Source organism: Xenorhabdus mauleonii (assembly GCF_900113945.1).
GTDB classification, from domain to species: Bacteria; Pseudomonadota; Gammaproteobacteria; order Enterobacterales; family Enterobacteriaceae; genus Xenorhabdus; species Xenorhabdus mauleonii.
On sequence record NZ_FORG01000015.1, the window covers coordinates 57,672 to 115,342 of the forward strand.

50 protein-coding genes and 1 pseudogene (2 of these 51 cut by a window edge) are annotated in these 57,671 nt (G+C 43.7%); 25 read left to right on the plus strand and 26 right to left on the minus strand.

The genetic code is table 11. The annotated features are described in order from the left end of the window. The 8 genes and pseudogenes from BM100_RS14345 to cpxR all read right to left on the minus strand — a co-directional run. Nucleotides 1-732, minus strand: partial view of a stealth family protein gene (locus tag BM100_RS14345; protein WP_092512112.1) — the 5' portion only. 315 nt of this gene lie to the left of the window's left edge; 732 of the gene's 1,047 nt are visible here — the first part of the coding sequence; it begins with the start codon at nucleotides 730-732; the stop codon falls past the left edge of the window. Nucleotides 733-751: 19 nt separating this feature from the next. Then, nucleotides 752-1,969: an EpsG family protein gene (locus BM100_RS24085; protein ID WP_092512114.1), complete on the minus strand. Its 1,218-nt coding sequence runs from the start codon at nucleotides 1,967-1,969 to the stop codon at nucleotides 752-754. Between the two features lie 5 nt (nucleotides 1,970-1,974). Then, entirely contained in the window at nucleotides 1,975-2,703 is a 729-nt protein-coding gene (locus BM100_RS14355; protein WP_092512116.1) for a LicD family protein, read from the minus strand. A gap of 13 nt (nucleotides 2,704-2,716) precedes the next feature. Further along, nucleotides 2,717-3,946, minus strand: a complete 1,230-nt coding sequence (locus BM100_RS14360; protein ID WP_169924711.1) for an oligosaccharide flippase family protein — start codon at nucleotides 3,944-3,946, stop codon at nucleotides 2,717-2,719. A 457-nt stretch (nucleotides 3,947-4,403) separates the two neighbouring features. Further along, a complete protein-coding gene (locus tag BM100_RS14365; RefSeq protein ID WP_092512120.1) occupies nucleotides 4,404-5,288 on the minus strand; it encodes a choline/ethanolamine kinase family protein in 885 nt (294 codons plus the stop codon). Nucleotides 5,289-5,527: 239 nt separating this feature from the next. Then, a pseudogene (locus tag BM100_RS14370) lies at nucleotides 5,528-6,664 on the minus strand (ISAs1 family transposase). A 377-nt stretch (nucleotides 6,665-7,041) separates the two neighbouring features. Further along, nucleotides 7,042-8,418, minus strand: coding sequence for an envelope stress sensor histidine kinase CpxA (cpxA, locus tag BM100_RS14375; RefSeq protein WP_092512122.1), 1,377 nt, complete (start codon nucleotides 8,416-8,418; stop codon nucleotides 7,042-7,044). After that, complete coding sequence (gene cpxR, locus BM100_RS14380; RefSeq protein ID WP_092512124.1) at nucleotides 8,415-9,107, minus strand: envelope stress response regulator transcription factor CpxR; 693 nt, start codon at nucleotides 9,105-9,107, stop codon at nucleotides 8,415-8,417. The genes cpxA and cpxR overlap by 4 nt, the downstream gene beginning before the upstream one ends. Nucleotides 9,108-9,259: 152 nt before the next feature. Here cpxR and BM100_RS14385 point away from each other — a divergent pair, with 152 nt between their 5' ends. The 6 genes from BM100_RS14385 to BM100_RS14410 all read left to right on the plus strand — a co-directional run bounded on the left by BM100_RS14385 (nucleotide 9,260) and on the right by BM100_RS14410 (nucleotide 14,963). Further along, entirely contained in the window at nucleotides 9,260-9,763 is a 504-nt protein-coding gene (locus tag BM100_RS14385; RefSeq protein ID WP_092512126.1) for a Spy/CpxP family protein refolding chaperone, read from the plus strand. Nucleotides 9,764-10,037: 274 nt separating this feature from the next. Then, nucleotides 10,038-10,679 carry a lysophospholipid acyltransferase family protein gene (locus BM100_RS14390; RefSeq protein ID WP_092512128.1) on the plus strand — a complete coding sequence of 214 codons (642 nt, stop codon included), beginning with the start codon at nucleotides 10,038-10,040 and terminating at the stop codon, nucleotides 10,677-10,679. Then, nucleotides 10,676-11,620, plus strand: coding sequence for a phosphatidate cytidylyltransferase (locus tag BM100_RS14395; protein WP_092512130.1), 945 nt, complete (start codon nucleotides 10,676-10,678; stop codon nucleotides 11,618-11,620). Before BM100_RS14390 ends, BM100_RS14395 begins: the two co-directional genes overlap by 4 nt. 27 nt (nucleotides 11,621-11,647) lie before the next feature. Continuing rightward, complete coding sequence (gene fieF, locus BM100_RS14400) at nucleotides 11,648-12,547, plus strand: CDF family cation-efflux transporter FieF (RefSeq protein ID WP_092512132.1); 900 nt, start codon at nucleotides 11,648-11,650, stop codon at nucleotides 12,545-12,547. A 203-nt stretch (nucleotides 12,548-12,750) separates the two neighbouring features. Then, nucleotides 12,751-13,728: a 6-phosphofructokinase gene (gene pfkA, locus BM100_RS14405; protein WP_092512134.1), complete on the plus strand. Its 978-nt coding sequence runs from the start codon at nucleotides 12,751-12,753 to the stop codon at nucleotides 13,726-13,728. A gap of 155 nt (nucleotides 13,729-13,883) precedes the next feature. Beyond that, nucleotides 13,884-14,963, plus strand: a complete 1,080-nt coding sequence (locus tag BM100_RS14410; protein WP_092512136.1) for a sulfate ABC transporter substrate-binding protein — start codon at nucleotides 13,884-13,886, stop codon at nucleotides 14,961-14,963. Between the two features lie 124 nt (nucleotides 14,964-15,087). Here the strand turns inward: BM100_RS14410 and tpiA are convergent, their stop codons facing one another. Further along, nucleotides 15,088-15,855, minus strand: coding sequence for a triose-phosphate isomerase (gene tpiA / locus BM100_RS14415; RefSeq protein WP_092512138.1), 768 nt, complete (start codon nucleotides 15,853-15,855; stop codon nucleotides 15,088-15,090). A 148-nt stretch (nucleotides 15,856-16,003) separates the two neighbouring features. Further along, a complete protein-coding gene (locus BM100_RS14420; protein WP_092512140.1) occupies nucleotides 16,004-16,624 on the minus strand; it encodes a DUF1454 family protein in 621 nt (206 codons plus the stop codon). 90 nt (nucleotides 16,625-16,714) lie between these two features. Here BM100_RS14420 and BM100_RS14425 point away from each other — a divergent pair, with 90 nt between their 5' ends. Continuing rightward, nucleotides 16,715-17,161 (plus strand): DUF805 domain-containing protein, encoded by a 447-nt coding sequence (locus BM100_RS14425; protein WP_092512142.1) that lies wholly within the window; start codon nucleotides 16,715-16,717, stop codon nucleotides 17,159-17,161. 52 nt (nucleotides 17,162-17,213) lie between these two features. On the opposite strand, the gene fpr is transcribed toward BM100_RS14425, so the two are convergent. Beyond that, nucleotides 17,214-17,960, minus strand: coding sequence for a ferredoxin--NADP(+) reductase (fpr, locus tag BM100_RS14430; RefSeq protein WP_092512144.1), 747 nt, complete (start codon nucleotides 17,958-17,960; stop codon nucleotides 17,214-17,216). A 415-nt stretch (nucleotides 17,961-18,375) separates the two neighbouring features. Between fpr and emrD the strand changes: the two genes are divergently transcribed. Continuing rightward, nucleotides 18,376-19,563, plus strand: a complete 1,188-nt coding sequence (emrD, locus tag BM100_RS14435; protein WP_092512207.1) for a multidrug efflux MFS transporter EmrD — start codon at nucleotides 18,376-18,378, stop codon at nucleotides 19,561-19,563. Between the two features lie 213 nt (nucleotides 19,564-19,776). Here emrD and glpK read toward each other — a convergent pair whose 3' ends face one another. Further along, nucleotides 19,777-21,300: a glycerol kinase GlpK gene (gene glpK / locus BM100_RS14440; RefSeq protein WP_092512146.1), complete on the minus strand. Its 1,524-nt coding sequence runs from the start codon at nucleotides 21,298-21,300 to the stop codon at nucleotides 19,777-19,779. Between the two features lie 105 nt (nucleotides 21,301-21,405). Then, the gene (locus tag BM100_RS14445) at nucleotides 21,406-22,203 is read right to left on the minus strand and encodes an MIP/aquaporin family protein (protein WP_092512147.1); all 798 of its coding nucleotides are present in this window, start codon (nucleotides 22,201-22,203) and stop codon (nucleotides 21,406-21,408) included. 330 nt (nucleotides 22,204-22,533) lie between these two features. On the opposite strand from BM100_RS14445, the gene zapB reads away from it, so the two are divergent. Continuing rightward, nucleotides 22,534-22,776 (plus strand): cell division protein ZapB, encoded by a 243-nt coding sequence (gene zapB / locus BM100_RS14450; RefSeq protein WP_092512148.1) that lies wholly within the window; start codon nucleotides 22,534-22,536, stop codon nucleotides 22,774-22,776. 127 nt (nucleotides 22,777-22,903) lie between these two features. Here zapB and rraA read toward each other — a convergent pair whose 3' ends face one another. From rraA to priA, 7 genes are all read right to left on the minus strand, one after another. Next, complete coding sequence (rraA, locus tag BM100_RS14455; RefSeq protein WP_169924710.1) at nucleotides 22,904-23,422, minus strand: ribonuclease E activity regulator RraA; 519 nt, start codon at nucleotides 23,420-23,422, stop codon at nucleotides 22,904-22,906. Between the two features lie 108 nt (nucleotides 23,423-23,530). Continuing rightward, nucleotides 23,531-24,454 (minus strand): 1,4-dihydroxy-2-naphthoate polyprenyltransferase, encoded by a 924-nt coding sequence (locus BM100_RS14460; protein WP_420855319.1) that lies wholly within the window; start codon nucleotides 24,452-24,454, stop codon nucleotides 23,531-23,533. A 183-nt stretch (nucleotides 24,455-24,637) separates the two neighbouring features. Beyond that, the gene (gene hslU / locus BM100_RS14465; RefSeq protein WP_092512151.1) at nucleotides 24,638-25,969 is read right to left on the minus strand and encodes an ATP-dependent protease ATPase subunit HslU; all 1,332 of its coding nucleotides are present in this window, start codon (nucleotides 25,967-25,969) and stop codon (nucleotides 24,638-24,640) included. An 11-nt stretch (nucleotides 25,970-25,980) separates the two neighbouring features. Next, a complete protein-coding gene (gene hslV, locus BM100_RS14470; RefSeq protein WP_047962233.1) occupies nucleotides 25,981-26,511 on the minus strand; it encodes an ATP-dependent protease subunit HslV in 531 nt (176 codons plus the stop codon). A gap of 138 nt (nucleotides 26,512-26,649) precedes the next feature. Continuing rightward, nucleotides 26,650-27,417 (minus strand): cell division protein FtsN, encoded by a 768-nt coding sequence (ftsN, locus tag BM100_RS14475; RefSeq protein ID WP_092512153.1) that lies wholly within the window; start codon nucleotides 27,415-27,417, stop codon nucleotides 26,650-26,652. 71 nt (nucleotides 27,418-27,488) lie between these two features. Beyond that, a complete protein-coding gene (gene cytR / locus BM100_RS14480; protein ID WP_092512155.1) occupies nucleotides 27,489-28,514 on the minus strand; it encodes a DNA-binding transcriptional regulator CytR in 1,026 nt (341 codons plus the stop codon). A gap of 400 nt (nucleotides 28,515-28,914) precedes the next feature. Further along, the gene (gene priA / locus BM100_RS14485; protein WP_092512157.1) at nucleotides 28,915-31,113 is read right to left on the minus strand and encodes a primosomal protein N'; all 2,199 of its coding nucleotides are present in this window, start codon (nucleotides 31,111-31,113) and stop codon (nucleotides 28,915-28,917) included. 233 nt (nucleotides 31,114-31,346) lie between these two features. Between priA and rpmE the strand changes: the two genes are divergently transcribed. Next, a complete protein-coding gene (rpmE, locus tag BM100_RS14490) occupies nucleotides 31,347-31,562 on the plus strand; it encodes a 50S ribosomal protein L31 (RefSeq protein WP_092512159.1) in 216 nt (71 codons plus the stop codon). Between the two features lie 83 nt (nucleotides 31,563-31,645). Here rpmE and metJ read toward each other — a convergent pair whose 3' ends face one another. Beyond that, entirely contained in the window at nucleotides 31,646-31,963 is a 318-nt protein-coding gene (gene metJ, locus BM100_RS14495; RefSeq protein WP_092512161.1) for a met regulon transcriptional regulator MetJ, read from the minus strand. A 433-nt stretch (nucleotides 31,964-32,396) separates the two neighbouring features. Between metJ and metB the strand changes: the two genes are divergently transcribed. From metB to ppc, 3 genes are all read left to right on the plus strand, one after another. Continuing rightward, a complete protein-coding gene (gene metB, locus BM100_RS14500; protein ID WP_092512163.1) occupies nucleotides 32,397-33,557 on the plus strand; it encodes a cystathionine gamma-synthase in 1,161 nt (386 codons plus the stop codon). Nucleotides 33,558-33,566: 9 nt separating this feature from the next. Continuing rightward, the gene (locus tag BM100_RS14505; RefSeq protein ID WP_092512165.1) at nucleotides 33,567-36,002 is read left to right on the plus strand and encodes a bifunctional aspartate kinase/homoserine dehydrogenase II; all 2,436 of its coding nucleotides are present in this window, start codon (nucleotides 33,567-33,569) and stop codon (nucleotides 36,000-36,002) included. A 411-nt stretch (nucleotides 36,003-36,413) separates the two neighbouring features. Beyond that, a complete protein-coding gene (ppc, locus tag BM100_RS14510; RefSeq protein WP_139216967.1) occupies nucleotides 36,414-39,050 on the plus strand; it encodes a phosphoenolpyruvate carboxylase in 2,637 nt (878 codons plus the stop codon). Nucleotides 39,051-39,171: 121 nt separating this feature from the next. Here the strand turns inward: ppc and BM100_RS14515 are convergent, their stop codons facing one another. Beyond that, entirely contained in the window at nucleotides 39,172-40,059 is an 888-nt protein-coding gene (locus BM100_RS14515; protein WP_092512169.1) for a LysR family transcriptional regulator, read from the minus strand. Nucleotides 40,060-40,154: 95 nt separating this feature from the next. Between BM100_RS14515 and BM100_RS14520 the strand changes: the two genes are divergently transcribed. Continuing rightward, complete coding sequence (locus BM100_RS14520; RefSeq protein ID WP_092512171.1) at nucleotides 40,155-41,507, plus strand: MFS transporter; 1,353 nt, start codon at nucleotides 40,155-40,157, stop codon at nucleotides 41,505-41,507. Continuing rightward, entirely contained in the window at nucleotides 41,504-41,908 is a 405-nt protein-coding gene (locus BM100_RS14525) for a hypothetical protein (protein WP_092512173.1), read from the plus strand. The genes BM100_RS14520 and BM100_RS14525 overlap by 4 nt, the downstream gene beginning before the upstream one ends. Nucleotides 41,909-42,475: 567 nt before the next feature. Here the strand turns inward: BM100_RS14525 and metF are convergent. Next, a complete protein-coding gene (gene metF / locus BM100_RS14530) occupies nucleotides 42,476-43,363 on the minus strand; it encodes a methylenetetrahydrofolate reductase (RefSeq protein WP_092512175.1) in 888 nt (295 codons plus the stop codon). 384 nt (nucleotides 43,364-43,747) lie between these two features. Between metF and BM100_RS14535 the strand changes: the two genes are divergently transcribed. Then, nucleotides 43,748-44,506, plus strand: a complete 759-nt coding sequence (locus tag BM100_RS14535) for a DUF3800 domain-containing protein (RefSeq protein WP_092512177.1) — start codon at nucleotides 43,748-43,750, stop codon at nucleotides 44,504-44,506. 155 nt (nucleotides 44,507-44,661) lie between these two features. Here the strand turns inward: BM100_RS14535 and argE are convergent, their stop codons facing one another. Continuing rightward, complete coding sequence (argE, locus tag BM100_RS14540) at nucleotides 44,662-45,819, minus strand: acetylornithine deacetylase (protein ID WP_092512179.1); 1,158 nt, start codon at nucleotides 45,817-45,819, stop codon at nucleotides 44,662-44,664. Between the two features lie 139 nt (nucleotides 45,820-45,958). Here argE and argC point away from each other — a divergent pair, with 139 nt between their 5' ends. The 5 genes from argC to oxyR all read left to right on the plus strand — a co-directional run bounded on the left by argC (nucleotide 45,959) and on the right by oxyR (nucleotide 51,536). Next, entirely contained in the window at nucleotides 45,959-46,963 is a 1,005-nt protein-coding gene (argC, locus tag BM100_RS14545) for an N-acetyl-gamma-glutamyl-phosphate reductase (RefSeq protein WP_092512181.1), read from the plus strand. Nucleotides 46,964-47,047: 84 nt separating this feature from the next. Next, on the plus strand, nucleotides 47,048-47,821 hold the full coding sequence (gene argB / locus BM100_RS14550) for an acetylglutamate kinase (RefSeq protein ID WP_092512183.1): 774 nt from the start codon (nucleotides 47,048-47,050) through the stop codon (nucleotides 47,819-47,821). An 18-nt stretch (nucleotides 47,822-47,839) separates the two neighbouring features. Next, the gene (locus BM100_RS14555) at nucleotides 47,840-49,051 is read left to right on the plus strand and encodes an argininosuccinate synthase (RefSeq protein WP_092512185.1); all 1,212 of its coding nucleotides are present in this window, start codon (nucleotides 47,840-47,842) and stop codon (nucleotides 49,049-49,051) included. A gap of 63 nt (nucleotides 49,052-49,114) precedes the next feature. After that, complete coding sequence (argH, locus tag BM100_RS14560) at nucleotides 49,115-50,488, plus strand: argininosuccinate lyase (protein ID WP_092512187.1); 1,374 nt, start codon at nucleotides 49,115-49,117, stop codon at nucleotides 50,486-50,488. A 130-nt stretch (nucleotides 50,489-50,618) separates the two neighbouring features. After that, nucleotides 50,619-51,536, plus strand: coding sequence for a DNA-binding transcriptional regulator OxyR (oxyR, locus tag BM100_RS14565; RefSeq protein ID WP_092512189.1), 918 nt, complete (start codon nucleotides 50,619-50,621; stop codon nucleotides 51,534-51,536). On the opposite strand, the gene sthA is transcribed toward oxyR, so the two are convergent. Continuing rightward, the gene (gene sthA, locus BM100_RS14570) at nucleotides 51,528-52,925 is read right to left on the minus strand and encodes a Si-specific NAD(P)(+) transhydrogenase (RefSeq protein ID WP_092512191.1); all 1,398 of its coding nucleotides are present in this window, start codon (nucleotides 52,923-52,925) and stop codon (nucleotides 51,528-51,530) included. The two genes, oxyR and sthA, sit on opposite strands and share 9 nt — an antisense overlap. Nucleotides 52,926-53,131: 206 nt before the next feature. Here sthA and fabR point away from each other — a divergent pair, with 206 nt between their 5' ends. After that, on the plus strand, nucleotides 53,132-53,794 hold the full coding sequence (gene fabR, locus BM100_RS14575; protein ID WP_092512193.1) for an HTH-type transcriptional repressor FabR: 663 nt from the start codon (nucleotides 53,132-53,134) through the stop codon (nucleotides 53,792-53,794). A 21-nt stretch (nucleotides 53,795-53,815) separates the two neighbouring features. Continuing rightward, on the plus strand, nucleotides 53,816-54,193 hold the full coding sequence (locus BM100_RS14580; RefSeq protein ID WP_092512195.1) for a YijD family membrane protein: 378 nt from the start codon (nucleotides 53,816-53,818) through the stop codon (nucleotides 54,191-54,193). Nucleotides 54,194-54,268: 75 nt separating this feature from the next. Here the strand turns inward: BM100_RS14580 and trmA are convergent, their stop codons facing one another. Then, the gene (trmA, locus tag BM100_RS14585; protein WP_092512197.1) at nucleotides 54,269-55,372 is read right to left on the minus strand and encodes a tRNA (uridine(54)-C5)-methyltransferase TrmA; all 1,104 of its coding nucleotides are present in this window, start codon (nucleotides 55,370-55,372) and stop codon (nucleotides 54,269-54,271) included. A 200-nt stretch (nucleotides 55,373-55,572) separates the two neighbouring features. On the opposite strand from trmA, the gene btuB reads away from it, so the two are divergent. Both btuB and murI read left to right on the plus strand, forming a co-directional pair. Continuing rightward, nucleotides 55,573-57,411, plus strand: coding sequence for a TonB-dependent vitamin B12 receptor BtuB (gene btuB / locus BM100_RS14590; RefSeq protein ID WP_092512199.1), 1,839 nt, complete (start codon nucleotides 55,573-55,575; stop codon nucleotides 57,409-57,411). After that, nucleotides 57,356-57,671 carry the beginning of a glutamate racemase gene (gene murI / locus BM100_RS14595; RefSeq protein ID WP_092512201.1) on the plus strand. Its footprint extends 566 nt past the window's final position, so 316 of the gene's 882 nt are visible here — the first part of the coding sequence; the start codon lies at nucleotides 57,356-57,358; its stop codon lies beyond the right edge, outside the window. Before btuB ends, murI begins: the two co-directional genes overlap by 56 nt.

A 57,671-nucleotide genomic window follows, 5' to 3' on the forward strand; every position in this document is an offset into this window, starting at 1 on the left:
CATTTCTTTTTCATATTGAGCATGAACTTTAAGAATTTCTTCTTTTATATAAGGTTGTGGATGATGCCAATGTTCGAACCAAAAGTATTTTTTTATAAAATACTTTAATAAAAAATTTAATATGTTTCCAGTTAATCCATAGCTTTTATTAAAAAGATAGTGATTATTTAGCTGATTGGGTGATCTGATTTTATTTATTAATGATATATTATTGTTGATAGAATTAATCCAAGTATCGATTTCTTTTAATAATGAAAATAATCTTCCTCTAGGAAGGAATCCATGACATAAAAAATCAACTGGAAGATTTTTAATAAAAAACCTTTCTATTGGTAGTTGTTTGAATATTATCATGTCATCATTTAAGTATATAAATTTATTTGACAAATCAGGTAGGTTTGCTAAGTTCATTTCAATTGATGATGAACTAAATGTTGGTAAATCCTCCTTATTAAAATAAAGTTCCTCATGTGTTACCAGCCTTATTTTCGGATTCGTCAAATTTAACCAATTTGGATAGTGCCCTTCAGTGATTAAAAATATCTTATTGTACCATGGGCAATTTTTTTCTATTGAGCGGAGAACATATTTTAATGTATCAAAATCTCTAAATCTAGCATTAGAATTTTCATCTATAGACGCTTTATTTGTGGAGTAGAGTCTTCGTCTCTTTTGCCAAAGAATATCATTGCCATCCACCCAAGGAAGTACAAAATCTATTTTAGTATTCATTATCGCCTTGTTAAAAAAATCAATTATTTTTTGCTACTGGATCTTTAATCCAAAATCCATCTTTATCGACCTGAGATAGTAATGTTCGATAGTGTTTATCACTGTAGTCAATAGTCATAATTGGAGATAAATATAATGGCCGCCACATTTCACCAAGTAATACCTGTCTTCTGTAACCGTACAAAGAATCCACCATAAAATTAATACTAAATATGACTATCAGGCCATAGATGTAACTTATTTTAAAACTATTTAATTTTAATAAATAAAAAATAATAAGAAATGTAGGTAAGATAGAAAAACGAGTAAATATTGTAAATGAAAAGTGAGTTAATAATAAAAATATAGATAACCAGAAAATAATATTTCTTTCCATATTGAGGGAGGGTGTAAGTTTTCTTTTTGAAAAAAAGGAGAAAAAAAACAGCATTAAAAAAAATGGGACTTGATTAATTATAATCCTTATTTTTCCATATATATTTTTGTCTTCACCTGAAGACCACTTCCCATTTATATAAGAATGCCCATATTGGATATGGTTGGAAATTATTTCAAATATAATATAACTATATGAAGATAAAATAAAACTTATTATGCATATAAAAAAAAATGAAATCCGCTTTATTTTTATTATTCTAGATGAAAAAAATGGAAGTATAAAAAACAACATGCTAAAATGCAATAAGATACTAATTAAAAAGAGTATTATAAACGTTGTTTTTTTCTTATTTGTTATATAGTGGCTAAATGCATAAATTACTATAGATATGGCTAGCCCATACCTGAGTCCTGAAGCGATAGTAAAATAATTTATATTAAGTAAAATTATTACATGGGAAAGAATATATTTTTCATATGATATACTTATACGTTGGTTTTTAATCAATAAAGAAAAAGATAACAAAATCAATAAGGTTGAGAGAAATACAACACTTCCGGGTATAAAATAAAACGGTAAATTCAACGCATGAAAAAGGGCAAAATAAACATGCAATAGGAAGTCTTTTTCAGTAAATGATAAGTGAGAAATGTTAAGAAATGAATTATAGTGCCTATATAGATCTCCTAATGGTGGTATATATATAAATATATACGCAAAAAAAAAGGATATTATTATATAGGATAATAAGTTATTTTTTTTTGAATTTAAAGAAATGATTGATAAGACAAATCCTATAATTGGGATAAGAAAAAAACACAATAAAGAAACAATGGATTTTTTGCTTATTGAAAACATATTTATCACCTAATATTTTTATATATTTTCTTTTTTGCAACCATTTCTTCTTGAGGGAATACATAATAATTATTAGCTTCAAGTAGGTAATCAAAAGAAGGGTTAGGTTTCATAAATGAATCCCCATAATTGTTTTTAAGATACTCTTCTGTATTATAAGGAATAATTAATTCGCTATTTGAAAAATTAATTTTCTTAAATTTAGATATAGGATTAGTAACTTTTATGATAGAATAATTGCCTTTATACAGCCCATTATCTATATATGGGAAATAATAACACGATGCTATTAATTGTTGATTGGAGTTATTATTGTCAATTGTATAATAGAATATATCAATCGTTACTCCATTAAATATATATGTATGTTGAATTATTTCATTATCATCTGAATGCGTTAGAGGAGTATATTCATAAAGTAATCTGAAATTGTTTTTTTCTAGTGCTTTTTTTACTTTATCTTTATCTTTAAGATAACACCCAAAGTCCAAATCTAAATCATATTCTATAATTTTATTTTCCCTATATGCACCAAGTAGTGTACCAAAATCTAACCAAATAACTATATTATTATTTTTTATAATATTACTTATTTTTTGTAAAATAATATCAGAGTTTTCTTTTAGTGCTTGATTTCTTTTTTTATTTTTATGATTTGAATATAATTTATATAATGGTTTTAAAAGGAATTTGTTTTTCAGGTTTTTACCTATTGTCACGATTAATTCAGGCATTATATTCTCTAACCTACTTTAGTTTATGGTGTTTTTTACAAAAAAGGAATAATCTAAGAAATAAAGTTATAACATCAGTTATTATTACGCTGTAAATTATGTTCTGTATGCTAATTTTATCCATAATATAAAAAACACATATCAATATAAAATATATTATTGAACCAATTATAACAGTAAAATTAGCCAGTTGTGGAGAACCAATGGTTGCGAAAGCTGGATATCCCCAAAGTATAGAAACAACATTAATTGGAATAAGAAATAAAAATAGGTCAAAATAATCCGAAGCTAATAGATAGTTTTTACCAAAAATTATAACTATGATTTGTTGAGAATAGAATGAGACGGTATAACAACATAGAATGGATATTGTAAGCAGTGCTAATGTGATATTAATTAATGTTTTTATGTTTTTTGTTCTAGCTAAATATGGATATAATGAGTTTGTAATCGGTGACATGCTGCTTATTGCTGCGTTATATAGTTTTTCAGCAGAGCCATATAATGCTGCATACTTTAATCCGATAAATGTACCTATTATTATAGAATTTAATGATGTAGATAAGGTCACTGATATTCTTGAAATAAAAAAACCAAAACTATTCTTTAGTTCTGACTTTAGAAGTTTTCTATTTGGATAGGAAATGTGGTAACCTTCTTTTTTATATAAGAACAAATAAATAACAGAACACATGAAGTTGCTTATCATGAATGATAATAAATAAATGTTAATGCTTTGTTTTATTTCAAATAAAATAAAAATGAATATAACATTCATTGATTTTGCAACGATAACTGCAATCGTTATATTTCTCATTTTTTCTATGCCTTGAAAAAACCAAGGAATTTGAAAGGATTGAAAAAAAATTATTAATGAGATTAAAGTGTATGAAATTTTGTTTAATAATGGATTCTTTTGAACATATTCAAAAAAAAGGATGATACCTATGATTGATATCAATGATAGAAAAATTTTAATTATAAAAATTGCGCCTACATATTGGCTAATTCTTTCTTTTTCATCTCTTAAGTTTACTATATTATACGGGGCAGATAAACCGAACCCAAAATCTGTTATCATAAATGAGATAGAGAAGGCTGATATTAATATTATATATAGGCCAAACTCTTCGATAGAAAGATTTCTAGAAAGAAAAGGTAATAAAATTAATGGCAACCCTAATTCTAGCAATTTAATTAAGAACAAAAAAATACTATTTTTGAAGACTGGGTGTTCTAACATGTATTTTAGCATATTTTCTTAAAAAATGGTTTTTTGTGTTTATATTTCATATGGAAATAGCATTAGATATTTTGTTGAATTGTACTTGTTTTTCACAGCCAATATAAAAATATATGGGAGTTAATTATTTTTTATTTTTTATTTTTTATTTTTTACAGATGAGCTAATGGCTAATGTATACGCAGTAAACTTGAAGATGCATGAGAGGGTATGATTCATGCTATTGATTTTTAATTATTAATTTTAAAATCAAACCAGCACCTTGAAGTTAAATGAGTATATTTTAATTCTTTATACAACTTCTCGTCTCGTAAAGCACAAAATGTTCTCGTAAAGCACAAAATGTATCCTACCTATTATGAATTAAAAACCGTTATTGCCTATGGAAGTTAATAGTTTGATTTTTATATTCCAATCAAAACTATTTTGATCTTGCTGTTTAATGTAGAGTTACAGTTTATTTGCATGCATTATATGTTTTTTTATGTTCTTTTATTTGCCTCAAACAGTTTTGATATCGTTTAATTCCATAGTTGCCAAATAATTTTTCATCTTTTTCTTTCAATAAAGTCCATATTGACCATAAAAAGTTCTGACATATTCTAAAAATAAGAATTTTTTCATCAATTTTACTCTTGTTATATTCTCTTTCTACAAAATATTCAGATAAAAATATTTCTTGTTTGAGTTTTCCTATGCCAGATTCTTCAAAAATGGCTGCAATATCCCACATTGGATCATTCATTCCTGAATATTCCCAATCGATTAGATAATATTTTTCATGGGTTTTTATAAAATTTTCTGGGACAGGGTCGTTATGACAAGGAGATGTGTTTATCCCTATTCTAGCTAATTTTTTCTGTAATGAAAAAAAATAATCTTCAGTTTCTTTGAAGTTTGGATAACTTATTTCAATGTTATTAAGTTGTTTAATGTATCTATTATATTCTTCAAATACATTGAAAGTGTTTTTAAAAATAATATCTGATAAATGTAACTTAGATAGTATCTTTGCAATATTTAATAAATTTTCATCACGGGATAATGTTTGAGGAGATAAAGTTTCGCTGTTTTCTAAATATTTAGTGATCTTTATACCTGAATCAAGGCTATAATAGTATAGCTTAGGGTTTATATCTATAAGTGTTGCGAGTTGGCAATTATATTTTTCATTGACTCGGTTGATTATTTTCCCTGTGTTGTTTCCTGGGATTCGTAGAACAACTTTTTTCTGCTTTGTCTCACAGTAATAATTAACATTTGTCATTCCGCCAATTCGTTCTATTTTTTTTACTTTTTCTTTTATGAGGGGTTCTATAATTTTTTTTATGTCTTCGAACATAATATATAATGTCTTTTTTAATAAAAAATATATGAATTTAATTTTTAAGTAGTGCTTTAAAAATTTAATAAAAATAACCTTCCATGAGCTAATCTGCTTCTTTTAATTCAAGCTATATTTGAAAAATATTACAAATATAAATAATTTTTAATAAAAGTGAAGCATTTGATTTACTCCTCTTTAATTCCTTCTTATGCATAGAATTGTGAGTAGCATTACCAGGGCAAGAGCGTGAATGTTTATTTTTTGCCTAATACATTAAATCCGGAGGCTAATACCTTATCTAAATAGCCAATATCCATACTGGCAATTCTCCGTTTTCGGCGAATACTGGCTTTTTTGGTCGTTTCTGCCCGAAGCAGATTCAGGCTCAAATGGCGCATACATGCTAACATCTCCGCTGATCTTCCCCGGTGGATCTGGTAATTATCTTCTTTCATTGAAACATCCAGCACCCTATGTACCCGGTTTTCTATTCCCCAGTGTGTCCCCGCACTGCGCTTGCAAACTCGGCTGTGCTGAGTTCTGTTGAACTGATATGATAACGGTAGTCCAGTGGTTCTTTGCTTTTATTATCCTTCGGTAACCCATTACCACGCCAATGCTTTTTAAATTTTCCCACTCTGGAAATTGGGCAATTAGCTCTCCTGCCGGTAAGACGTGGTATTTACGCGCTTCGGTGCGCCCATGACCTTGTTCTCGCGTGACATTTTCAGTATTGCTGACCAGCTGATACTTGGGATGATAAAGCTTGCTTTACAGCCCGATACAAGGTCTCCTGATTACCTTTAACCGCCAGAAGATTGTTTCCTTCCTGTTGAATAACACATTCGGCAATTTTAGTCTGACACCCCATCGCATCAATGGACACCAGACACCCTTTGATGTCCAGCAAGTTAATCAGTTTAGGGATCGCGGTAATTTCATTGGATTTTTTGTCCGTTTTCAATTGTCCCATGACAACCCCATTTTGGGTGGTAAACGCACTGACCATATGAATAGTCGACCGTCTGTTATTTCGGTCACAAGAGCCCCGCAGCATTTTCCCGTCAATAGCGATGATTTCGCCTTTTGTTTGTTCGCTAACCGATTGTAACCACTGAATAAAACACTGTTGAAACTGCGTTGGATTAAGGTGCGAGATTAAGGCGAGCAATGGTGTCATGAACAGGCAATTCTGTCGGGAACAAACCTTTTTGTTGAAGCCAGTCAAAGTGCGTTTCACCGAAGTCTTCAATATCTTCCCACCCTTCCGCTCCGGCGATCACGGCACACATTGTCAGGAACAGCACATCAAATAAGGGATAACTGATTTTAGCCGACTGGCGTGGGTCTGTTAACTCACCAAAATAGAGAGAAAAGGCATCGATATTCATGAGGAACTTCCGGAAAAAGGCGTATAAGAACATCTCTGTTCCGATTGGTCAAATTTGATTTTTTTTAACAGAACTTTCACGTTCTTGCCCTGGTAGCATTACGTTGCAGAACTATTTTGACATTTTATTTAGATAGAATAGGATATACCCAAAGCTACCGCACTAGGTTATGGCTCCCAGAGTGCCTGTTACGTCCAATGATTTTATTTATCCTCTTAGTATAAAAGGATTTTTCCATTTAACAAAAATTAGCACATCTACTATTTGTGTTAAGCTGCGACGAGGTTAGTCCCTTGATATCCAGAGGTCAAGTATAATAGCTTTTTTTCTTTAATTGTTACATCCTGTAACTAACTAAATCTCAAGTTGAAAGCTGTCTACCTCCCATGCAGCGGCAGCCAAATCACCAACCGTAGCCCGCCCAAAGGGCTGTCTTCCGCTTTTACCCAACCTCTATGCTGGCTGATTGCTGTTTCAACTATGGCTAACCCCAGTCCAGTACCTCCGGATTCTCTATCCCTTGCTTCATCTGTTCGATAAAATGGTCTGAAAATTTGCTCTCTGTCTTCTGGGCTTACACCCGGACCGTCATCATCAACTGTGATCGTGACTCCTTGGCTATCAGCCTTAAATGCAACGGCGATATGGCTGCTGGAGTAGCGAAGGGCATTGCGGACGATGTTTTCCAGTGCGCTGCCAAGTGCTGACGGGTTGCAATAAACGACCCAATTCTTGGGTGGTGAGACAATATCCAGCTTTTTGTTCATCTGCTCAGCTTCGAATTTGGCATTATCCAGAATGTCATGCCATATATCGCAAGCTTTAATATTCTCGCGGAGCAATTCGTTTTTATGCTGATTGCGGGAAAGCACTAGCAGATCATTAATCATCCCGTCTAGGCGTTGAGTTTCCGTTTCAATGCGTTCCAGCTCTTTGCTTTCACCGTGGCGCCTACGCAGTAAGGCTGTTGCCAATTGCAGGCGGGTCAATGGAGTGCGCAGTTCGTGGGAGATATCAGAAATCAGCCGTTGTTGGGCGGTAACCATTCTTTCCAGCGCGCTGACCATTTGGTTGAAACTACTGCCCGTAGCCAAGAATTCTTGTGGGCCAGATTCTAGCTCTGGATGCTGCCGTAAGTTTCCTCTTGCGACATCATCGGCGGCATTTTTTAATTTACGGGCCGGTTTGGCCAAACTCCATGCCAGCCATAATAGTAGTGGGGCACTGATTAACATGGTTGCAGCAGGCAATAAAAATGGGCGGTCAAACATTAAGTTAATAAAGTCTGATTGCGGGCTACTTGCTGCTCTCACAAGATAAATCTGATAATGATCTTCGCCATCTCGGATAGGAAAAGGCCCCAGAATTTCAATGCGACCATACTTTTTCTTTTTAGGATGATCCGAATTATCGGATTGCCCAATAAAATTGCGGAAAACAGGAGCCTGACGTTCGGTTGTCTCAACGTTAATGATGCGTCCTTCTCTGGTCACAAGCAGTATACGTTGGCTCGGTGGCGTTAATTGGGCAATGGCGCGATCCAATCTCAGCCACCAGAACATATCATCTGCAGGATAGAGTGCTAATTCTTCTTCTATTTGTTTGGCCAGCATCCTTCCCTGCTGGTATTCATTGTCCAGAAGGGGAGTCAGCTGCCGTGAGTCTAGTTTGGGGGCCATTAAGGCCACCATCAGAACAAGTGCAAGTGTGAGCCAGAAAATTGCAAATATGCGCGCTGTTAAGCTATTGATCATTTTGTGGAAACCATTAAATATCCTCGGCCACGCAATGTCTTAAACCATGGCAGTTCATCAGTACGATTGGGTAATTTGCGGCGCAGATTAGAAATATGCATATCAATGGCACGATCAAAAGGCGTTAAGCGTTTTCCCAATACTTCTTGGCTTAGGTGTTCACGGGAAACAACTTGTCCCAAATGTTGCGCTAATAAATATAGCAAAGTGAATTCAGTTCCTGTCAGATCCAAAATGGTACCATCAAAACTGGCTTCCTGACGCCCAGGATTAAGTTGCAGTTTATCAACCTCAAGTATGGGAGTCCCAATATCCGCCTGTTGCTCGCTCCAGTTGGAACGGCGCAAAATAGCACGGATACGGGCGACCAGTTCGCGATCGTTGAAGGGTTTGGGAAGATAGTCATCTGCACCCAGTTCTAACCCTAAGACACGGTCTAAATCGCTCCCTCGCGCTGTTAACATGATAACGGGGGTTTGGTGGTATTGCCGTAATTCTTTAAGTGTTTCAATGCCGTTTTTGCGTGGCATCATGATGTCCAGCAATAATAGGTCAATTGAAGAATCGATATATTGCAAAGCCTGTTCGCCATCGTGGGCGATGACAACATTGAATCCTTCCATCTCGAGCAGTTCTTTTAATAGCGATGTCAGTTCGCGGTCATCATCAACTAATAAGATTTTATGCATTAATTCTTCCTCCAAGAGCAAAATACGATAACAAACTCCGCTATTCCATGACTTTACGTTCTTTTACATGCTCTGACGCTAGTTTGCAGCCGCAGGGTTATAGTTATCCACACTGAATCGAATGGTTCTGTTCGAGAAAGCGGGGAATTTTAATGCGTAACATAGCAATATTGGCTCTAGCGTCAATGGTTGTTCTTGGAACGACTGGCGCCTTAGCTGAGACTGCTGATACGGGAAGTGACCCCGATAGTGTAAATCCTTCGTCATCATATTGTACGCCATGTTGCCATAAGAAGGATTCCAGTTATTACCGTAGTGATGAACATAATTACAACTATAGTTATGTCTTCGGCGGAATTAAATTAACTGAAGAGCAACGCCAACAGATCTGGGATTTAGTGAAAAAACAGCGTCTGCATGAGCAATCGCTGATTGATATACGAAAAGAGCGTCAAAAGCTACATGACCTTTTGATTGCAAAGGATTTTGATGAAGCTGCAATTCGACAGCAGCTTGAAAAAATTGCAGAAAAGAAGATTGAGCTGGGTGTGGACATCGCACGTATTCGCAACCAGATATACCAATTGTTAACACCGGAGCAGAGAGCGCAGTTACAAGAACGTAATAAAACGCGTATCACCCGGGAAGTGTACTGATTTTTTGTTAGTACTTTGATGCATCAGCATCAACAACGATTTTCCTTGCCATAGACACCATCCCTGTCTTTCAGCCCCCTTGAGGGGCCTTTTTTTGCGCAATTTTCCCCTCAATAAATTTCTTATCTCTACGAATGAAATAATTATTCATCAAGTAATCTTTATCCAATCTGTTGTTATCTTAACCAATATTGATTATCTTACTCATTATCTCTCCGTTTTATTAAAAATGCTTATCACTTCTCCTCACAACAAGGGATAAGGATACCCAACTATGGATAATGCTTATAAATTCAGTTTATTAGCGAAATGCATGGGCTCGGTTTTATCGGGTTTATGTCGGCTTTTAACTGGCGTGCAGGCACGATGGATTGGCTGTGAGCCGTCGACAACGAGTCGCATTTATTATGCCAATCACTCCAGCCATCTTGATGGATTAGTGATTTGGTCTGGACTACCGTCAGCCTTGCGACCCCAAATCCATCCGGTCGCAGCCCGTGATTATTGGGCGAAAACCAAATTGCGGCGCTATCTTGTTCACAAGGTATTTCGAGCGGTATTAATTGAGCGTAACGGTGATAAGACCGTCAGGGAAGAGGTACTCGCTCCTCTCGAACTTGTTTTGGCACAAAAGAGATCTTTGATTATTTTTCCTGAAGGAACCCGGGGAGAGGGTGAGCAAATCAATCCGTTTAAAAGTGGTTTGTATCATCTGGCGCGTAAATACCCTGATGTTGAGGTTGTGCCTGTTTATCTGGAAAATTTAAATCGTGCTTTGCCGAAGGGAAAAAAGCTGCCAATTCCTGTTATTTGTTCCGTTACTTTTGGCGAGCCGTTAGCGAAGTTGGGTGAGGATGAAAGCAAGGAGGCGTTCCTGCAACGCGCTCAGTCTGCGTTGGAGGCGTTGGTATTATGATGAATCTTGATCATGAACTGATGATGTTGCTGGGCGGGATATTTGGGGTATTAATTATCGCCAGCGTGATTGGGGGGATTTTGGCCCTTTGGTATTCGGGAGATAAGAGTAATTCTACTATCGATAATCTGAATGCCCGGATCCGGGGCTGGTGGATGATGTGCATTATCTGCGTGGTGGCGGTTATTGTTGGGCCTGTGGGTTCGGTGATTTTGTTTGCGGTGATGTCATTTTTTGCCTTACGTGAATTTATTACGTTAACACCAACTCGCCGCAGTGATCATGAAGCCCTGTTCTGGTGCTTCTTTATTTTTATGCCTGTTCAGTATGTTTTGGTCGGTGTGCAGTGGTATGGGCTATTCTCGGTGTTTATTCCCGTCTATGTATTTTTGTTCCTGCCAGCCCGTTCTGCTTTGGCTGGGGATACAACGCACTTTCTGGAGCGGGCCGCCAAAATCCAGTGGGGAATGTTGGTAACGGTTTTTGCCATCAGCCATGCACCAGCTTTGTTGATGTTGGATATTCCTGATTATCAGGGCCAGAATATTAAGTTACTGCTGTTCCTGATGATTGTGGTGCAAATGTCGGATGTGTTGCAGTATGTATTCGGGAAGCTGTTTGGCAAACGTCAGATTGTGCCGAAACTTAGCCCCAATAAAACAGTTGAAGGATTTGTAGGGGGCGTTGCTGCATCTGTTTTGCTGGGTGCATCGTTGTTCTGGGTTACCCCATTTTCCCCGTGGGAAGCGGGCCTGATGTCACTTGCGATCACGTTGATGGGGTTCATTGGTGGCTTGTGCATGTCAGCGATTAAGCGGGACAGTGGCGTGAAAGATTTTGGGGGGATTATCGAAGGGCACGGCGGAATGCTGGACAGAATTGACTCGCTTTGTTTCGCTGCCCCTATATTTTTCCATCTAACGCGCTATTTTTATACCTGAGGCTAAATAACCGAAAGGCTGTCGTCAATGAGCATAAATTATGGGCGATGGGTCAGCACGGCTGCGTTGGCGGCGACGGTGCTGGCCAGTATTATATTGATTGTAAAAATCTTTGCGTGGTGGATAACGGGGTCGGTGAGTTTATTGGCGGCACTGGTAGATTCTTTGGTTGATCTAGCCGCATCTCTGACCAATTTTTTTGCTGTACGTTATTCACTTCAACCGGCTGATGAAGAACACGCTTTTGGGCATGGCAAAGCCGAATCATTGGCCGCGTTGGCTCAAAGTATGTTTATTTGTGGTTCGGCAATCTTCCTGTTTTTGACCGGTTTTCAGCATCTTGTTTCCCCGAAGCCACTGGAGCATGCGGAGCTGGGTGTCTGGGTCATCGTTATTGCTCTGGTATCGACATTATGTTTAGTGACGTTCCAGAAATGGGTGATCAATAAGACCCAAAGTCAGGCCATTCGTGCGGATATGCTGCACTATAAATCTGATCTATTGATGAATGGAGCCATTTTGCTGGCGTTGGTTTTGAGTTTGTATGGCTTTAAGCGTGCAGATGCATTATTTGCACTGGGAATTGGGGTTTATATCCTCTACAGCGCATTACGGATGGGATATGATGCCGTACAGTCTTTGCTGGACAGGGCGTTGCCGGATGAAGAACGGCAGGAAATTATTAATATTATCCAGGGTTATCCCGGCATATCCGGCGGACATAATTTACGCACCCGTCAATCGGGGCCGACCCGCTTTATCCAGTTTCATCTGGAAATTGATGATAATTTGCCATTGGTACAGGCTCATGCTTTGTCTGAAGGTGTTGAAAATAAATTGCGGGAACGTTTTCCGGGTGCCGATATTATTATTCATCAAGATCCGAGCTCTGAAGTACCTGAAGAACATAAAAACCGCTGGGATTGAGGGCGAACTTATCCATAATCAAAAGAACGTCAAAAAATAGACATAATCTTAATGCAGAGTGAGTGTTTTTCCGTATCATAGATTCTGTTGAATCAATTCAGCTTATGAATTGACAATCAAGGTTTTGTAAAATTGCCGTAACTCTTCCCTCAGGAAGTCATCAGCAGATTGATAAATATTATATTTACAAGTCAGAGGTCATCATGGTCAACAAGATTAAAAGAATCGGAGTCTTAACGAGTGGCGGTGATGCGCCTGGTATGAACGCCGCTATTCGTGGTGTTGTTCGTGCCGCTCTAAGCGAAGGGTTGGAGGTTTGCGGCATTTATGATGGCTATCTGGGGCTGTATGAAAACCGTATGAAAAAGCTCGACCGCTTTAGTGTTTCTGACATGATTAATCGCGGTGGTACATTTTTGGGGTCAGCACGCTTTCCAGAGTTCAGGGATGATAAAGTCCGCGAGACTGCCATTGAGAATCTGCGCAAAAATGATATTGATGCGCTGGTGGTTATCGGTGGTGATGGCTCTTATTTGGGTGCGAAGAAACTGACTGAAGCGGGCTTCCCTTGCATTGGCTTGCCGGGAACGATAGATAATGATGTTGCCGGTACGGATTACACCATTGGTTATTTCACAGCACTGGAAACGGTGGTTGAGGCGATTGACCGCCTGCGTGATACATCGACTTCTCACAAACGTATCTCTATTGTTGAAGTGATGGGCCGTTATTGCGGTGATTTGACCTTATCGGCGGCAATTGCAGGTGGATGTGAGTTTATTGTTCTGCCTGAAAATGAAATCCCCTTTGATCGCGAAGAATTGTTGGCTGAAATTAAGGCTGGCATTGATAAAGGCAAGCGTCACGCGATCGTTGCTATCACTGAACATGTTTGTGATGTTGATGAGCTGGCAAAATATATTGAGGCAGAAACTCGTCATGAAACCCGTGCAACGGTATTGGGGCATATTCAGCGTGGCGGAGCGCCTGTGGCTTATGACCGTATCCTTGCCTCCCGCATGGGCGCATATTCTGTCCAGTTATTGCTGGAAGGGCATGGGGGTCGCTGTGTCGGGATCCAGAACGAGAAACTGGTTCATCACGATATCATTGATGCGGTTCAAAATATGAAACGTATCTTCAAGAAAGAGTGGCTGGAAACCGCGAAGAAACTTTACTGAGTTTCTCCCCTGATTTTTCCTGAACGAGAAAAAATAGCAGCAAAAAAATTTCCGGGATGGCCGCGTAATGTGGCTGTCTCGCCTCCCATATTCTTCTCCAGCATAAGCAGGAATTTTAAATTATTTCTGCGTCATAGCGCTTTCTGTCAGTTTTTATGGTGAAAAATCATAGTAGCTTAAGGAAGCATGTCATTGTGGTTATGAAAATTGGGGTTATAAAAACAGGGGTGCAAAGATACATTGCACCGGCGATCTTTTTGATAGTTTTGGCAATGGCATTGATGGCAAGCCGTGCCTGGGCAAAAGAGAGCCAACTTTTAAATGTATCCTATGATCCGACTCGTGAATTGTACCAACAGTATGATCAGGCCTTCAGTGAATACTGGCACAAAAAAACGGGCGATACTGTCAAAATCCGGCAATCTCACGGAGGCTCAAGTAAGCAGGCAACTTCAGTCATCAATGGTCTTCAGGCGGATGTCGTTACTTTAGCGCTGGCATATGATGTGAATGCCATCGCGGAAAGTGGCCGGATTGATAAAAATTGGATTAAACGTTTGCCGGACAACTCGGCACCTTATACATCAACGATTGTTTTTTTGGTGAGAAAGGGCAATCCTAAGCAGATCAAAGATTGGTCAGATTTAATTCGTCCGGATGTCTCTGTTGTTACCCCAAATCCGAAAACTTCCGGTGGTGCTCGTTGGAATTATCTGGCTGCCTGGGGATATGCGCTGGCGCAGAACAATCAAGATCCCGCCAAAGCCAAAGAATTTGTGAAGGCACTCTATAAAAATGTTGAAGTGCTGGATTCCGGCGCGCGTGGAGCAACGAATACTTTTGTCGAGCGTGGTATCGGTGATGTGTTAATTGCATGGGAAAACGAAGCCCTCTTGGCGATGAATGCCTTGGGCAAAGGACAATTTGAAATTGTGACACCGAGCATTTCTATTCTGGCTGAGCCAACGGTTGCGGTTGTCGATAAAGTAGTTGATAAGCGCGGGACGCGTGAACTGGCTACGGAATATCTGAAATACCTTTATTCTCCGGTCGGGCAGGAGATTGCGGCCAAAAATTATTATCGTCCTCGTGATAAGGCTATTGCAGAAAAATACCATGCTGTTTTTCCGACGCTGAAACTTTTCACGATTGATGATGTTTTTGGTGGCTGGGATAAAGCGCAGAAGGAACATTTTGTAACAGGCGGGACTTTCGACGAAATACTTCGTCGTTAATTTATTTTTGCCGCTAATTTCTGAATGGCTAACAGTTGGGCCAATGATTTGGCGCTGTAGGCGAGATAAAAAACCGCCACAAATCACGATCTGTGGCGGTTTTTTCATGTCTGTCGTAAAGCAATTATGCTTTTTTAGCGTCTGCGGCCGCTTTTACGATCACAGCAAAAGCATCGGCTTTCAGGGATGCGCCACCGACCAGAGCGCCATCAATATCAGGCTGGGTGAACAGCTCTGCCGCATTGCCGGCATTGACGGAACCGCCGTATTGGATAATGACTTGTTCAGCGATAGCGGCATCTTGCTTCGCAATATGGTCACGGATGAATTTATGAACTGCTTGCGCTTGGGCAGGAGTTGCAGATTTGCCGGTGCCGATGGCCCAAACAGGTTCGTAGGCAATAACGGTATCTTTGAACGCACTGGCGCCCAGCGTATTCAAAACAGCATCAATTTGTCGTGCACAAACAGCTTCGGTCTGGCCGGCTTCATTTTCCTGCTCAGTTTCACCGATGCACAGAACGGGGATTAGACCCTGTTCTTTCAGAACAGCGAATTTTTTGGCGATGAACTCATCACTTTCTTTGTGATAAGTGCGGCGCTCAGAATGGCCGATAATGATGTATTTCGCGCCAAGGTCTTTCAGCATTTCAGCGGAAGTTTCACCCGTGAATGCGCCAGAAAGGTTAACGCCAACATCTTGTGCACCGAGGGCGATACGGCTGCCTGCCAGGGCATCTTTTGCCTGAGAAACATAAATTGTTGGTGGTGCAATAGCGACGCCGCAGCCGTCAATGTTGCTCAATTCTTTACGCAGGCCTGCAATCAGGTCGTTAACCATGTGGGTACTGCCATTTAATTTCCAGTTACCCATAACGAGTGGATGTCGCATATTTTTCCCTCCAACCAGAAAATAATCAAATTGCGAACTGAGTGAATATTCTTTCTTTGCGGAACAACATCAATGGCGATGCCATTCCCTGTAAGCGGAATCCCGACAGTATAAAGATCATCAACATGAATAGCTCTGCGCTGCGTCACTAATTTTCATTTGTTGAGGCGTCAGATAGCGATAGCTTAATCGGTTCAATGGCGAAGGTCATTATATTTTCGCTGCTGTTCACGATGACATAACGCACTGCGCCCATTTTTTGGCTGAGCATTGACTGTTTTTCTGCGGCTTTTAACAGTTTTTCCAATTGAATTTTGGCCTGTTCCGGTGCAAGCGTTGGGTCAAATTGGCTGATCAAGGCAGTGACATACTGTTTTGTCAGTGCGCAATTTTTCTCATTTTCCTGTGCAGTTTGTGCAGGCAGCAATGTAATTTGCAGGCTTTTAATTTTTTCACTGCCTCGTTCCAGTATTGCCGACGAGTAGATGTTTTCATTGATTTTGCTGGCTGCACGGATGAAAGGCTGGGAGATATCTTTACTGGCGACGACCTTGTATTCGTACAGCGGGATTTTAGGATTCTTTTTGTTATATTTTTCCCGAAAGACAGGAATGGTATCTTCGAAAGTAGGGGAGTCCGGCAGCAGATATATCAACGGTGAGCGTGTTTCTGGTGTGATGGAAGGCTCATCAGCAACGGTTGATAATGGCAAACTGATGCCAAAAGCGATTAAAATTGTCACCAGAAGTTTATTTATGCCTGTTTTCATTTTGCTACTCACTAAGTTAAATACTGACTTAAGTTAAATGTGACTCAGTCAAATACAGGAAAAACAGCACCCACACTTGGAAAAGAATACATGACATTACAACAATGGGGATTCTCATTCAAAGGCCGAATTGGGCGGCGGGAATTCTGGATCGGCATCGGTATCTGTTTTGCCTTGATCTTTATACTCCTGACGCTGCATGGAATGAATGTTCTCCCCATGAATTATACCGCGATAGGTGTTGTCCTCCTGCTGTATCCAACGGCTACAATTTTTTCGAAACGCTTGCATGACCGGAATAAACGGGGCGGCTGGGCATTATTATTCGCACTGGCGTGGATATTGGTGTCTCTGGACTGGAGCGCAGTAGCACCAATATGGCAATGGGGAATCGGGCGTTTTGTACCGACGCTAATTTTTGTGATGATGATGCTGGATTGCGGTGTTTTCCGTGGCACTGAAGGTGCCAATCGTTTTGGTGAGATGGCAGAAATCGTTGATTACATTTCTGCCAATGAGCCGACCCGAAAAAGCTAATGATCAATTGATGCGGGTATGTGGCGACGGATCAGGTGATTACCAATGGTGATCACCAATACTGTTCGCTGGTGATATGCCCCGGTTTGCGGCGCAGGTGTTTTGCCATACCGCGCTGCTCTTTTAGAAGTTGTTGGGTATCCCTGACCATTTGGGGATTCCCGCACAGCATAATATGGCTGTTTTCTGCCTGCATTGGTAAGCCTACTGAGGCTTCCAGCTTGCCATTTTCAATCAAAGCCGGGATTCGTCCCATCAGTGAGTTCGGCCATTTTTCTCGACTGACGACGGCCTGTATCCTTAATTTACCTTGAAACTTTTCTTCTAAGTTCTGCATTATCGGTAAATAACTCAGATCATTTCCCCATCTGGCAGCATGGACTAAAACGAGATTTTCAAATCGCTCCAGATTTTTTCCTTGTTGGAGAATGGAAAGATAAGGCCCGATACCTGTCCCCGTTGAGAGCATCCAAAGTGTCTGACAATCCGGTATTTCATCAAGAACGAAAAATCCGGCTGCTTGTTCCGTTAACAGTAGCTCATCCCCGGTTTTTAATGCTGCCAATTTGGGGCTGAGTTTCCCTTCTGGAACAGTGACTAAATAAAACTCCAGATTATTGTCATCGGGAGAGTTGACGTAAGAGTATGCGCGCTGAATGCGCACACCTTCAATTTCAAGTCCAAGTTTTGCAAATTGTCCGGCAGTAAATTTTTCAATCGGAGCATGAACTTTGAGGCTGAAGAGTGAATCTGTCCAATTAGTTATGTCGGTAACTTTTCCTGTAACCCAGTTTGCCATTACGATTAACCTCTCTACACGATACAGGGCAAATAAAGATGCTCAGTGCAATGAGACCTCTGCGCTGAAAGTAGCTACAGAGTGGTGGAAAGATGATTTTTTCGTGACGATTTTACGCGATTGCCTGAAATAGCATTATCGATTACGTGTTACAGACTGATTGACTGGCTATCTGTGGTTTATGTGGGTTGATATGTACACTTTTGTTGACATGTGTGGGAGATTAAGCTGGTATTTTTTATTCATGTAAAATTGTATACTGCCGATAAAAAATATAGATTGCTAAGTAAGCGAAATTGAATGACATAAATCCAATTGGGTTCTCAATAGAGCACCTGATGGTTTCTGTTATTTTCTAATGTTCTTGTTCTTTGATAACCAATTATTCTCTGATAACCAATTGTATGTAAATGCGATGAGAAAAATAGAACACTTTAATTTATTGTTGATGTTGATTGTATTAGCTGCAGTCGGGCAAATGACACAAACAATTTATGTGCCGGTGATAGCGGATATCGCGAATACCTTTAACAAACCTGCCGGTGAAGTCCAGCGGGTTATGGCCGCATATCTGTTTTCTTATGGCCTTTCGCAGATTTTTTATGGGCCGTTATCCGATAAAGTGGGGCGTCGGCCGGTTATTTTGGCGGGGATGTCTGTTTTTCTGGCTGCCACACTATGTGCTCTGCTTGCCCATAATTTACTGGTGCTGGTGGTTGCCAGTGCATTTCAGGGATTGGGGACGGGAGTTGCGGGTGTCATGGTGAGAACCATGCCACGGGATCTGTATACCGGTACAACATTGCGTTATGCCAATAGCTTGCTGAATATGGCAGTATTGGTCAGTCCCCTGATGGCTCCGATTATTGGCGGAGTTGCCGCCCACTACTTTGGCTGGCGTGCCTGTTATTGGTTCTTGCTGATATTTGGGGCGACGGTTGCTTTTTGCCTATTCCGGTATTTACCGGAAACCCGTCCCGCGCAGACGGCACATAACACTATGTTGGTTTCGTTCCAGCAATTACTTTCCCATAGTTCCTTCGTGGCATATCTGATTATGCTGGTGGGAGGGTTGGCTGGCGTCGCTGTTTTTGAAGCCAGCAGTGGCGTGTTGATGGGGGCTGTTTTGGGGCTGGATAGTTTAACTGTCAGTATTTTGTTTATTTTTCCCATTCCAGCGGCTTTCGTTGGGGCTTGGTACGCAGGTCGCGAAGGTAAAACATTTTATCGGTTGATGTGGCATTCCGTCATTTGTTGCCTGCTGGCAGGGGCATTGATGTGGCTACCCGGCTTGTTTGGGATTATGAATGTCTGGACATTGCTGATACCTGCCACTTTATTCTTTTTTGGCGCAGGGATGCTGTTTCCACTGGCGACAACAGGTGCGATGGAACCATTCCCTTATTTGGCGGGTGCGGCGGGAGCTTTGGTTGGAGGATTCCAGAATATAGGTTCAGGATTGGCAACGTGGCTGTCAGCAATGCTGCCACAAAATGGCCAATTCAGCGTAGGTCTGTTGATGTTCTCAATGGCTTTGCTGATCCTCTTTTTCTGGTTGCCGATTTCCCAACGGCTTCAACGCAAAGAGCATATGGTTTTATAACGCAAAAAATGGCTCTGTCAGTGTGCCCCATGCTGGAAACAGTTTTTGGCGGGAAAGTTTAAAAATTAAAAGGCTCCGGCAAAGTGGAGAAACAATGCCGGAGCCTTTTATTCGATAAACCGAAAAAGCCATTACTGAATATCGCTAATATTGAAAAAATAGCACTTCAGGTAATGGCTTAAACCGATCTCAGGTTAATTAACCTTTATGTGATTAGGCGCGATCTTCCCATTCTTGAGCACGGGCAACGGCTTTTTTCCAACCATTGTACTTATGGTTGCGTTCAGTTGTTTCGATGCCGGGGCGGAACTCTTTTTCGATGGTCGCTTTGCTCTTCACTTCATCCAGATCCCGCCAGAAACCCACTGCCAAGCCTGCAAGGAAAGCCGCTCCCAATGCGGTACTTTCACGAACTTCTGGGCGTTCTACCCGAGTACCGAGAATATCAGACTGGAACTGCATCAAGAAGTTGTTGGCGACAGCGCCGCCGTCTACTCGTAGAGCTTGCAGGCGTGTACCTGCATCCGCTTGCATTGCGTCCAAGACATCACGGGTTTGGTAAGCAATGGATTCCAGCGTAGCGCGGATAATATGGTTGCTGTTTGCACCACGGGTCAATCCGAAAATAGCGCCACGGGCGTAAGGATCCCAGTATGGCGCACCAAGACCGGTAAATGCCGGAACAACATAAACGCCGTTGCTGTCTTTTACTTTGGTCGCAAAGTATTCGGAGTCAGTGGCATCGGCAATGAGTTTCAATTCATCACGTAACCATTGGATGGACGCTCCGCCAACAAATACCGCCCCTTCCAACGCATAATTGACTTCACCGCGTGGGCCGCAGGCAATGGTGGTCAGCAATCCATGATTGGAACGAACTGCATCTGTGCCTGTATTCATCAGCAGGAAGCAGCCTGTGCCATAAGTATTTTTCGCCATGCCGGGATGAACACACAGTTGCCCGTACAGCGCCGCTTGCTGGTCGCCTGCGATACCGGCGATAGGAATGCGGGTACCACCTTTACCGCCAATATTGGTTTGGCCGTAAACTTCTGAAGAAGCTGAGACTTTTGGCAGCATAATCCGAGGGATATTCAATTCCTCAAGGATTTTCTGATCCCAGTCTAGGTTATGGATATTGAACAGCATGGTACGGGAAGCGTTGGTGTAATCAGTGACATGTACGCGTCCTTGGGTCATTTTCCAGACCAGCCAAGTATCGACGGTACCAAATAATAGTTCACCGTTTTCAGCGCGTTTGCGTGCACCTTCAACGTTATCCAGAATCCACTTTATCTTTGTACCGGAAAAATAAGGGTCGACGACCAAACCTGTATTGTGGCGGACATACTCTTCCAGGCCATCTTTCTGCTTCAGTTTGGTACAAATGTCAGCCGTTCTGCGGCATTGCCATACAATTGCGTTATAAACAGGTTTACCGGTCGCTTTTTCCCAAACAATCGTTGTTTCTCGTTGGTTGGTAATACCGATGCTGGCAATTTGATCTGAGCTGATATCTGCTTTTGCCAGCACTTCAACCAAGGTGGAACTTTGGCTTGCCCAAATTTCCATTGGATCGTGCTCCACCCAGCCGGGCTTAGGGTAGATTTGCGGAAACTCTCGTTGTGAGATGCAGACGATATTGGCATCGTGATCAAGTACAACTGCGCGTGAGCTGGTTGTACCCTGATCCAGAGCGACGATATATTTTTTTTCAGTGATATTTTCTGTTGTCATAACTATAACCTGGTTTTAAGCATGTATTTTTTATTGTTTTATTGAGTTGTCATTACTGTTTGTCATAACTGTTTTCCATTGCTTCAGTTATACAGTATGGCAAATTTAAACCTCGCGTGGTAAATGGCGAGTAATAAGTTTTCGGTAACCAAAGGCACCTAAAATTGCGCCAACAATAGGCGCTGTTAATGGAACAAGGCAATAAGGGATATCTCGGCCGCCGGTCAGGGCGACATCTCCCCAGCCAGCTAAATACGCAACCAGTTTAGGGCCGAAATCACGGGCTGGGTTCAGGGCAAATCCGGTCAGAGGGCCGAATGAGCCACCGATAACGGCAATCAGAACACCTATCAACAAAGGTGCTAAAGGGCCGCGGGGGATGCCGTTGCCATCATCAGTCAAAGCCAAAATGAGGCACAACAGGACGGCGGCAATAATGACTTCAATGATAAACGCATGCAGTACGGAAATCTGGGATGCAGGGTATGTGGAGAACACTCCTGCCGTGAAGAGGCTTTCCTGTGATCCGCGGGCGATATTATGTACTTGTTCATAATCAAAGAAGAGGTTGTAATACATCATGTAGACAATGGCCGCTGCGGCAAAACCACCGAGCATTTGGGCGATGATGTAAGGCAATACTTTTTTTCTATCAAAATTGGCAAATAGGCATAAGGCAATGGTGACGGCCGGATTGAGATGCGCACCGGAAATCCCTGCCGTGAGGTAAACGGCCAAGGCGACACCAAAGCCCCAGATAACGCTGATTTCCCATAAACCTAGTTGTGCACCGGCAAGTCGGGCGGCGGCAACACAGCCTAATCCGAAGAAAACGAGCAATGCCGTCCCCAAAAATTCTGAAATGCATTGACCTGATAATGTTGGAGTCGTGGTCTGGCTCATTTCTATATCCTATAAATGTACAATAAAGATTAATTATTAGTCTTTTCTCTTATATGTAATTCGATAAAGTGTGTATTAGAGAAAGATCCCTGTGAATTTATCGTTAATGCGCGTAAACGAGAAATAGCGAAATTGAAATCTGCGTGTTGCGTCAACAAAATGAGCGAATTCGCATTTGATTGCGCTTTTGTTGGGCTTGGAAATGTGATCTTATAGTCATTTCGGTTTAGTCACTATATTTCTCGTTATACTGCACATTGAAAGGATGAAACTAGACAGGCGCTAATCGGCTAAATACAATCAGAGCATTGCTTACAAGAGGGCCATAGAATGTCATTTGAAGTTTTTGAAAAACTAGAATCGAAAGTTCAGCAAGCGATTGATACCATCACTTTGCTGCAAATGGAAATTGAAGAATTAAAAGAACAGAACGCAGTATTAACCCAGGATGTCCAGAATGCGACAGACAGCCGTGAGTCATTAGTGCGTGAAAATGAGCAGCTCAAACAAGAACAAACAGCATGGCAAGAGCGCTTACGTACCTTGTTGGGTAAAATGGAAGATGTACAGTAAGGTATCTAATGACCTAGCTGAAAAAGGGCGATTATTACGCCCTTTTTTTCATTTTCGACTAGTCGGGTAGAATGGCAGCCCTATCATGATGATGAGAGATAAAAGTGTAATAAGTTAATCTTCGGGTTTACACTTCATCTTCTTCGTCGATGTCATTGTCTTCTTCAATCTCCAGTGATACATCGGACAAAACCATGCCCGTGTTGTCTGCATAGAGATAGTCACCTGAGAAGAAAGTGACGCCACCGAAATTCACCCGGATATCACTTTCTCCGATGCCTTCGCTGTTGGAGCCGGCAGGAATGGCGGCCATTGCTTGAATGCCAATATCAAGCTCGGAAAGATAATCGACCTGGCGTACTGCGCCATAGACGACAATGCCTTCCCACTCATTATTGACAGCCAGTTGCGCAAGTTCTGCATCGACGAGCGCCTTGCGTACTGATCCACCACCATCAACGAGCAAAATGCGGCCATGCCCATTTTCTTCAAGTAAATCATAAAGCAGGCCATTATCTTCAAAGCATTTCACCGTGATGATTTGACCACCAAATGAAGTACGCCCACCAAAGTTGGAAAATAGTGGTTCTACCACATTTATATCTTCTTGATAGATATCACAAAGTTCGGAAGTATCATATTTCATGGGATTTACGTCTGGTTTATGCAAGGAACAGACAGTATATCCTTTTAAAGTCAATGTTGGCAAAATCATCAATCTTAAAACTTGAAGATAAAATTGATACCTACTCGCCTAATTAAGCAACAATCCTATGGAAAACAGTACATTCGTCAATAACGCTACTTTAACCATTTGCTCGAGTTTAGGGCGCATGCCTTCTGGCGTCGGGTCACGCAGTACTTGTGATATGTGATTGATAAGTAAAGGCAAGGCAAGCAAGAATAACCAGCCAGACCAATTTTGTATGTACAGCAGAGTAAAGGAAACAAGGCAAATGATCGCACCAGTCAGCAAAGCTGCATGGTAATAACGCGCTTTTTTTCCTCCCAATCTGACTGCCAGTGTATTTTTCCCATTTTTTCGATCACTTTCGATATCACGCAAGTTATTAATATTTAATACCGCCACGGAGAGCAAACCACAGGCTGTCGCAGGCAGGGCTGTACTCAGGGAAAAAGAGTGGGCTTGCAGGTAGTAAGTACCAAGAACACTCAACCAGCCAAAAAAGATCAGGACGGAAATATCGCCTAGCCCCATATAGCCATAAGGCTTGGCTCCCACTGTATAAGTGATGGCGGCCACGATAGCCAGTAATCCCAAGATCAAAAAGCCAATAACATCATTTAAGCTATTGCAGGCCACGGTGATAAGGGCAATGCCCGACAGGCAAGAGAGCAGCACGGTGATCGTCAATGCATTTTTCATTTGCGTTGCGGTGATCAAACCTTTTTGCATCCCGCGCATTGGGCCAATGCGCTTTTCTGTGTCACTGCCTTTAGCGACATCGCCATAATCATTGGCCAGATTGGAAAGAATTTGCAAAATGGCGGCGGTCAGTAAAGCAAGCAGTGCGACCGGCCATTTAAAATGACCTGTCCATGAGGCAAGAGCTGATCCGGTTATAACAGCCGCTACAGCCAGTGGGAGTGTTTTCGGGCGTAAACTTTCTAACCATGCCTGAGTCTGACCAGTCGGCGTTGAGGGGCTTATGCTCATATAGTCACTATTTATCACTATTTGGTGGGTGTATGATAAATTTTATATCATCGAAAATAGAGAAATGGGAGGCTTTTAGCCTCCCATTTATGGTTTCTTCAAGTTTTCTTTGCGTTAAGTTCGCGATTAGTCACGTTAGCGTGAATAAATTTGCGGATAGAGGCAAAGTAAATTTGCGACCGATTACAAAATAAACCGGCTCAAATCTTCATCGGCCACCAGTTCATCCAAGTGCTCTTTGACGTACTCAGCATTGATTTCGACTGATTGCCCCTGACGCTCGCTTGCATCGAAAGAGATATCTTCCATCATACGTTCAAGCACAGTATGCAGACGGCGGGCACCAATGTTTTCAGTGGTTTCATTCACCTGCCATGCAGCTTCTGCAATTTTGCGGATGCCATCGTTGGTGAATTCGATATTCATGCCTTCGGTTGCCATCAGCGCTTTGTACTGCTCAGTCAGAGAAGCATTAGGTTCAGTCAGAATGCGCTCGAAATCTTCGGTGGTCAGTGCTTGCAATTCAACACGGATTGGCAAACGGCCCTGAAGTTCTGGGATAAGATCTGAAGGACTGGAAACCTGGAATGCGCCGGATGCGATGAACAGGATGTGATCGGTCTTGACCATGCCGTGTTTGGTTGAAACCGTACAGCCTTCTACCAATGGCAGCAGATCGCGCTGAACACCTTCACGGGAAACATCCGGGCCGGAAGTCTGGCCACGCTTACAGATTTTATCGATTTCATCAATAAAAACGATACCGTGCTGTTCAACGGCGTCAATTGCCTGCTGTTTCAATTCTTCAGGATTAACCAGTTTTGCGGCTTCTTCTTCAATCAGCAGCTTGAATGCGTCTTTGATTTTCATCTTGCGACTTTTTTGACGCTGGCCTGCCATATTCTGGAACATAGACTGCAACTGATTGGTCATTTCTTCCATGCCCGGAGGTGACATGATTTCAACGCCAACTGGAGCAGCTGCGACTTCGATTTCAATTTCTTTGTCGTCTAGCTGGCCTTCGCGCAGTTTCTTGCGAAATGCCTGACGTGTTGAAGATGGCTCAGGTTGAGTTTCTGTTTGGCCCCAGTTATTTTTTGCTGGTGGCAGTAGGACATCCAGAATACGCTCTTCGGCAAGCTCTTCAGCACGATAGCGGTTTTTATCAATGGATTGCAGGCGCACCATTTTCACCGCAGCATCAGTCAGATCACGAATAATGGAATCAACTTCTTTACCGACATAACCAACTTCAGTAAATTTTGTGGCTTCAACCTTGATGAATGGCGCATTGGCCAATTTTGCCAGACGGCGGGCAATCTCAGTTTTACCCACACCTGTTGGGCCAATCATCAAAATATTTTTTGGCGTAACTTCATAACGCAGAGTTTCATCCAACTGCATACGGCGCCAGCGGTTACGCAGTGCAATGGCAACAGCGCGCTTGGCTTGATCCTGGCCGATAATGTGATTGTCGAGTTCGCTGACAATTTCGCGTGGAGTCATTTCAGACATACTATCTATCCTTACGCTTTTGAAGGAAGTTCTTCGAAGTTGTGATTATGGTTGGTATAGATGCAGATATCGCCGGCGATAGACAGGGCGCGTTCTGTGATTTCTCTGGCGCCGAGTTCGGTGGTCTCCAGCATTGCACGGGCAGCCGCCTGGGCGTATGAGCCGCCGGAACCAATGGCAATGAGATCATTCTCTGGCTGAATCACATCACCGTTACCTGTAATAATCAGAGAGGCATTTTCATCTGCGACAGCAAGCAAGGCTTCTAACTTGCGCAGCATACGATCCGTTCGCCAGTCTTTGGCGAGTTCAACGGCCGCTTTGGTCAGGTGTCCCTGATGCATTTCGAGTTTTCGTTCAAACAGCTCGAACAGGGTGAAAGCATCAGCAGTACCGCCGGCAAAACCCGCGATGACTTTGTCATTGTAAAGGCGGCGCACTTTGCGGACATTGCCCTTCATAACGGTATGACCCATTGTTGCTTGTCCGTCACCGCCGATGACGACTTTGCCATTACGGCGAACACTTACGATTGTAGTCACGAGTTAGCCCCTGGTTACAAAATAGAAAATGGTACATGTGGAGCATTGGCCGATTTGTCCGCAGTTGTCTGCGCCATTGCCGAGAAAAACACCGCATGTATGTGATTAGTAAGTAAGATGGGGGAATTTTCTGGGTTTTCAACCCCCAACAGGACGGAGAATACAACCAGATACTCCGGCATCAGCAACACGGCCACGCATTTTTTCAGCGCTGTTTTTATTGTTATAAGGGCCGAGTACCACGCGGTTCCAATTGTCTTTTGTCGTAATCTGACTTTCAATGCCAGCGAAAGCAAGGCTGGCACGGACTGATTCAGCTTGTTCCATTGTCCGGAAAGAGCCGCATTGTAACATTAATCGGGCATCATTTGCGGCGGTTTTTTGTTCAGGGGCGGCCTGCCTTGCTTGCCTTGACTCATATTCTGGCACTTGTGCCGGAGGAGCCGTCAGCACGTGCGGAGGGGCAGCAGGTGCGCCGTTGTAAGGCACTTCTTTCAATGAAACAGGAGGCTGGCGCATATCTGACTGCATTTGTTCCAGTAACTGCTTTTGCTCTGGCGTGAGTTGGGGCGAGCGAACAGACGGCTGGTTCGGTATCGCAGAGGGATCTTGTATTGAAGATTCATTGACCGGGCGGTTTTCCAGCTCTTTGATATAACTCCAGCGTTCTTCCGGTTTTGGTGGCAGGCCGTGGTTTTTAGGATTATGGGCTGGTGTCGGTGCAGTTTGCACACTTTCTTTCTTGTTATGTACGATGAAAAACAGACCACCAATAAACATGATCACCAAGGCCACTGCAACGGCTAATGTAGTTTTGGGTAATCCTTGAGACTGATTATTTTTCTTACCAGTACTTTTCTTACGGGGATTGGTTCGCCCGCGACTTACATAATCTCGTTGTGCCACTGTTTAATTCACTGAGTTATTTAAAAATTAAGGAATGGATAACTAATGTTACTTAACCTGTGATTATTTGCCTAGCTTTTAGGCGAGCAAGTACTCTCACGAATAATTAACTCTGCATCCAATAATCTTGAGCCTTTGGAAACCAGACGCCCCTGAAGTTGTTCCAACAATAAAAGGACGGAATGGTGCCCAATCTCGTAACGGGGCTGTGCCACCGTAGTTAAAGCAGGTTCGCTATATTGAGCCAGATTCAAATTATCAAATCCTACAACAGAGAGATCCTCTGGTAATTTTAATCCCATTTTTTTAGCTTGCCACATGACCCCCAGCGCCATAATGTCACTATGGCAAAAAATTGCGCTTGGAGGCTCAGGCAAGGTCAGCAGGTTTTCAGCCAATGCGGCTCCGCTCTCATGGGTAAAATCACCACGGGCAATATACTCTTCACGAATGTCTTTCCCTGCGCGACGCAATGCCTGAATGTAACCTTGCAGGCGATAATGGCACAGCGGCATATTTTCTGGCCCGGTTATGCAAGCGATGCGTTTGTGACCCAGTTTTTGCAAATGATGGGTGGCATTGAAGGCAGATGTCAGGTTATCAATATGAACAGTCGGCAATTCTAAATCTGGCGCAAACTCATTTGCCATTACCATTGGCGGCAGGTTTTTCTGTTCTTCCTTGGAAACATCAAAAGGAATATTGGAGCCCAGCAGTACCATGCCATCAATGCGTTTGGTGATCAGAAGATTGATAAATGCATGCTCTTGCTGTTGCTGATGTTTGCAATCACCTATCAGCACCAGATACCCATGTTCTGCGGCACTTTCTTCAATGCCCTGGATGACTTCAGTAAAGAAGGGATCGCTGATATTGGGAACGATAACCAAGATTGCTCTGGATTCATTGCGCCGTAAATTTTTGGCAAGATTGTGAGGATAGTAACCAACTTCCAGTACCGCATTTTCAACTTTTTGTCTCGTACGGGCAGAAACTTTGTCGGGATTCATAAGTGTTCTTGATACAGTTGCGGTAGAAACACCAGCCACTTTGGCAACATCTTTCATGGTTGCCAATGCGCAATTCTTTTTTTCCATAGTTCACACCTCACTTTCCACAGGCAGCGAAACGATTGCTATCCGGCTGCTAAAAAAACGCCAGACATTCCTGTTCGGAAGTACTGGCGGGTCGTTTTCTACAGTCATATTAATAAATTCATTTTAAACTGATTAATAGAACTATCCGTTACTTTGTTTGCATAAAAAGTGTGATACGCATCATTTCTTAGAGATGCTTCGCAAATTAAAGAAATAATTGTCCCTGTTTTTTCCAAGAGATACTGACTAAATTTGTCGCTTTGCGACGGGGCGCAATTTTCTATTTCTGTTATACCCTTCGTTTTTCACGTTGATTCTTTGTTGGCTGCGCAGATTCATTCCCTTGCTGCCTTGATGCAACTTGAAATTCATTGGGTAAATTGATTAACGGTTTCAGTTATCAACCTTCAGTAGGATCAACGTCAATGTTCCATTTCACCTTGCGTGCCTGCGGTAATGCCGTGATTTGCGGGTAGATTTCCGCCATCATTTTCTGGAGAAAAATACGTGAGGGGTGTTGGATCATCAATTGCCAGCGATAACGTCCGCTGCGCTTGGCCTGTAAAGCAGGTACCGGCCCCATGACCCACAAGTGGCTATCATTGAGTGGGTGCTGTTCGAGCAATTGGCGCATTTGTTGCAAAAATGCGGGAGCTTGCTGATTGTCGTGATCTTCTGAGCGAAGCAGAATGTGGCTGGCAAAGGGAGGAAGGTGAACCTGCTGCCGCTCCTCCATTGCTTGTTGAGCAAAGGCATCATAGCCTTTTTCCAGCAAGACTTGTAATAAAGGGTGTTCAGGGTGGTGGGTTTGAAGCACGACTTCTCCCCGTTTCCCCGCTCGGCCTGCGCGGCCAGAGACTTGCGTATAGAGTTGGGCAAAACGTTCTGCTGCCCGAAAATCGGCAGAAAATAAGGCTCCGTCGACATCAAGTAAAGCAACCAGTGTAACGTCAGGGAAATGATGGCCTTTCGCCAGCATCTGGGTGCCAATCAAAATGCGGGCACCGCCTTGTTGAACTTCGGCCAGTTGCTGCTCCAGCGCACCTTTACGGCTGGTTGTATCGCGATCGATGCGGGTAACCGGAATATCGGGGAACAGTTTTGTTATGCCATCTTCAAGTTGTTCCGTGCCCAGCCCGACCGGCATTAAATTGGTTGAACCACATTGCGGACATTGGCGTGGAATAGGGCGCTGGCTGTCACAATGATGGCAACGCAAGTGTCGGTGATTCTGATGCAGGGTGTAATAGTGATCACAGCGTTGGCATTCTGCTATCCAGCCGCATTCGTGGCAAAGCAAGGCCGGGGAATAGCCTCGGCGGTTCAGGAACAGGATCACTTGGTTACCGGCCTTGAGGTGTTCCCTGATCCGATTGATGAGGGGCTGTGATAGTCCGACCGTCAATGGCAACCCTTTCATATCCAGCAAATGCTGGGTTGCAGGTTGTGCATGGCCTGCCCGCTTGGTTAATTTCAGTTGGCGGTATTTATTCTGTTGAACGTTATATAGTGTTTCCAGCGCCGGGGTGGCTGTTCCCATAATGATCGGAATGCCCTCTTTTTTGGCGCGGAAGACGGCCAGATCACGGGCATGGTAGCGCCAGCCTTCTTGCTGTTTGTAAGAACTGTCGTGCTCTTCGTCAATAATGATGACGCCCAGATGCGCGAAGGGAGTGAAGAGCGCTGAACGCGTTCCAATGACAATGGCATTTTCCCCTTGTTTGGCCCGCAGCCAGACCGTCAGCCGTTCGCTGTCATTCAAGGCTGAATGCAAAACATCGATCGGGGCGTTGAAACGCTCTCGAAATCGTCGGATAGTTTGCGGGGTTAAGCCAATTTCAGGCACTAAAATCAGCGCTTGCTTACCCTGTTCAAGAATATTTTCCAGAATACTGAGATAAACTTCGGTTTTACCTGACCCCGTGATACCCGCGAGCAGCCACGGGGAAAACGTTTGATCTTCTGCGCGAATGGCACCAACCGCCGTGGCCTGTTCAGTATTGAGCTTTAACCGTTCACCGATAGTCTTGAAATCTGCCCGCCAGTTTTCTGCTTTGGGTTGGGTTGGATACAGCTCTATCAGGGCTTTCTTTTTCAGTGATTGCAGGGCGCTTTCACTTAATTCCAATTCAGAAACTTGATGGCGATAAATGGGGTTCTGGCGTATGGTAGCCAAAGCCTGCTGCTGCTTGGCTGAGCGCTTGAGTTGCGCAAGCGGAAATTCTTGGCCTGCTTCTGTTACCTGCCATTGCCAGAGTGGGGCAAATTCTGCGTTTTTCCCCTGTCGTAACAAGACGGGCATGGCATGGAATAAAACTTCTCCCAGCGGATAATGATAATAACTGGCTGACCATAAAAGTAATTGCCAGAGGTCGTCCGGGAAAAGCGGTTGAGTATCAAGAATAGAGGAAACAGCCTTGAGTTGCTCAAGAGGAAATTCGCTCTTGTCCGTCACGCCGACAACGATTCCTATCGCATTGCGTTTACCAAATGGCACAAGCACGCGAACACCGGTAGCCGGCAGTGGTAATTCTGTAGGCAGCAGATAATCAAAAGCACGGGCTAGAGGGACAGGCAACACAACCTGAACAACTGTCATAAGGCGATTTCCGGATAAATAATGGTGACCCGATGAAACTATAGGGCGAAAAAACACATAACGATAAGGGTATCATAGCAAAGTAGCGGATTTCATTGCGCAATAAACAGATATTCTGTATGATCCGCCGCCTTTGGTATAGAAATTACCGATACGTATTTTTATCAACACGACGTGTGGTGTCTGGCGGCAACAGGGCTGGATAGCGACACGGCCTTAACAGAGGTTTCCCCATGAAAGAAGGTATTCATCCTAAGTACGAAGAAATTACTGCATCTTGCTCTTGCGGTAACTCCATGAAAATCAATTCAACCGTAGGTCACGACTTGAACCTGGACGTTTGTGGTGCATGCCACCCATTCTACACTGGTAAGCAACGTGACGTAGCGACCGGTGGTCGTGTTGATCGCTTTAACAAACGTTTCAGCGTTCCAGGTACTAAGAAGTAATGACTTTTTTCTGTCTGTTACCCATACAGGCAGTGTAGTTGAAACAAAAACGCCCGAATGCTCTGCATCGGGCGTTTTTGTTATCAATATTCCCATGTATCAGGATCAATGCCGAGTTCGCGCATCATGTCTTTTGCTGCTTCCGGAATTTCATCATGACGCTCTTTGCGTAAATCATTATCATCGGGCAGAGGCTGTCCAGTGAACGCATGGAGAAACGCTTCACACAGCAGTTCGCTGTTTGTTGCATGACGCAGATTATTCACCTGACGGCGGGTGCGTTCATCTGTCAGTATTTTTAATACCTTTAACGGAATCGAAACCGTAATTTTTTTGACCTGCTCACTTTTTTTGCCATGTTCAGCATAAGGGCTGACATACTCACCATTCCACTCAGCCATGAGATACCTTAAATAGTTTTGGATCAAGTAATCAGAACCAGAAATCAGGGGATATTTCTGTTCTGTTTTCATGTTAGTAATAGGCTATTCTAGCATAATTCGCTTATCGACTATAGCCGTCTATACATTCACCCAGACCATATTCATCCTAACTATCCTGCCGTCTTTCACATTGCAGTATTGTTGACTGCGTTCATTCACCACTGTACTGCAGTTTGTAATCCATTTGGATATTAATGCATCCGTTGTATGAACCCATGCAGTTTATGAAAAGCAGTCTATGAATAGAACCAGATGAAATATGATGCATAAGAGTAATCATTGAATTGCCATATTAAACCTCAATCCACTTTGGATGTCTAGATGTATTGACGTCTATCTTTCCAATCGTTATGCTTGCGAAACGTCAATAATAATGATGATGGTAAATTTCATGGAATGTAAGCAAGCAACAGTCGCGGTTCATAGTGGCTTAAATATTGATGAGCAATATGGTTGTGTTGTTCCGCCTGTCTACCTTTCCAGCACGTATAACTTCACTGATTTCAATACGCCCAGAGCACACGATTACTCGCGTCGCGGTAATCCTGGTCGTGATGTTGTCCAGCAGGTCTTGAGCGAGCTGGAAGGAGGAAGCGGTGCTGTAATGACAAGTAGCGGTATGTCAGCCATTCACTTGCTATGCACTGTGTTCCTGAAACCGGGAGATTTATTGGTGGCTCCCCATGATTGTTATGGTGGCAGTTATCGTCTGTTTGATAGTTTAAGCAAGCGAGGGGCATATAATGTCATTTTTATCGATCAGGCAGATGAGAATGCTCTGAAATTGGCATTAGCGCAAAAACCTAAACTGGTACTGATTGAAACCCCCAGTAATCCACTCTTGCGGATCGTCGATATTCAGCATATTTGTGATTTGGCACATGATGTCGGGGCGTTGGCTGTCGTGGACAACACTTTTCTGAGTCCTGTACTGCAAAAACCGCTGGAGCTAGGCGCAGATATCGTGGTTCATTCCTGCACAAAATATTTGAATGGGCATTCTGACCTGATAGCCGGTGCAATTGTTGCCAAAGATCCGGCAATGGCTGCCGATTTAGCATGGTGGGCGAATAATATTGGCGTGACAGGCGCCGCTTTCGACAGCTACCTGTTATTGCGCGGCATCCGTACCTTATCGGCACGTGTATTGCTCCAGCAAAGTAATGCGGCTGCCATTGTGGAATATTTGCAGCAGCAGCCACAAGTGAAAAAGCTCTACTATCCTGCACTGGAAAACCATCCGGGACATAAAATTGCTGTTAAGCAACAAAAGGGGTTTGGAGCAATGCTGAGTTTTGAATTGGATGGCGATGAACAGACCATACGTCGCTTTTTATCTGCGTTAAAATTATTTACTCTGGCTGAATCTCTCGGTGGTGTGGAATCGTTGATTTCTCATACCGCAACAATGACGCACGCGGGAATGTCAGCAGAAGCAAGAGCTCAGGCAGGGATTACGGATTTGCTTCTTCGTGTCTCTGTAGGAATTGAAGACAGTCAGGATTTAATTGCTGATCTGGATAATGCATTTCAGGCGGCGGTAACGAGGTAATCATTAATCATGAGTGCACTGGCAACAATAGGGGCGGAATCTGGCCGCCAGTTACATAAATTTGGCGGCAGCAGCTTGGCTGATGTGAAATGTTATCAGCGAGTCGCGGACATTATGGCGAACTATAGCCAACCGGGTGATTTGATGGTGGTATCAGCGGCGGGTAGCACAACCAATCAACTTATTGACTGGTTGAAACTGAGCCAAAGTGACCGGATATCGGCCCACCAGATACAACAATCACTGCGTCGCTATCAGCAAGAACTGATCCGCGGTTTGTTGCCAGAGTTAGTTGCAGAAGAGTTGGTCGCAAAATTTATTGCTGATCTGGAAAGATTGAGTGCATTGTTGGATAAACCCGTTACAGATATTACATATGCAGAAGTGGTTGGGCACGGTGAAGTCTGGTCTGCCCGCCTGATGTCGGCAGTCTTGGAGCACCGTGGGATTCCGAGTGCATGGCTGGATGCCCGCCAATTCCTGTGTGCGGAGCGCGCAGCACAGCCACAAGTTGATGTCAGCTTGTCCCAGCCTCTGCTCAGTCAGTTATTGATCCAAAATCCCGGCAAACGGCTGGTTGTTACCGGTTTTATTTCCAGCAATAAAAAGGGTGAAACGGTATTGCTGGGACGTAATGGCAGCGATTACTCGGCGACTCAGGTTGGTGCTCTGGCTGGTGCCAAGAAAGTGACGATTTGGAGTGATGTGGCGGGCGTTTACAGTGCTGACCCGCGCAAAGTCAAAGATGCGTGCCTGCTGCCATTGCTGCGTTTAGATGAAGCCAGCGAATTGGCTCGGTTGGCGGCGCCGGTGCTTCATACCCGGACATTGCAGCCTGTTTCCATCAGCGATATTGATCTGCAATTGCGTTGCAGTTATCAACCGGAGCAAGGTTCGACCCGCATTGAGCGAGTGCTGGCGACAGGAACGGGCGCAAAAATCGTTACCAGCCATGATGATGTCTGTCTGATTGAATTACATGTTTCCTCATCCCATGATTTCAAAAAGAGTTACAAGGACATTGATTCATTGCTGAAACGGGCACAAGTTCGGCCTCTGGCTACTGGGCTGCATGCGGATTGTAACCTTATCCAGCTTTGTTATACCTCGGAGCTTGTGAACAGCGCCCTTGATGTTTTGCAGGATGCGTCATTGCCCGGAAAACTTTCATTGCGTGAAGGCTTGGCGTTGGTCGCTTTGGTCGGGGCGGGTGTCTGTAAAAACCCGTTGCATAGCCACCGTTTTTATCAGCAACTTAAAGACCAGCCCGTCGAATTTATCTGGCATGCTGAAGATGGCATCAGCCTTGTGGCTGTCTTGCGTATCAGCCAAACTTCGCATGTGATCCAAGGGTTGCACCAGAGCTTGTTCCGGGCGGAAAAGCGCATTGGCTTGGTGCTGTTTGGTAAAGGAAACATCGGTTCACGTTGGTTGGAATTGTTTGCCCGCGAACAGAAGAATATTTCCGCCCGCAGTGATTTTGAATTTATTTTGGCGGGGGTTGTGGACAGCCGCCGGAGCTTGCTCAACTATCAGGGGATTGATGCTAGCCGGGCATTGGCATTTTTTGATGATGATGCAACAGAGCATGCTGAAGATGACCTGTTTTTATGGATGAGGGCGCATCCTTATGATGATTTGATCGTATTGGATGTAACGGCAAGTGAAGAGCTGGCTAAAGATTATATCGATTTCGCCAGTTATGGTTTTCACGTTATCAGCGCCAACAAAGTGGCAGGCTCTTCTGACAGCAATACATACCGCATGATCCGCGATGCTTTTGCGAAAACAGGGCGTCATTGGTTATACAATGCCACCGTTGGTGCGGGGTTGCCGGTCAACTATTCCGTCAGAGATTTGCGGGAAAGCGGAGATACCATTTTATCCATCAGTGGGATTTTTTCCGGAACACTATCGTGGCTATTCTTGCAGTTCGATGGTTCGGTGCCTTTCAGTGATTTGGTTGAACAAGCATGGCAACAAGGGTTGACGGAGCCTGATCCACGAATTGATCTTTCCGGTCAGGATGTCATGCGTAAGCTGGTGATATTGGCGCGCGAAGCGGGGTATGAAATAGAGCCAGACCAAGTGCGCGTTGAATCGTTGGTGCCGAAAGAGGCGCAGCTTGGTTCAATTGAAGAATTTTTTGAAAACAGCACGGCAATCAATGCACAGATGCTCCAGCGGTTGGAAGCCGCCCGTGAAATGGGCATGGTGCTGCGTTATGTGGCTCGTTTTGATGCCAGTGGCAAAGCCAAGATAGGTGTGGAAGCGGTACATAGTGAACATCCATTATCTGCATTACTGCCGGGAGATAATGTCTTTGCCATAGAAAGTCGTTGGTATCGCGACAATCCTCTGGTGATCCGTGGCCCCGGGGCCGGACGAGATGTGACAGCAGGCGCTATCCAATCGGATCTCAATCGGCTGTCACAACTCCTGTAAGTGGCATTTTATAGATAAAAATCGGGGTGGGGATACCGTATCCCTGCCCAGACCCGCAAAGTCATACCCGAAATCGGATACCTAAAAGCAGATATTCGAAAATAAGCTGCCCAGCTAATCATTGCGGGCAGTTTTTATCATCATCCAACCAAGCAAAAAACGTCTTATTATTCTTTTTATTGCGTCCGGGCAAGGCAAGCCATCGGATTATCCTTTAAAAATGGATCTTGACTAAATTTCATAAAATCCGCCCAAATTGTTTATTTTCTGATATGAATAGAGTGTCAAAGGTAGACAAAATAACGTCCCTTCTTTTGGCAGGCACAGTTTTGACAGACACAGGGTAGACGCCGATTTTGCCAATGATTTGGTGAAATGGGAGACATACAGCAACACAAGGCCAGGAACCACATGAATCAACAATATTCCGCAATGCGAAGTAATGTCAGTATGCTCGGTAAGTTGCTGGGCGACACCATCAAAGAGGCTTTAGGAGAAAACATTCTTGATAAAGTTGAAACGATCAGGAAGCTATCCAAATCATCCCGCGCAGGTAACGAAGCTCACCGCCAGCAGCTTTTATCAACATTGGAAAACTTATCCAACGATGAACTGCTGCCGGTTGCCCGTGCCTTTAACCAATTTTTAAATTTGGCCAATGTTGCTGAACAATATCACAGCATTTCGCCCCACGGAGAAGCCGCGAGCAATCCGGTCGCATTGGCGGCATTGTTTGACCGCCTTAAAGGTCAGCAATTCAATAACGATGATCTAGTTAAAGCCGTTAGTGAGTTATCGATTGAACTGGTGCTGACAGCCCATCCAACAGAAATTGCCCGCCGCACTTTGATCCATAAATTGGTTGAAGTGAATGGCTGCCTTGCGCAACTGGATCACGATGATTTAGCCGATTATGAACGCAATAACATCATGCGTCGTTTACGCCAGTTAATAGCCCAGTCATGGCATACCGATGAAATCCGCAAAATTCGCCCAACACCCATTGATGAAGCAAAGTGGGGATTTGCGGTTGTCGAAAATAGCCTGTGGGAAGGTGTTCCGGCATTTTTGCGTGAATTTAATGAACAATTGGAAGAATCCATTAGTTATAGTTTGCCGGTGGATGCGGTACCCATTCGTTTCACTTCTTGGATGGGCGGAGATCGTGACGGCAATCCGAATGTGACCGCAGAAATTACCCGCCATGTTCTGTTGCTCAGTCGTTGGAAAGCCGCTGATCTCTTCCTGAAAGATATTCAAATTTTAGTTTCTGAACTCTCTATGTCGGAGTGTACCCCAGAACTGCGCCAAATGGCGGGAGGCGATCATGTCTTGGAGCCTTACCGTCAAATTGCCAAGCAACTGCGAACTCAATTAATCAATACGTTGGACTATCTGGAAAGACGTCTTAAAGGTGAACAGGTTTTACCGCCTGCGGATTTATTACTGCACAACGAACAATTATGGCAGCCGCTGTATGCCTGTTATCAATCTCTGAAAAAGTGCGGCATGGAGATTATCGCAAACGGACAATTGCTGGACACTTTGCGGCGCATTCGTTGCTTTGGCTTGTCTCTGGTGCGTATCGATATTCGGCAGGAAAGCACCCGCCATACGGATGCGATTGCCGAACTGACGCAATACTTGGAACTGGGTGATTATGCAAGTTGGCCGGAAGCTGCCAAGCAGGTATTTCTGCTACAGGAATTGAACTCCAAACGTCCCCTCGCACCACGTGATTGGCAGCCAAGCGCAGAAACCCAAGAGGTTTTTGAAACCTGCAAAGTCATTGCAGAATCACCACCGGATGCAATTGCAGCGTATGTGATTTCCATGGCGAAAGTGCCTTCTGACGTGTTGGCGGTGAAATTATTGCTGAAAGAAGCGGGATGCTCTTTATCATTGCCGGTTGCTCCCTTGTTTGAAACGCTCGATGACCTGAATAATGCAGAAAGCGTGATTAGGCAATTGCTGGGAATTACATGGTATCGCGATCTGATTCAGGACAAACAAATGGTGATGATTGGTTATTCTGACTCAGCTAAGGATGCCGGCGTGATGGCGGCTTCATGGGCGCAATATCGGGCGCAGGATGCCTTGATCAAAGTCTGTGAACAGGAAGGCGTGACATTGACTTTGTTCCACGGGCGCGGCGGTACGATTGGGCGCGGTGGGGCGCCTGCGCACTCCGCGCTGCTTTCCCAGCCGCCGGGCAGTCTGAAAGGGGGATTGCGTGTCACCGAACAAGGAGAAATGATCCGCTTCAAATTTGGTTTGCCACAGGTAACGATTAGCAGTTTGGCGTTGTATGCCAGCGCCATTCTGGAAGCAAATTTATTGCCTCCTCCGGAGCCAAAACCAGAATGGCATCAGGTCATGGATACACTGTCAGATGTTTCCTGCGACATGTACCGTGACTATGTCCGCGAACAGCCAGAATTTGTGCCTTACTTCCGGGCGGCGACGCCAGAACAAGAATTGGCAAAATTGCCGTTGGGTTCGCGACCAGCTAAACGCCGTCCAACGGGCGGTGTTGAAAGCCTGCGAGCTATTCCGTGGATATTCGCGTGGACACAAAATCGCCTGATGCTGCCAGCATGGCTGGGGGCTGGCGCGGCACTGCAACAGGTGATTGATGAAGGTAAGTTGCCGGTATTGACTGATATGTGCCGTGATTGGCCATTCTTCAATACGCGCATTGCCATGCTGGAGATGGTATTTGCCAAAGCCGATCTCTGGCTGGCGGAATATTATGACCAGCGGCTGGTTGATCCGAAACTCTGGCCATTGGGGTTAAAACTGCGCAACCAATTGGCGGAAGATATTAAAACGGTGCTGGCAATCTCACAGGATGAGCAATTGATGGCCGATTTGCCATGGATTGCGGAGTCCATCGCACTGCGTAACGTCTATACCGATCCATTAAATGTGCTGCAAGCGGAATTGTTGCAGCGTTCCCGCCAGCAGGAAACTCCTGAGCCTTATCTCGAACAGGCCCTGATGGTAACGATTGCCGGTGTTGCGGCAGGCATGCGCAATACGGGTTAATGTTGTTTTTGTAGATTAATGAAAAATGAATGATAGCTGAATGATAAAAGCCGAACAGTTTCCTGTTCGGCTTTTATGCTTGGTTATATCTGGTTGGATTATTGAGTTTCATGCTTGTGTGTCAGATGGTCAGATTTTCCAGCAAATAATCGATAAATACGCGGCTTTTATGCTGCAATTGGGTGTTATTGGCAAATATGGCAGAGACATCTTGTCGCGGTAATTGATATTCGGGAAACAGTTCCACCAAAGCACCGGATGCTAGATCCTTCTCTATTATCCAGTCAGGCAAAACGGTGACTCCAAGCGCTGATATCGCCAGAAAACGAATGGCAGAGGGGACATTGGATGTGTACTTGGTTTTCCCACGAATATTTAGAGCTGGCGCGTTAGGATGTTTAAGCTCCCATTGTGTCGGGTTGGTCAGGTTACTGTTTGCAATCCAATTTACGTTATTTAGATCTTTTGGTGTGGTAATCGGATTTTGCTCAAGCCAAGCTGGCGCTGCGACCAGCTTTATACCATAGCTTGTTAATCGACGGCTTTTCAGTGAGGAATCACTGAGAGTTCCCAGCCGAATCGCCAGATCTATCTTCTCGGTAATTAAATTATTCAATGAAGAATCAGCGAAATAACTGATGTCGAGCTGGGGATGGAGGATACAGAATCGGCTAATTAGGGGGAGAAGATATTTTTCACCAAATTCGGCGGTGGAAGTAATGCGCAATCGACCTGTCAGTGAATTATGCCGTTCAGTCACATTATCGAAGGCATTTTGAATGTTATCAAATATCGCTTTGAAGTCCTGATAAAATTCCTTTCCCGCTTCGGTTAATGCAAGGCCACGTGTATTGCGTATCAATAATGGCACATTCAACGCTTCTTCAAGTGCTTTTACATGAATACTGGCAACGGCTTTACTGATGAAAAGGCGTTCTGCTGCGCGAGTAAAAGAACCGCACTCTACTACAGCAAGGAAAGTTTGTATGCGATTAAGGTGGGGGTGCATTTTAATTGTCAAATTTAATGAAATTCAGTGTTTAAAATAGATTGATAGACGCGGTGAGTCAACAGAATCTAGACTCCATCAATGGAGGAGAAACAATGACTTATCGCTATCGTATCGTATTGATATTTTTGTTGGGCTTTTTTATCGACTGTATCAATATTTTCATGTCAGCTATCGCGCTGCCGGATATTGCCAAGCAAATGACAGTGTCTGAATCTTACGTTTCGTGGGTTGCAAACAGTTATATTTTGGGATTAACACTGATCATTCCTATCAGTAGCTGGTTGGCAGAACGCTTCGGTACACGGCAGATTATGACTCTCTCCATGTTACTTTTTTCTATTGCCGCCTGCTTTTCTGGTTTAGCGGAGAATTTTTACAGTCTAGTGCTATGGCGTTTTGTGCAAGGATTGGGGGGCGGATTACTGATCCCTGTGGGGCAGGCACTGACTTTTGGCCTGTTTAAACAACATGAACGAGCAAAAATCTCGGCATTAATCATGGGAGTCGCACTGATTGCTCCGGCATTTTCTCCGGGCTTGGGCGGCGTGATTGTCGATAACTATAGCTGGCGATGGATATTCTTGTGCAATGTTCCTTTTAGCTTGCTTGCGTCGTTACTTTCGTTCATTTGGTTGCGAAATGATGAAAAAATTCTTGCCCGCAAACCCGATCTCAAGGGGCTGTTATTAGTCAGTTTGAGCTTAGTGTTTCTGCTGCTCGGCCTTTCTACCTATGCGGATGCCGAAGTTAAATGGCTGCCAATAGCTATTGCCATTTTCGGAGGCTTATTTGCCCTATTTTACCTGCGACATTGCCGCTATGTACAAAACACCATTCTGGATCTAACGGTCATGGCGAATACACGCATGCGCTTTCCGGTATGGATTTATCACGCAGTACCGGGCGTATTTACCGGGGTTAACTTACTGAATATTTTTTATTTACAGCATAAATTGAATTGGTCGGCAGAAAAAACAGGCTCTCTGATGTTCCTGTATGCAATGGGTTCATTGGGGGCAATTTTGTTTTGTGGGCGCATGTATAACCGTTTAGGGGCATATCGTTTATTTTTTTGCGGCTTGATTATTCATGCCATTGGAATTGTTCTCTTGGCGACGGTTAATCATAGCGATGATTTGTTCAGCTTAGTGGCTGCTTATTTATTGATGGGAGTGGGTGGTGGGATTTGCGCCAATACAGCACAGACAACGGCATTGATGGATTTTACCGATGAACAATTATCTCGCGCCAGTGTGGTCTGGAATCTTAATCGCCAAATGTCATTCAGTGTCGGTGCCGCGTTATTCATGATGATTTTTAATTTATTGCAGCAAAATTTTATTGATACCCATGCGTATCACCTCACTTTTGTTCTTGCTGCGATATTTAACCTACTGCCATTAGCCAGATTGAATCAATTGAAAAAACAGGTGGAGAAAAGATGAGTAAAGAACAAGAGTTAACGGCTTATCACAGCGTATTCGAACTTTCCCAATGGATTGAAGATGTTTTCACCAATCAACAGCAGAAAGGATCTGAGGCTCTGGAAAAATTACTGAATAGTTTTACCCCAGATTTCGCTATGATTACGACGGCAGGGCAATATGTCACTTTAGAGCAAGTAAAAGAGATGTTTAACCTTAACGCGGGTGCCCGAGCAGGACTAAAAATTGAGATTGATGAATGTAAGGTGATGACATCAAACGATGAGGAAGTTGTCTTACGTTACCGTGAAAAACAAACCAAAGACGGGGTTTCCCATAACCGTTGGTCGATGGTGATTATTTCATGCATTGATGGATATCCTCGTTGGCGTTATTTGCATGAAACGGCCATTGCAGAATAAGGTGCTTATTCTATTACTCATGGCACCAGCCTTGGTTTTTTTACCCGTTTGAGCCGAATAGGGAACTATTCGGTTTTTCATTTTTTATCCATTCAACATTTCTAACTCATTCAAAAAAAGGTATGCCCCAATTTATATAAATATTTTTTATGGTAATAAAGAAAGCCTGGCAGGCATTCATCATTCCCTAAGCAAAAGATAATGGATATATCTGCCGACATTTTAAATGGTTGTACTCAGCCACTTAGTTTATGCCGCATCTTCAAATTCATTGGGTATAGGACCGGGATAATGAACAGAAATTATTGGAACCTATTTCTACTTAAAGCTGTTGCAATATTCAAATCTATCAATGAAAGGGATTGGGCAGCATGATGCCAAGATGATCTTTGCAGCTCGTGGGGTAGGAAAAAAAGTTACTGAATGAAAATCATATCGGTTATGGCCTTTCATCGAATAAAAACACATAGTGGATATTGATGTAACGGTTTGATGGCCTTGGTGCAGATGTTATTGGCATAAAGCCGAACTGTCATTCCGTCCGGCTTTTGGGGTTAATTGATGTCATTATACTGGGCGAACCCCCAATGTATGACAGATGGCATAGCTCAATTCAGCCCGATTCAGGGTATAAAAATGAAAATCTTTCACGCCCTCTCGACTGAGAATTTTCACCATATCCATGGCAATTGATGCACCCACTAAGTTGCGGCTTTCCGGATCATCATCCAGCCCTTCAAACATTCTGGTCATCCAACTGGGAATGCGGACGTTAGTGATTGTGGCAAATCGCTGTAACTGGCGGAAGTTCGAGACAGGCAAAATTCCCGGCACGATTTCTACATCAATTCCCGTTGCGACACAGCGATCGCGAAAACGCAGATAACTTTCCACATCAAAAAAGAATTGGGTAATGGCGCGATTGGCACCCGCATCAATTTTGCGTTTTAAATTGATAAGGTCGGATTGGGCACTTTTCGCTTCGGGATGCACTTCCGGATAAGCGGCAACTGAAATATCAAAATCCGCCTCTTTTTTTAATAGTTCAACTAAATCAGCCCCATACATTTCTGGTTTATCACAATTATTAGGTAAATCGCCGCGCAATGCCACGATATGGCGAATGCCACTGTGCCAATAATCATGGGCGATATCGCGCAGTTCTTCGCGGCTGGCATCAATGCAAGTCAAATGAGGTGCTGCATCAAGGCCAGTCTTTTCTTTGATTCCCTTGATAATGCTGTGGGTGCGATTACGTTCGCCGGAGTTGGCGCCATAAGTCACGGAAACAAATTTAGGTTTCAGCTTGCTTAAACGATCAATGGATTTCCACAGGGTGTTTTCCATTTCCACCGTGCTGGGTGGAAAAAATTCAAACGAAACTCGAATTTGTCCTTCAAGCTCTGCCAAATTCTGGTTCAGCGCTTCTCGCTGATTAGCGTGAAAAAAACTCATACCCTGTACCCTCTCGATCAAGCGGCGTTTTTTATCATATCCGCCCATATTTAGATGTTTAAGTGCTTATATGTCTATACGTTTAGACGTCCAAATAGAATGGGTTAAGCAGGATTTTTAGTCAATCTAGAAATGGCTTATTACCGATGAGGAATATTCAAAGTGATCGTGAAAGAAATTCATGCTGGGGGATGGTTTGTATTTAACGCCGTGTGAATGCAGAACAATCAAGGTTTATATGATTGGATGATATTTATACTAGTGTATAGTGCTGTGAGAAATAAGAATGATTTTCACTAGATAGACAAAAACCAAAGCAAGGCAGGCAAAGATATGGATGGTTCTGGGAATTAATTCACTCACTCACTCACAGAGGGATGAGAAATGAGTAAAGGTTTTAGTGATTTTGTAGTGTATGTTGATGAAAGTGGTGATCATGGTTTAGTACAGCTTGATAAAAATTATCCTGTGTTCGTTTTAGCTTTTTGTATTTTTTACAAAGAACATTATCTTTCGAAAGTTGTGCCAAAGTTACAGAGAATTAAATTTGATTATTTTGGTCATGACCTTGTGATTCTTCATGAACACGAAATTCGTAAAGAAAAAGGAGATTTTACAATTTTTAAAAATAGAGAAGAAAAGAATCAGTTTTTAGCGCGGCTTAGCACTTTTATCAATGAAAGTAACTTCATATTGTCATCATGTGTGATTGAAAAACATAAACTGAACGTCCACAAAGATGAGATTCAGAATCCATATCATATTGCATTACGCTATTGTTTGGAGACTTTGTATGATTTTGTAGTAGAAAAGGGGCAACAGGAGCGTGAAACACACGTTATTGTGGAACAACGAGGTGCTAAAGAAGACAGGGAGCTTGAGCTAGAGTTTTTTCGAATTTGTAGTGGAGAAAATAAGTACCACAAAGAATTACCTTTTAAGATTAGGATGGCAGCAAAAGCAAGCAATTCCTCTGGCTTACAGCTTGCTGACTTAGTTGTTAGACCTATTGGCAGGTACGTTTTGAAACCAGAACAATCTAACCAAGCATTCGCCATCTTGGAGAAAAAATTCTTTTGTGTAGGCGGGAGGAATACTGTTGGAATGAATTATAAGCAGCGGGGATTAAAAATATTTCCTTAGCTCTAAATAGCGAAAAACCCCGATGCACTCACCGAGGTTATAACGCCGACCGGGCACTCCCAATCCATTTATGGTACTAATTATGAGCGTTTTTGGAAGAAAGTCAAATAGCCACTTGATGATTAGGTGAGCTATGGTTTTTGATTTATAGCACTTTAACCCGCTTCCAAACAAAAATGCTCCACAAGTTGTGAAAGCAGCGTTCTTGTCGGTTCAATAAATGCCATATCTAAAAATTCATCGGGCTGATGCGCTTGCGTAATCGATCCTGGCCCCAAAACCAATGTTGGGCACAATTCTTGAATAAAAGGCGCTTCCGTACAGTAATTGACGGTATCTGCTTTTGTTCCCAACAATTTTTCAATGACACCAACCAGCTCGTGATTTGTTGGGCATTCATAACCCGGTATTGGAGGATGCAGTTCGGTGACGTTTAAATGCCCCGGCCAGCGTTGTTTGACGGGTTCCAGTGCTTCATCCAGCAATCCGTTCAAATCCTGCAAGGTCAGTCCCGGCAACGGGCGGATATCCATATGCAGTTCGCAGCAGGCGCAGATGCGATTCACTGCATCCCCGCCGTGAATATGACCGAAATTCATGGTGGGATAAGGAATAACAAAAGCCGGGTTGTGATAGCGTTCCTGCAATGTATTGCGCAATTCTATCAAATGAGTGATGGATTCGTGCATCAAGTCGATGGCATTGATACCCCGTGCAGGATCACTGGAATGCCCTGATTTTCCTTCAATACGGATAGCTTGAGCAATATGCCCTTTATGGGCACGGATAGGTTGTAACGAGGTAGGTTCACCAATGATGGCGAAATCAGGCCGGATATGGGTATTGGCAGCGAAATAACGTGCGCCGGCCATTGATGTTTCTTCGTCAGCAGTCGCAAGAATATAAAGGGGGTGGGTCAGTTTACTGGCATCAATATCCCGCAGGGCATCAACAATAAAGGCAAAGAACCCTTTCATATCTGCAGTGCCGAGGCCATATAACTTGCCATCACGCTCGGTAAGTGTAAATGGATCTTGTGTCCAGCGATTAGCATCAAAAGGGACAGTATCTGTATGACCGCAAAGCAATAATCCACCTGAACCACTGCCTAATGTTGCCAATAAATTGAATTTTCCCCGGGTTTCAGGGACAGGTTGAATTTCGATGGAAAAACCAATCTCTTTTAACCATTCAGCCAGCAGATTAATCACAATTTCATTACTTTGATCTAATTCAACATCTGTCGCACTGATAGAAGGTGCTGCAATGAGTTGATGATATAACTGCATAAATGACGGTAATTTAATGTTCACGGTTGACAGCCCTTCCTTATAATGATATGAATATAAATTCACTAAATGTGAATCAATATTCACTTATGTTACTGTTTAACACAATCTTATTTGGATAATTAATTTATTCGAATAATTAATAGTAAGGTGCATAGTTTCCATGTTGAAGACACTCGTCGTTGGTGCCAGTGGTTATACCGGAGCAGAGTTAGCAGCATATCTACAACGTCATCCTTATGTCCATCTTTCTGGTTTGATGGTCTCTTCCCAAAGTTTAGATGAAGGGAAACGTTTTTCAGAACTTTATCCGCAGTATAAGGGGTTGGTTGATTTGCCCCTACAACCAATGACGGATGTGCCTAAGGCTGCAAATGGAATTGATGTGGTGTTCCTCGCCACAGATCATAAAGTTAGCCACGATATTGCACCGATATTTCTGGAATCGGGTTGTATCGTCTTCGATTTATCTGGAGCCTATCGTGTACAAAATACACAGTTCTATGAAAAATACTACGGATTTGAGCATAAAAATTCCGAGTGGCTAGAACAAGCGGTATATGGGTTGGCGGAGTGGCAGGCGGAGAAAATCAAACAAGCACGTTTGATTGCGGTTCCCGGCTGCTATCCCACAGTTTCCCAGCTTTCTTTAAAGCCGTTGCTTGAACAGAATTTATTGGATACAGAGCATTGGCCCGTCATTAATGCGGTCAGCGGGGTCAGCGGTGCCGGAAGAAAGGCATCAATCACCAATAGCTTTTGTGAAGTCAGTTTGCAGCCCTACGGTGTGTTTAACCATCGCCATCATCCTGAAATTGTCACCCACTTAGGTACAGATGTGATTTTTACGCCCCATTTAGGCAATTTTGCCCGCGGCATTCTTGCCACAATCACCTGTAAATTGAAATCTGGCGTGACAGAAGAACAAATCAAGGCGGCTTATCAGCAGGCATACCACGATAAGCCGCTGATTCGCTTGTACGACAAAGGGGTTCCTGCGCTGAAAGCTGTTGTGGGTTTGCCATTTTGCGATATTGGTTTTGTTGTTCAGGGGCAACATCTGGTCATTGTCGGGGCTGAGGATAATCTACTGAAAGGTGCGGCAGCACAGGCCGTGCAGTGCATGAATATTCGTTTTGGCTATGAGGAAACTCAGGCTCTACTTTGATCTTGAATGCGTTAATTCCAAAGCGTGAAGTTTCCGACAACCGTTATTTCTAACAAAAGTTAGTACTGGCAGAGGATAAATCCGATGGTCCCGTTAGTTATCAAGTTGGGTGGTGTGTTGTTAGACAGTGAAGAAGCATTGGAACGGTTATTTTCCACATTGCAATTATACCGGAAAAACCATAAGCGCCCGTTGCTCCTTGTGCACGGTGGAGGCTGCTTGGTCGATGATTTAATGCAGAGATTGCAGCTACCGATTTCAAAGAAACAGGGGCTGAGGGTTACGCCAGAAGATCAAATCGACATCATTGCTGGCACATTGGCTGGAACCGCTAACAAGACACTGCTGGCGTGCTCAACTAAGTTTCGTTTACCCGGGATTGGATTATGTCTTGGGGATGGTGGAATTGCGAAGGTGACTCAACTTGGTAAGGAGTTCGGCCATACCGGAAAGGCCGAGCCGGGTAAACCTGATCTTCTGAAACTTCTGTTGGACGTGGGTTACATACCGATTGTTAGTTCAATTGGTATCACCGAGCAAGGTGAATTAATGAATGTGAATGCCGATCAAGCGGCAACCGCCATTGCTCAGGTATTAAATGCCGACTTGGTATTTTTATCTGATGTCAGCGGCATTTTGGATGGAAAAGGTCAAAAAATCCCAGAGGCCACCACAGAAAAAATAGAGCAACTCATTGCGCAGGGCATCATTACCGACGGCATGATAGTGAAAGTCTATGCCGCATTGGATGCTGCAAAATCGCTTGGGCAGCCTGTTGATATTGCGAGTTGGCGATATGCGGATCAATTGATTGCGTTATTTAATGGCATACCCGTTGGCACCCGGATCTCGGCGTAAATTTATAAGGTTAACTCTATGACTAAAAAGATTAAAAAAATCGTTCTGGCCTATTCAGGTGGTTTGGATACATCCGCAATTATTCCATGGTTAAAAGAGCATTACGATAATTGTGATGTTATCGCATTTGTGGCCGATGTCGGCCAAAGTCGCGAAGATTTGGAAGGGGTGGAGCAGAAAGCATTGCGCTCTGGTGCCTCTGAGTGCCACGTTGTCGATCTGCGTGAAGAGTTCATCAAAGAGTACGTCTATCCGGTATTGAAAACTGGCGCACTATATGAAGGCAGTTATTTGCTTGGTACGTCAATGGCTCGCCCAATCATTGCCAAGGCACAGGTTGAATTGGCCCTGAAAGTGGGTGCAGATGCACTTGCCCATGGCGCAACCGGTAAAGGCAATGATCAGGTTCGGTTTGAAAGCACTTATACCGCGCTGGCTCCTCATCTGAAGGTTGTGGCTCCGTGGCGGGAATGGGATCTGCGTTCCCGTGAGGCGTTGCTGGATTATTTGAAAGTCCGTGACATTCCCACAACGGCAACGTTGGAGAAAATCTATAGCCGTGACGAAAATGCATGGCACATTTCAACCGAGGGGGGCGTGCTGGAAAGCACTTGGAATGCGGCCAATAAAGATTGTTGGGTGTGGACAGCAGAGCCAGAAGAGGCTCCCGATGAGCCAGAATATGTCACGGTGACGGTTGAACAAGGTGAAGTGGTTGGTGTGAATGGTCAGGTATTTTCACCGTATCAATGCCTGAATGAATTGAATCAGTTGGGTGCCAAGCATGGTATTGGTCGGATTGATATCGTAGAAAACCGGTTGGTTGGCATGAAATCCCGTGGTTGTTATGAAACGCCGGGGGGCACCATCATGATGGAAGCATTGCGTGGAATTGAACAACTGGTTTTGGATCGCGATAGCTTTAAATGGCGTCAACAACTGGGGCTGGAAATGTCTTACGTCGTTTATGACGGGCGTTGGTTTGCGCCATTGCGCCGGTCAATTCAAGCGGCGGCAGAAATCTTGGCTGCCAACGTCAGCGGCGACGTTATCCTGAAACTTTACAAAGGGCAGGTGACAGCAGTACAGAAAAAATCGCTTCATAGCCTCTATTCTGAAGAGTTTGCGACTTTCGGAGAGGACGAAGTTTACGATCACAGCCATGCAGAAGGGTTTATCCGTCTCTATTCGCTTTCTTCACGCATTCGTGCACTGAACAGCAAAAAGTAATTTTTAGCATCAATAACAGCAGATAGATGACCGTAAACAGATAGAGAAAACAGGAAAGATATTATGGCACTTTGGGGCGGACGTTTCAGTCAGGCAGCCGATCAACGGTTTAAACAATTCAATGACTCACTGCGGTTTGATTACCGCTTGGCGGAGCAGGATATTATCGGCTCGATAGCATGGTCAAAGGCACTGGTCACAGTAGAAGTCTTAACGTCTGAAGATCAGCAGAAACTGGAACTGGCGTTGAACGAGTTGCTCGATGAAGTTAGCGCCAACCCCGAGGCCATATTGCAAAGCGATGCGGAAGATATTCACAGTTGGGTAGAAGGGCAACTTATTGCAAAAGTAGGGGATTTAGGGAAAAGACTCCATACGGGGCGCAGTCGTAATGATCAGGTCGCGACTGACTTGAAGTTATGGTGTAAAGAGCAAATCACTTATATCCAGCAAGGAATTGTTGAACTGCAACAAGCGTTGGTGCTCACGGCTGAAAATAACCAGCATGCAGTGATGCCGGGTTATACCCATTTGCAACGTGCTCAACCTATTACTTTTGCCCATTGGTGCCTGGCTTATGCGGAAATGTTGGCCCGTGATGGAAGCCGCTTGCAAGATACGCTGAAACGGCTGGATACCAGCCCGCTGGGATGTGGGGCGCTGGCCGGCACTGCTTATGACATTGATAGGGAACAACTGGCGTCATGGCTTGGTTTTGCCTCAGCAACCAATAATAGTTTGGATAGTGTTTCTGATCGCGATCATGTTCTGGAACTTCTGTCAGGCGCGAGTATTAGCATGATCCACTTGTCTCGTTTTGCTGAAGATCTCATTTTCTTCAATAGCGGGGAAGCTGGTTTTGTCGAATTGTCCGATAGAGTGACTTCCGGCTCTTCCTTGATGCCACAGAAGAAAAACCCTGATGCGTTGGAGTTGATCCGTGGAAAATGCGGCCGGGTACAAGGGGCTTTGACAGGAATGATGATGACGCTGAAGGGGCTTCCTCTCGCCTACAATAAAGATATGCAGGAAGATAAAGAGGGGCTGTTTGATGCGTTGGATACGTGGCTGGATTGCCTGCACATGGCTGCTTTGGTCTTGGATGGCATTCAAGTTAAAAGCGCCCGTTGTGAAGAGGCGGCCAAACAAGGATATGCTAATGCGACTGAATTGGCGGATTATTTAGTGGCACGTGGAGTACCGTTCCGTGAAGCGCACCATATCGTCGGTGAAGTTGTCGTAACAGCCATTGAGAAAGGAAAAGCATTGGAGGAACTTTCTCTATTTGAATTACAGAAATTCAGTGATGTTATTTCAGTAGATGTTTATGACATTTTATCGCTGAAGTCTTGTCTGGATAAGCGTCAGGCAAAAGGCGGAGTCGCGGGGGAGCAAGTGAAACAAGCGATCGCTCAGGCTAAGCAGCGCATTAAGTGAACATGAAGTGAAAAATGTCAATAATCACAAGCGGTTGATAGTTTTTTATCCTCATGGATATAATGGTTTATTGGTCAATACTATTATTGATATCAAAAAATATCATTGATACCAAATACTGAGGTTGGGAATGAATATCCGCGATCTGGAATACCTTGTGTCACTTGCTGAATTTCGGCACTTTCGCCGGGCTGCTGATGCTTGCCACGTCAGTCAGCCGACGCTGAGTGGGCAAATCCGTAAATTGGAAGATGAATTGGGCGTGATGTTACTGGAACGTACTAGCCGCAAGGTATTATTCACCCAACAGGGCATGTTGTTGGTGGATCAGGCCAAAACGGTTTTGCGGGAAGTGAAGGTGTTGCAGGAAATGGCTTCACTTCAAGGCGAAAGCATGTCCGGGCCATTACATATCGGCCTGATTCCAACCATAGGGCCTTATCTCCTGCCACTTATCATTCCTGAACTGCATAAATTGTTCCCCAAATTAGAAATGTATCTGCATGAAGCTCAAACCCAATATTTGTTGGCCCAGCTTGATAGCGGAAAGCTTGATTGTGCCATTCTGGCTCAAGTGAAAGAAACGGAAGCGTTTATTGAAGTGCCGCTTTTTGATGAACCCATGAGATTGGCTATCTATGAAGAGCATAAATGGGCAGAGCGAACGCAAATCAAGATGGAAGAGCTTTCCGGCGAAAAGTTATTGATGCTGGAAGATGGGCACTGTTTGCGGGATCAGGCAATGGGGTTTTGTTTTCAGGCAGGGGCGAAAGAAGATACGCATTTCAGAGCGACCAGTTTGGAAACGCTGCGCAATATGGTGGCGGCTGGTAGTGGCATTACATTGCTGCCAGAATTATCGGTTCCAAATGAGAGCAAGCGTGATGGCGTTTGCTATCTGAAATGTTTTGAACCAGAACCCAGCCGTTCTATTATATTGGTTTATCGTCCCGGCTCACCTCTGCGTGGTCGCTATGAGCAATTGGCAGAGGCAATCAGGGCAAAAATGGGTACTTATTTTGAGGCTCTCAGAGAAACATCAAAATAGCCTATTTAACCCATTAAGTGCTGCAACACGGTAGGCTTCTGCCATGGTTGGATAGTTGAAGGTCGTATTAACGAAATATTCGATATTATTGCCTTCACCTTTTTGTTCCATGATGGCCTGGCCGATATGGATAATTTCCGCAGCGCGTTCGCCAAAGCAGTGGATACCTAAAATCTGCTTTGTTTCACGGTGGAACAGGATCTTGATGCTGCCGACATTCAAACCTGAAATCTGCGCCCTTGCCAAGTGCTTGAATTGGGCGCGTCCTACCTCATAAGGAATTTTCATTGAAGTCAGTTGTTGTTCGGTTTTCCCCACTGAACTGATTTCAGGAATGGTATAAATCCCTGTAGGTATATCTTCCACCAGATGAAAGTTAGCATTGCCTGTTGTGATAGCTTTGGCGGCAATACGCCCCTGATCATAGGCAGCAGAAGCCAGACTTGGGTAGCCAATGACATCGCCAACTGCGTAGATGTTTTCATTACTGGTTTGGTAAACACGGTTTACTTTCAGTAAGCCGCGGCTGTCTGCTTCCAGACCAACATTTTCCAAACCCAATGTATCGGTATTACCAGTCCGCCCATTTGCATATAACAGGCAATCAGCTTTCACTTTTTTACCGGATTTCAGGTGAACAATCACGCCATCATCAACACCTTCTATCTTTTCATATTCTTCGTTGTGGCGGATGACAGTGCCACTATTCCAGAAATGGTAAGACAAAGCGTCAGACATCTCTTGATCAAGGAAAGACAGCAGATGGTCTCGGGTATTGATCAAATCGACTTTAACGCCCAATCCCCGGAAGATAGATGCGTATTCGCAACCAATTACCCCAGCACCATAAATAATCACATGGTGTGGTTCATGCTCCAATTGCAGGATGGTATCGCTGTTATAAATGCGGGAGTGAGAAAAATCGACATCAGGAGGGGTGTATGGGCGGGAGCCGGTGGCAATGATTATCTTGTCTGCACTCAAGACCTCAACGCTGTCGTCGGCATAACGCACACTGACCCGATGTTCATCAATAAATGTCGCTTCACCAGCAAACATTCGACACCGGTTACGTTCATAAAACCCTTGGCGCATTTTGGTCTGCTGATTGATAACAACTTCAGCATGGCTAAGGATTTCAGAAAATGAGGAGCGAAGGATGCGGGAGTTATCACTGTAGAGGGGGTTTTGATTAAATTCTATAATACGACTAACGGCATGGCGGAGGGCTTTCGACGGAATTGTGCCCCAATGGGTACACCCGCCACCGACGTTATTGTAACGTTCTATAACTGCAACGTTTTTACCTTGTTTTACCAACCCCATTGCTGCTCCTTCCCCCCCGGGACCAGAGCCAATCACAATGGCATCAAAATGAGTATATTGCATAGAGGACAGACCTGTTTTTACACAAAATAACAACTCTATCTTAACATTACTTAGTGTAATAACCCAATCAACATGAGGTTTTTATCTCATTGTTTAACGATAAAACCGAAATGCGCTGAATAATATCTTTAAGAGAACAATCACAGCAAACTTAGCAGAATCTGTTATATTTGCTCCAATATAGAGCCGGATAGATCAGGATTGTTGTGAGTAACGTAACAGGCGTTAGAGCAAAGCAAAAAGAAAAAACTCGTCGCTCTTTGATTGAAGCGGCATTCAGCCAACTTAGCGCTGAACGCAGTTTTACCAGCCTGAGCCTTCGAGAAGTGGCTCGGGAAGCAGGTATCGCGCCGACTTCTTTCTATCGCCATTTTCGAGATGTTGATGAACTGGGGCTGACAATGGTAGATGAAAGCGGCCTGATGTTACGTCAATTAATGCGTCAGGCGCGCCAGCGTATCGCAAAGGGTGGCAGTGTCATCCGTACTTCTGTTTCTACCTTCATGGAATTCATCGGCAATAATCCCAACGCATTTCGGTTGTTGCTGCGTGAACGTTCTGGTACATCGGCTGAATTTCGTGCAGCAGTCGCACGGGAAATCCAACATTTTATTGCCGAGCTGGCAGACTATCTCGAGCAAGCAAGCCATATGCCGCGTCATTTTACCGAAATACAGGCCGAGGCGATGGTGACAATTGTATTTAGTGCTGGTGCTGAAGCGCTTGATATTGATGAGGAAAAAAGACGCCGCCTAGAAGAGCGTTTAGTTTTACAACTCCGGATGATTTCCAAAGGCGCTTATTATTGGTATCGTCGTGAGCAAGAAAAAAATATTGTCCCTAAAGCGATCCCTAAATCCTCTGAATAATAATGAAAGGAGAATAATACGATGGAACAATACCGCCAAGATAAAAGCACGATGTTGCTGGCTCTTATCGTTGGGTTGGCAACACACGGAACCTTCTCTACGTTTTTCAATTCATATGTCTCTTTTTCCATTTTCCCGATTATCACATTGGCACTCTCTTTGTATTGTCTCCATCAACGTTATTTGAATTATCCAATGGCAGAAGGTTTACCTAAATTGGCCACGGGATGTTTTTTCTTGGGGATGTTTGTATACAGCGCCTTTATTCGGGTGAAACACCCAGAAATTGGCTCGAATATCTTGCCTGTCATCATTGGTACGGTTTTGGTGTTTTGGATTTACCTGAAAGCAAGAGAGCGTAAGAAGCTGGGATTATTCAAATCAGAAAGCCAGAATTGATTATGCTTCGAGAATGATTCATAAAAAAGCGCCACAGAGTTAACCTCGTGGCGCTTTTTTAATTGAACTAGCGGATTAAACTCTTTTTTCCAGCAATACGCCACATTCCATATGGTGGGTATAAGGGAATTGGTCAAAGAGTGCCAGTTTGCTGACCTGATGAGTTTGTGTCAGTGTTTCCAGATTCTGGCAGAGGGTTTCTGGATTACAGGAAATATAAAGAATGCGGGGATAAGCCTGCACCATTTTAACTGTTTCTTCATCCAAGCCGCTGCGTGGCGGATCAACAAAAATGGTTTCGCATTGATAGCTCTTTAAATCGATTCCTTGCAGTCGGTTGAATTCACGCTCACCGTTCATGGCTTGGGTAAATTCTTCCGCTGACATCCGGATAATCTGCACATTATCAATCTGATTGGCTGCAATATTAAATTGCGCAGCGGCAACGGAAGGCTTGGCAATTTCTGTCGCCAATACCCGCTCAAAATTCTGCGCCAGTGCCAGAGAAAAATTACCATTGCCGCAATACAGTTCCAGTAAATCGCCTTTAGAGCCTTTGGTGATATCAATCGCCCATTCCAACATATGAATATTGATGCTGGCGTTGGGTTGCGTGAAACTGTTTTCGACCTGACGATAAATCATCGTTTTGCCTGCAACCGGCAATTCTTCATCTATATGGTCATGATCGAGCATGATTTTGGTTTTGGCAGCGCGGCCGATAAGCTGGACATCAAAACCGTCTGCAATTAATTGATTACGCAGCGCAATAGCGTGTTCGCGCCACTCGTCCCCTAATTTTTTGTGGTAAAGCAGGGAAACAATGATTTTGTTACTGCGGGTGGAAAGGTAATCCGCCTGAAATAACTTGTGGCGTAATACAGGGTTATCTTTTACGCCAGCAATAATTGCCTGCATCATCTTGTTGATGAGCTGATTGGCAACCGGAAATTGTTCAATGCGGATGCGTTGTTTGGTTTGCTGATCAAACATAATATGGTAGAGGTCATCTTCCTCGTGCCAAATACGGAATTCTGCTCGCATTCTGTAATGTGATGCTGGAGAACGGAAAACTTCAGGCTCTGGCGCACTAAATGGGGCCATCATTCCTTTGAGGCGATGGGCCTTCTCCATCAATTGGTCTTCATAATTTTCCGTTGGTAAAGCATTCTGCATCATCTGGTTCTCGTTAGTCGCGTTAAGAAAAGTTTCCGGGTGGCATGAATTTCTGTGCGGCATTTTAAGGCAAGCGGGATGGATGTCCAGTTTTCTGGTGTGTCAGCACTCTTTTTTAATAAGGGCGCGATTCTGGACACTCCATTGGCTTCATCGTAGCATGGCGCTTTGTTGTTAGATGCCATTTTCTCATCATAATTATCATGATAAATAAAAAATATATTCTCTTATCTGCTGCGTCTGTAGCGGCGCTTTCTGGTTGGAGTGTCTCAGCGGCGACTGGCAACCAAGATTTATTGGTTGTGACAGCCAATCGCTTTAAACAACCAGTTTCTTCGGTTTTGGCACCAATGACGGTAATTACTCGTGAAGAGATCGATCATTGGCAATCCAATAGCTTGGCTGATGTCTTGCGTCGCTTGCCTGGTGTTGATATTGCACAATATGGCGGAATGGGGCAGGGCTCGTCTTTATTTATTCGTGGTACGAATTCAAGCCATACACTCGTGCTGGTGGATGGGAGCAGTTTAAATCAGGCAGGCATTATAGGCTCAGCTGACTTCAGTCAGATCCCGATTTCAATGGTGCAAAGAATAGAGTACATCCGTGGTGCACGCTCTGCTGTATATGGTTCTGATGCCATCGGAGGCGTGATTAATATCATTACGAAGCGTGAACAGCCCGGAACAACACTGAATGCGGGGATCGGCTCGAACGGATATCAGAATTATAATGGTTCGACTCAACAGCAATTGGGTGAAGATACTTTATTGACCGCAGCCGGAGGTTATACCTATACCAAAGGGTTTGATGTGATAGTTGATGGTAAAGCGGGAGGATATCGTCAGCCAGATCGTGACGGCTTTATGAGTAAGATGTTGTGGTTGGAAATAGATCATAAAATAAATGAGCAAATGAGAGGATTTGCTCGGACTTATGGGTTTAATAACCGAACTGATTATGATGCTGGATGGATTGGCGGGACTGATACTCGTGAACTGTTCAGCCGTACCTACGATGCCGGGCTTCAATTCAATCAAGGTAGTTACTCTTCCCAGCTGATCGCCAGCTATAGCCATGTGAAAGATTATAATCACGCGCCTGACCACGGGCGTTATGGTAAAAGTACCAGTCTGAGTAATTCCAAACAATATAATGTTCAATGGGGAAACTTATGGCAAGTTGGTCATGGTGCGATCAGCAGTGGTATTGATTGGAAGAGGATCTCGGTTACTGCGAATTCTAATTTTATTCCAGTGAAAAAGGATGTGGACAACACAGGCTTATATTTAACCGCCCAGCAGAAAATTAATGATTTCACGCTGGAAGGGGCTGTGCGCTCAGACCACCATTCTGAATATGATTGGAATACAACCGAACAAGTAGGGGGAAGCTGGGAATTCATGGAGGGTTATCGTTTCATTGCTTCTTATGGAACGGCATTTAAGGCCCCAACACTCGGGCAATTATATGGCTTGGGGGCTAACCCAGCGCTGAAACCAGAAAAGAGTAAACAGTGGGAAGCCGGTATTGAAGGACTCACTGGAACATTGAGCTGGCGCTTGTCTGTTTATCGTAATGATATAGAACAGCTAATAAATTATGCCAATGACCGCTATGGAAATATTGGTAAGGCGAAAATTAAAGGTGTTGAATGGACGGGAACAATGGACACCGGCATATTCCAACATCAATTAACACTACAGTATGTTGATCCACGCAATGGCTATAATCAACCGCTAACCCGCAGAGCGAAACAACAAGTTAAATATCAATTAGATTGGGAGGCGTTCAAGGTTGATTGGGGGATAACTTACCAATACATAGGCCAGCGCTATGATGAAGACTTCAATGTCATGCCTTCGAAAATAATGAAAGTAGGAGGAGTCAGTTTGTGGGATATCAATGCCTCATATCCAATCACTAACCGCCTTACAATTCGTGCTAAAATAGCTAATCTGTTTGATAAAAATTATGAGACAGCCTATGGCTATCGTACCCCAGGAAGAGAATACTACCTTACAGGCAGTTACAACTTCTGATTTGTACAAGACCTCCAATTTAAACAAGACCGCCCGTCCGACGATTCTGGTTTTTGATTCTGGTGTGGGTGGCTTATCTGTCTATAAAGAGATTCGGCAACTCTTGCCGGATCTCCACTATATATATGCTTTCGATAATGCCGCATTCCCTTACGGCGAAAAGACAGCTGAAGTCATTATCGAAAGAGTGGTTCAAGTTGTTGATGGTATCCAGCAAAAACATCCTTTGGCTGCTGTGGTTATTGCTTGCAATACCGCCA

Excerpts from the sequence above, each read along its gene's own strand:
- BM100_RS14555 (WP_092512185.1), top strand. The coding sequence starts at position 47,840 with ATGACTAAAAAGATTAAAAAAATCGTTCTGGCCTATTCAGGTGGTTTG.
- BM100_RS14390 (WP_092512128.1), top strand. The coding sequence starts at position 10,038 with ATGGATAATGCTTATAAATTCAGTTTATTAGCGAAATGCATGGGCTCG.
- rraA (WP_169924710.1), bottom strand. The coding sequence starts at position 23,422 with ATGAAATATGATACTTCCGAACTTTGTGATATCTATCAAGAAGATATA.
- BM100_RS14410 (WP_092512136.1), top strand. The coding sequence starts at position 13,884 with ATGGTGAAAAATCATAGTAGCTTAAGGAAGCATGTCATTGTGGTTATG.
- BM100_RS14520 (WP_092512171.1), top strand. The coding sequence starts at position 40,155 with ATGACTTATCGCTATCGTATCGTATTGATATTTTTGTTGGGCTTTTTT.
- BM100_RS14525 (WP_092512173.1), top strand. The coding sequence starts at position 41,504 with ATGAGTAAAGAACAAGAGTTAACGGCTTATCACAGCGTATTCGAACTT.
- priA (WP_092512157.1), bottom strand. The coding sequence starts at position 31,113 with ATGACAGTTGTTCAGGTTGTGTTGCCTGTCCCTCTAGCCCGTGCTTTT.
- argB (WP_092512183.1), top strand. The coding sequence starts at position 47,048 with ATGGTCCCGTTAGTTATCAAGTTGGGTGGTGTGTTGTTAGACAGTGAA.
- BM100_RS14515 (WP_092512169.1), bottom strand. The coding sequence starts at position 40,059 with ATGCACCCCCACCTTAATCGCATACAAACTTTCCTTGCTGTAGTAGAG.
- BM100_RS14505 (WP_092512165.1), top strand. The coding sequence starts at position 33,567 with ATGAGTGCACTGGCAACAATAGGGGCGGAATCTGGCCGCCAGTTACAT.
- BM100_RS14385 (WP_092512126.1), top strand. The coding sequence starts at position 9,260 with ATGCGTAACATAGCAATATTGGCTCTAGCGTCAATGGTTGTTCTTGGA.
- cpxR (WP_092512124.1), bottom strand. The coding sequence starts at position 9,107 with ATGCATAAAATCTTATTAGTTGATGATGACCGCGAACTGACATCGCTA.
- pfkA (WP_092512134.1), top strand. The coding sequence starts at position 12,751 with ATGGTCAACAAGATTAAAAGAATCGGAGTCTTAACGAGTGGCGGTGAT.
- fpr (WP_092512144.1), bottom strand. The coding sequence starts at position 17,960 with ATGGCAAACTGGGTTACAGGAAAAGTTACCGACATAACTAATTGGACA.
- BM100_RS14535 (WP_092512177.1), top strand. The coding sequence starts at position 43,748 with ATGAGTAAAGGTTTTAGTGATTTTGTAGTGTATGTTGATGAAAGTGGT.
- metF (WP_092512175.1), bottom strand. The coding sequence starts at position 43,363 with ATGAGTTTTTTTCACGCTAATCAGCGAGAAGCGCTGAACCAGAATTTG.
- argH (WP_092512187.1), top strand. The coding sequence starts at position 49,115 with ATGGCACTTTGGGGCGGACGTTTCAGTCAGGCAGCCGATCAACGGTTT.
- BM100_RS14355 (WP_092512116.1), bottom strand. The coding sequence starts at position 2,703 with ATGCCTGAATTAATCGTGACAATAGGTAAAAACCTGAAAAACAAATTC.
- hslU (WP_092512151.1), bottom strand. The coding sequence starts at position 25,969 with ATGTCTGAAATGACTCCACGCGAAATTGTCAGCGAACTCGACAATCAC.
- btuB (WP_092512199.1), top strand. The coding sequence starts at position 55,573 with ATGATAAATAAAAAATATATTCTCTTATCTGCTGCGTCTGTAGCGGCG.
- emrD (WP_092512207.1), top strand. The coding sequence starts at position 18,376 with ATGAGAAAAATAGAACACTTTAATTTATTGTTGATGTTGATTGTATTA.
- BM100_RS14445 (WP_092512147.1), bottom strand. The coding sequence starts at position 22,203 with ATGAGCCAGACCACGACTCCAACATTATCAGGTCAATGCATTTCAGAA.
- BM100_RS24085 (WP_092512114.1), bottom strand. The coding sequence starts at position 1,969 with ATGTTTTCAATAAGCAAAAAATCCATTGTTTCTTTATTGTGTTTTTTT.
- cytR (WP_092512155.1), bottom strand. The coding sequence starts at position 28,514 with ATGGAAAAAAAGAATTGCGCATTGGCAACCATGAAAGATGTTGCCAAA.
- zapB (WP_092512148.1), top strand. The coding sequence starts at position 22,534 with ATGTCATTTGAAGTTTTTGAAAAACTAGAATCGAAAGTTCAGCAAGCG.
- ppc (WP_139216967.1), top strand. The coding sequence starts at position 36,414 with ATGAATCAACAATATTCCGCAATGCGAAGTAATGTCAGTATGCTCGGT.
- BM100_RS14365 (WP_092512120.1), bottom strand. The coding sequence starts at position 5,288 with ATGTTCGAAGACATAAAAAAAATTATAGAACCCCTCATAAAAGAAAAA.
- metB (WP_092512163.1), top strand. The coding sequence starts at position 32,397 with ATGGAATGTAAGCAAGCAACAGTCGCGGTTCATAGTGGCTTAAATATT.
- argC (WP_092512181.1), top strand. The coding sequence starts at position 45,959 with ATGTTGAAGACACTCGTCGTTGGTGCCAGTGGTTATACCGGAGCAGAG.
- rpmE (WP_092512159.1), top strand. The coding sequence starts at position 31,347 with ATGAAAGAAGGTATTCATCCTAAGTACGAAGAAATTACTGCATCTTGC.
- oxyR (WP_092512189.1), top strand. The coding sequence starts at position 50,619 with ATGAATATCCGCGATCTGGAATACCTTGTGTCACTTGCTGAATTTCGG.
- BM100_RS14425 (WP_092512142.1), top strand. The coding sequence starts at position 16,715 with ATGACATTACAACAATGGGGATTCTCATTCAAAGGCCGAATTGGGCGG.
- metJ (WP_092512161.1), bottom strand. The coding sequence starts at position 31,963 with ATGGCTGAGTGGAATGGTGAGTATGTCAGCCCTTATGCTGAACATGGC.
- tpiA (WP_092512138.1), bottom strand. The coding sequence starts at position 15,855 with ATGCGACATCCACTCGTTATGGGTAACTGGAAATTAAATGGCAGTACC.
- BM100_RS14395 (WP_092512130.1), top strand. The coding sequence starts at position 10,676 with ATGATGAATCTTGATCATGAACTGATGATGTTGCTGGGCGGGATATTT.
- BM100_RS14360 (WP_169924711.1), bottom strand. The coding sequence starts at position 3,946 with ATGTTAGAACACCCAGTCTTCAAAAATAGTATTTTTTTGTTCTTAATT.
- BM100_RS14580 (WP_092512195.1), top strand. The coding sequence starts at position 53,816 with ATGGAACAATACCGCCAAGATAAAAGCACGATGTTGCTGGCTCTTATC.
- fieF (WP_092512132.1), top strand. The coding sequence starts at position 11,648 with ATGAGCATAAATTATGGGCGATGGGTCAGCACGGCTGCGTTGGCGGCG.
- glpK (WP_092512146.1), bottom strand. The coding sequence starts at position 21,300 with ATGACAACAGAAAATATCACTGAAAAAAAATATATCGTCGCTCTGGAT.
- trmA (WP_092512197.1), bottom strand. The coding sequence starts at position 55,372 with ATGATGCAGAATGCTTTACCAACGGAAAATTATGAAGACCAATTGATG.
- cpxA (WP_092512122.1), bottom strand. The coding sequence starts at position 8,418 with ATGATCAATAGCTTAACAGCGCGCATATTTGCAATTTTCTGGCTCACA.
- BM100_RS14460 (WP_420855319.1), bottom strand. The coding sequence starts at position 24,454 with ATGAGCATAAGCCCCTCAACGCCGACTGGTCAGACTCAGGCATGGTTA.
- BM100_RS14420 (WP_092512140.1), bottom strand. The coding sequence starts at position 16,624 with ATGAAAACAGGCATAAATAAACTTCTGGTGACAATTTTAATCGCTTTT.
- sthA (WP_092512191.1), bottom strand. The coding sequence starts at position 52,925 with ATGCAATATACTCATTTTGATGCCATTGTGATTGGCTCTGGTCCCGGG.